The organism is Streptococcus sp. 27098_8_148 (assembly GCF_041432105.1).
Taxonomy (GTDB): Bacteria; Bacillota; Bacilli; order Lactobacillales; family Streptococcaceae; genus Streptococcus; species Streptococcus parasanguinis_AE.
In genome coordinates this window covers 1-57671 of the sequence record NZ_JAPVYY010000007.1, presented here as the reverse complement: position 1 = coordinate 57671, position 57671 = coordinate 1, and the positions used below count along the sequence as shown (strand labels likewise).

Here is a 57671-nt window from a genome sequence, read left to right as displayed (position 1 = left end):
TAAAAAATAACATTTTTGTTAAAAAATAGTTGACAACTAACATTTTATTTAGTAAACTACAGTTAAGCTAACAAAAATGTTAGAAAATAAAAGTGAAAGGAGGGTGAAAATATTGCTTATTACCTCAATACAAGCGAAAGCAATCAGACGAAAGCAAGCAGATAAGAAATTGACTGCAAAGCAAGCTGGTGAAGAAATAGGAGTCACACAAGTAACTTACCGAAAAATAAGAGATGGAGGAGAAGTTAAACCATTTATTTATCAAAAAGCTATGGAATGGCTTGCTAAAGACTATTAGACAAAAATAATAATTTATAAATGTTATTTTATATTACCGTTTAAATTGTAAATAGAAAGTACAAAGAAAGGATACAAAATGGATACAAAAATTTCATTTACAGACTTTAAAGAGTTTATTGACACTACCACATTTGAGGCAGAAAACATTATTTTACCACCAGAAAATGGAATGTTAGTTAAATGGGCAGATGATAATGCCCAAGCGTGGAAAATGATCCAAGAAATGCTAGAAAATGGAGAATTAAAGTATACTCCCCAAAAATGATAAAAAAGGACAACAAAAAAAGTCACTTACTCAAAATTTGGCGATGGCGAGTAAGCAACTAATATCAGATATAGGTACGTAGAAAGAGAGACTTTCTAAATACTTTTTATGTACCTAGTATAACAGAAAATAGCGAGGTACACAATGAGTAAAAGAAAGATTTCCCCTTTTACGCAAGAGATTTTACAAGAAATCTATGAAGATAATGGGATTATCACTATTGATTTAATAGCAGATAAATTAAATGGCTGGTCTTTTGATGAAATAAAGAACCGTTTAAACCAATGGCGATACCGTGGTGTAATTTCTTATGTAATTGTTGACGGTGAAATTCAAGATTTCAAGTTTTTAAGAGATAAAAAAGCTGAAAAACAGGAAATGAATGAAGGAAAGCGCCTTAAGATTGATATTTATTTCAGGCAAGTACAGTCAACTCTTGAAATTATGGAAAAATCAACCGCAAGCGATACAAATCGCCTAAAAGCTATCCAGTTACAACAACAAGCATTGAATGAAATTCCAGATGATCTTTATAAGGAGCTAACAGAGGTATATAGTTAATGAATGTTGTTAACTATTATCCAAGGTTATTAAATAGAGCAGTGAATTTAGTTTCACAATTATATAATGGTGAGATTAAACGAAATGATTTTGATAATGCTTGGAAACGTATAGGAAATCAAATTGAACATGAGAAAAAACTAAAAAATTAAACACTTATCAAGAACAGGCAAGCGGATAGGTGAGAAAAGAAAATTGTAGTAAAGAAAGCGTGCTGACAGGGCAATTCTAAGGCTTTGTTTAGTAAATTAATGGATATCTATCCATGAAAAATCGCTATAAACCGCCTATAAATCAGGAGAAATAGCTGATTTATAGGAGGTTAGAAGTTAAAAAGAGAATGAGGGAAATAAAATGAATGAATGGAATTTACCAACTGACAAAACCATTATTTTACTTGTAATTCTATTTAAAATTGTATGGAAAATATGGAATAGACCAAGTCCAATCAAACTAGTTGAAGAAAAAGAAAAGGTAGAAAGTTCAAAAGGATTAAATCCAGATTATGGGGCTTATGTTTGGTTAGCTGGCAAGCGTTTTAATTGAAAGGGGTAAGGATATGGAAATACTTTCAAAGGAAATTCAATTGGAATGGCTTCAAACTCAAAAAGAGACTTTAGAAACCCTTGTGAATTTAGAAATGGAACGAAAAGGGAAACTAGATCTTATTACTAGAGAAGAATTAAAAGAGGCTCTAGGAGTTTCAGGAGAAACACTAAGAAATTGGGAATTGATGGGCTTACAACGTTTTCAAACTCCTATGGAGAGAGCTAGAAAAGTTTATTACCGCCCAAGTGATATTTATTTGTTCTTATCAGTGAGGTAAAGAGAAATGGAAGTAAGATATTACGAACCGTCTAAAGATTTTAACAAAGCAGTATATAACGCTCCCTTTAATCTTCTATTACTACCATTAGGTACAGATGAAGAAACTGAAAAGAAGATCATAGAACATTTTGAGGAGGTGAAAAGATGTATAGACAAGTGATTTTATTTCTACAAGAACAAAAAATACAAGATTTTGACTTTTTGAAGGATAGCCCTACTAGGGTTTATAAAAAGAATGAGTGGTACGCTTTTATTTACTATGAACCAATGGGGGAAAATCTGACAGAACAAGTAAGTCCTAAAATGCTTATCCAAGTAGTAACCAACTCTAAAGAGCTGGAAAGTAGAGGCTGGAAGTTAGTACGTAATTTACCTATTAGTAAATTACAAGGGGATTTACTAGAGTTTTTACAATTATATGAAGTCTATAAATTTAGAAGTGATAAAAATGGCTATGGTTTAGAATTTAATGGGCCATTACTGGAATTTGTTGCGTATGGCCTAAATGATAGAACAGAAGTATCCACCTTTTTAAAAATGATGGTTGGAGCTGGATATGATTTAGAAATAATCATACAGATCTTCTCAAATATCGTTAGAAAGAAATCTCTTGCCCGTGATTTTGTTGAATTGATAAACCGTTATGAGGTGTCAGTATGAATGTAAAAGGAGCGTTAGAAATCATTAAGCAAGAAGAACAAAGCAATATTATCCCCTTTCAAAAACCACCAGAAGAAGTAAGAAAACTAACTACTTTTGTGAATTGGGAAAAGACTGTAAGAGAGTATTTAGATAAATTTAATAATGATCGTCTGAAAAGCTTGATAGAAAAGGGTGCAACAGAAGAGGGAGCAAAAAAAGAAATAGATAAGCCATTAAGCCATACAATGGTAGCAAGTATAATGTTAGATCTGTTTAATTTTTGCCGTATTGATAGCGAGGAAGGGGTAAGCCCTGTATATATCTATGATCCAGATAAAGGTATTTATATAAATGATCTGGAGTTTTTAAAGGACATTATTAACGTGATTGAGTACCGCCATAATGAACGTAGAGCAAACGACTGTATATATTCATTGAGACGACAGACACCACGAAAACAATTAGAAGATAACCTAAATTACATCATTGTAGGCAATGGTATTTACAATCGAACAACTAAACAGTTAGAGCCTTTTACTCCGTCTAAAATATACACTAGTAAAATTAAAACCAATTATAATCCAAACGCTCAGAGGGTGAACATAAAGGGTTGGGATTTTGAGAGCTGGCTTCTAGATCTCTTTTCAGGAGATAAAAGTCTTTATCAACTAGCATTACAACTATTACACGCCTGTATCAGAGGGGAGAGTTTAGGGAAAATGTTTTGGTTTATTGGAGAAGGTGGAACAGGGAAAGGGACACTCCAAGAGCTTTTTATAAATCTTGTTGGGCGTGAAAACATAGCTAGTATAAAGATTACGGATTTAGATGTAAACAATCGCTTCACACTGGCCCAAGCGTTAGGAAAGAGGGCGGTTATTGGGGACGATATTCAACAAAAGGCACTCATTAAAGATACCTCTAAACTATTTTCTCTAGTAGGTGGGGATACTGTTTCAGTTGAAAAGAAGGGGAAAGATGCCTATAGTGCTTATATAAAGACTGTTGTTATTCAATCAACAAATGAAATGCCAAGGCTAGACGGTGATAAAAACGCTATAATGAGAAGAATGGTAATCCTTCCGTTTCAAAGAGTTTTTTCAGATGGGATAAAAAAACCTAATAGAGCTATTAAGTATGATTATATCAAGAGGAAAGAAGTGTTAGAGTATGTTTTGAAGTTGGTAATAGATTTAGAATTTGACGAATTTATCCAGCCAAAAATTTCAAGAAAATACTTACTAGACTATCAACAATCTTTAGACACAATCCAGCAATTTGCTGATGAATTATTTCAAGATATTCAATCAACATTTTTGCCCAATGATTTTGTCTGGTGGCGATTTACTGGCTTTGTAGAGTTTCATAATCACCAAAGTAGTTATACTAGCCAAGGACTAAATAAGAAATTTGAGAAGTACTTACCCAGCGAGTGGAGAAAAACAAAGTATCCTATCACTATTCCAAAGGGTCAAGAATTGCCCAAAGGGTTTAGGCCGAAAGAAGACACTCCGAATTATCAAAATAAAACATATCGTTTTACACCCTCTAAAACTGTGAGGGGTTACGAAAAAAACACTACAGAACATACACATGAAATACACTAAATTATATAAGTGTAGTAGTTGTTAAGTATTGATACAATTGAGTTTTATTATATATTACTACACTACTACACTTAAATAATATAAATAATAATAAAAGAGTGTTGTTATATCTGTATATATACTCTTATAAGAAATTCCGAGTTAGAAAAATAAGTGTAGTAGTGTAGTAGAAACGTGAAAACCCTTGTGGGACAAGGGATTTAAGGAACGGGTGAGTTTTCCCAAGTGTAGGAGCAATTACTAAGTGTAGGAAAAAGCATAAATTTTAAAGAAATAGAGGTATCAAAAATGGAAGAAAATAAATTGAAAAGATATTTAGAAGAAGGCTATATTTTATTTTATAAAAATGGTACAATAGAAGTAGAGAAAGCGCCCATGTTTGGCGAAATTAATTTGAGCTATTCAGATGGTAAGCTTAATCTATTAACAAAAAGAGAAACAAAAAAATATGTCTATTGAGAACAACTCAGGGGCGTACCGTAAGCGATAATGCTAATGGTATGTCCCTTTTTGTATATCAAGAAAGGAGGTGTGGGCTATGGAAAGAAATGTTTTCCCTGATTATGTTGTAGGTGCTAAATTTTCAATGGATCCAGAAAAAAGGAAGAAAATCTTTTCAAACTGTAAAAAGAGTGACAAGAACTTAAATAAAAGGAAACGTGAGATTTTAGAAAAATATGTCAAACATCAACAACAATCAGAAACTAGAGCAGATGATCTTGAAAGTTCGGAGAGTTCTAAAGGACAAGATAACCGCTAGGAACTTTAGGAAGAACTACAAGCAAAGAGCAGATATAAAAAGATAAGAGGAGAAAGACAAAAATGAAAATTGACTTAAAAAACAAAAAAGAAAAATTAGAAAATTATATTCGTAGTATTGGTTATGAAACAACTGGCCTTGAATTGAAAAGTGATCAAGCCATTATTGATCAAGCTATTATTGATAGTTACAAACAAGATGAAAAGAAAGATTTAGTTTCTCTAATTGATATTATTGAAGTAACTAGCAAAGATGGAAAGTATGAAGAAATTGACTTAGACAAGGTAGGAATGATTGAGATTAGTGATACTCTTGGTGGCAATAGAGATGAAGAAGCTAAGACAGATTTTCTAGAAGTTGATTATAAGATGAAGACATTTGCGGGTTTTCTTAACCTATCAAAAGAACAAATTGATGACGGTATGTATAATCTAGATTCATTCCTAGGAAATAGTATTGCTAAACTTGAGCGTAAAACCATGAACAAAGGAATTGGGAAAGTTCTATCACTTGCGACTGCAAAAAGTATTGCCTCTATCAATGACATTAAAGATCTAGTAGCTCTGGTGAACCCAGAGCGAGAAGTTTCAATTGTAGTTACTAATTCTTTATTTAACCACCTAGAAAAGATGGTAGATAGTTCAGGCTTACCAATTCTTAAAGTAAACAAGGTAGATGGAACTAGTGAAACATTCTATACTGATCATTTTGTAGTAGTAGATGATACTACATTAGGAAATGCTGGAGACAAGCTTGCGTTTGTTGGAGATTTGAAGAACTATGCTAAACTGTTCAAGTACAATCAGACATCTGTAAAATGGGTTACAGACTTAAAAACATATTCTGAACGCCTTGCACTATATACACGTTTTGACGTTAAGAAGGTTCAACCTACATTAGGTTATTTTGCAACTTGGAATTAAGAGGTAGTTAAATGGAGTTAGATTTATCAAAGTACCCTCTACAAGAACTTTATAAAAGATTTGAAGAGGTGGAACAGAAAGAGGCTAATGTTTCAAAGTTTGAAAAAACTGTTTTAGATGAAAAAGTAAAATTACAAAATTTTGAAGGATTTAGCCTAGACGATCTGGAAAGTTTAATAGATGGCAATGAAGTTATTTCACATGATCAATTGAACTTATTAACAAAAAAATTAGAAAGTGTATCAAGAGAGCTTAAAGATATTAAAACAATTTTTCATAGTGAAGTTCCTGTTTATATCCATTTTGAAACACGGAGACGGTTTAGAAAAAGTGGTTTAGAAGCTTCTTACAAAAAAGCTATTAAACATATCATAAAGGAGTTTGAAAAACTTCGATCAATTGAAAAAGAAGTGCAAGAGATCAATGACAAGATAGTAAAAGAAATTTCTAATAAACATAGTCTTTCAGGGTGTAGAACAGAGTTAGAACTAAACGCTATTACACCTCTATTTAAACCAGAGGTAAGCGGTGAAATCTATCTAAATTCAGAAATTAAGAAAGCTAAGGAATTTTTAAAGTAATTCATTTTATATATAGCGGTACTCAACAAGTATCGCTATTACTTTGATTTTTATAGACTTTAACACAATGAGGCAAGCATAAACTGAAAAAATGAAATGCTTAAGATCCTTTTAATAGCAAGGAAAGAGGGAAGATGGTGAGTTTCACAGAATGTAAGATATGTTAAACTGGAGGGAAAAACAAGGTGACAATGACAGAAAAAACACTGGTAAGTAGGTGTTGCAATGCAACAACAGGCAGATACTATGCAACACCTTCTTAAGTTGAAGGGATAGGCTTAAATGAGATAAGGATAGTATAAATACATAGAATAAAGGCTCTAATAACTGAAATATAGGCCATTTAACAGGGCTGGTAGTATATGTATAGGGAGGGGTAATATTGCTTACTAAGGGACAATTAGACAGGCTAGATGAAGAGCTAGACCGTTACAAGAACATAGAGAATAAAATATTTTTGAGAAGACAAGAAATAATTTATAATAAAAAGTTTACTGAACATTCGAGTGGTTCAAATAAAATCAGTAATCCAACTGAAAATACCATTATAAGGCTAGAAAGTGATATAGTATTACGAAATTTAGAGCTTTTTAAGGAAATAGTAGAGCTATTACTAGAAAAATTAACTCCAGAACAGAAAATTTTATTTAAAATGCACTGGCTGGGTGAACAATTAACATGGGAGGAAATATCAGAACGACTTGACAGACCAGTGAGAAGAATTAAAAAGCAAAGAAGAGCTATAATAGAGGCTTATGCTAATATGATCAACCTATAAGAGATTAAATAGATAATTAAATAAGAAAAAATTAAAAGAAAATATAAAATAAGTTACTTGAATAATCATTTATTTGTTATTTTCCAAAAATCCAAAATTTGATTTTCTGTAAAATTTGATTTTATCAATTCTTGAATTTTTCAAGATCCCCCCCTCTTTAAAAAATTTTTTTAGGTCAATCGGGAACCGGTGAAGGGAACTTTTTCCAAGTCGGAGGCTTCCAGATAAAAAGGGGTTGAAAACTAGCTTAAAATGGCCCAGAGTGGCTACTTTTGGAATTTAGAAATATATTGAGAGATAATAGCTATACATTTGTTTTGTATGGCTATTTTTATAGTAAAAAAGCCCCAAAATTTTGGAGCTTAATTCTTGCCTGTTGAACTCATTAGATTTAGTTCCCTTTTTACTACCCTTTAAGTTACCCCAGCATGTCTCACTTTGTTAGTGATTGTTAAAATACAATGTTTTTGGTGGTTAGGTTGCCTTATCATTACTATACATGTTTGAGTGCTGATAACAAAATGCTTTAATTTTAAGATATACTTTGCAGAAAGCCTACTACAGTGGGCTTTTTGTTTTGTCTTAAAGGGTTGATTTCTGGCTTTGCTCCCCTTTTTGTTTTCTTAAAACCTAAACCTGCTAATAAAAAAACTCCTGATCTAGATCGATCAGGAGAGACTGTTACCGTAACATTTTCATTAAAAATTCAGCCATTTGTTGAGGACTTTCTTTTTTTCCGCGCGAAACCCACATCTGACAGACTCCGAAGAAGGCATTGGTCAGATAGACAGAACTGTAGACTCTTTCAATATCTGTTAATGATTTATGACTATAGCGCTCTTGCAAACTATCAACCAGAAGAATCTGTAATTTATGTCGTAAGAAGGTTTGGATCTCTTTGGTTCCATTCTCTGTCAGAAGAACTGCAAAGAGTGGCTCCTTGGTTAGGAATTCGAACACTTCTGTAATCGCTTGGCGCTTGTCGTCTTGGTGTTTGTCAAAGATATATTCAAGCTTGTGAAAGAGTGCTTGTTGGTAGCGCTCGATCATATCGTACTTGTCTCGATAGTGGGTATAAAAGCTAGAGCGACTAATGCCGGATTCTTGTGCTAACTCAACCGTTGTGATTTGGTCGAATGATTCCTTTTCTAGTAGTCGAACCATCGCCTCCTCGATATTTCGTTTTGTTTTTAATCGTTTATTGCTCTCAGTCATCTGTTAATCCTTTTTGCACAAAATTATACACAGTGTCTAAAAATAAAGATTTCCTACTTGTGAAAATTTCTAGAAACTGTATAATCTATTATATCAGAAATTTAGACAATGTGTATAAAAAGGAGACAAAAAATATGATGAAAGAATGGAAGGCTATTCTTAAAAAGCCAACATTTATCATTGTCATGATTGGGGTTGCTTTGATTCCAGCTCTTTATAATATTATTTTTCTATCTTCCATGTGGGATCCATATGGCCAAGTTTCGGATCTTCCTGTAGCGGTTGTCAATAAGGATCAATCTGCTACATATAATGGACAAAAGATGGAAATCGGAAAAGACATGGTGTCCAATTTGAAGGACAATGACTCACTTGATTTTCATTTTGTAGATGAGAAAGCTGCGAAAGATGGTCTTAAAAATGGCGATTATTATATGATTGTAACCCTGCCTGAGGATCTTTCAAAAAAAGCTAGCTCCATCTTAACCAATCATCCGGAACAGATGACCATTGATTACCAAACGTCCAGTGGTCATAGTTTTATCGCAGGAAAAATGAGTGACACTGCGATGACAAAAATGAAGCAGTCAGTGGCCGAAAAAGTGACCAATACGTATACAACAGCTTTATTTTCCAAAATGGGATCGCTTAAATCTGGTATGGGGACAGCGGCAGATGGAAGTGCTAAATTAGCAGATGGTGCAAGTAAATTGGAAGATGGTGGTCAAACACTATCTACTAATTTGAATACATTGGCTCGTTCAAGCTTAGCATTTTCAGATGGTGCAACTACTCTTCGTACAGGTCTAGCGGCTTATACAGATGGTGTTGGTCAATTAGGAAATGGTCTCAATCAAATGGCTGGTCAACTTCCAAACTTGGTATCTGGCGTCAATCAATTAAATAATGGGTTTGGTACTTTTAATACAGGCTTGATGGCTTACGCTACCGGAGTAGATCGATTAGGAAATGGTCTCAATCAAATGGCGAGTCAAACCCCTCAGTTGGCTTCAGGAGTTGGTCAATTAACCAGTGGTATGGGGACCCTCAATGATGGTCTTGGGAATTATACCAATGGCGTGCGTCAATTGAATTCAGGCCTATCTAACTTTTCAAATGGTTTAGCAACCTATACAAATGGAGTCGCTACTTTATCAGAAGGAGCGGGTCAATTAAGTAGTCAATCTGCTACCCTTCGAAATGGGGTTTCACAATTAGAATCAGGTATTCAAACATTATCAAGCCAGCTACAAGCTTCTACAAGTCAATCTGCTCAGATTGATCAATTGGCAGCTGGTTTAAACCAATTAAATGCAGCGATTCAAAATGCTACAGTAGATACCAGTCAACTTTCGTCTGGATTGACGAGTATTGCGAATTCAGCTCAATCAATCCTTGCTTCAGCCCAAACGGATCGTGCAAATGCCCTTGCAAGTGTGCAAGGGACAGCAGCCTATCAAGCAATGACAGCTGACCAACAAGCGGAGATCAATGCGGCGATCTCATCGAGCCCAAGCTCGAATGAAACGGCGGCTCAAGGAATCTTGACAACGATTCAAACGATCCAAGGTAGTTTGAATACAGGAAATAGCTTGACACAACTGCAAACGGCAGCCAATCAAGTTTTACCGACAGCTTCTTCTACCTTGACAGACTTGTCAAGTGGCTTGTCTAAGATCCAATCCGCAGTTAGTGGACAATTGTTGCCAGCTAGTCAAACCATCAGTCAAGGGATCAGCGCTTATACAGCTGGTGTTGATAAAATCGCTAATGGAGCAACACAACTTCAGACCAATAGCAGTACTTTAACAAATGGGGCTAGTCAGTTAGCAGCAGGTGTTGGTCAACTAGATAGTAAATCATCAGAATTACTTGCAGGAAGCAATCAATTAGCTTCTGGTCTAGGTGAGTTAAATGGGAAGATGCCTGCCTTGACATCAGGTATGAATCAACTGGCTTCAGGAGCGACCCAATTAACAGGTAAGTCGGGTGAATTGGTTGCCGGTGCTGGAAAATTAGCTGACGGTGTAGGACAATTGAACAGCAAAACTCCAGAATTGGCAGGTGGTGTCAACAAACTTGTCACTGGTGTCAATCAGTTGACAGAAAAATCAAGTCAATTGGTGAATGGGGCTGATAAACTAGCTGACGGAGCAAATCAAATCTCAGAAGGATCCAGCAAATTAGCAACGGGTGGCCAAACATTGACAAACGGTTTAGGTGAATTAGCAACAGGAAGCCAAACCTTGAGTCAAGGATTAAACGATGCTAAGGGACAATTGAATGTGGCTACAACTGAAAAAGAAAACGCAAAAACCTTAGCCAATCCTGTTACGACTTCTAAAACAGATCAAGATAATGTCCCTGTAAATGGGGTCGGAATGGCTCCTTATATGATCTCTGTAGCACTCTTTGTTTGTGCCTTGTCAACCAATATGATCTTTGCAAAATTGCCATCCGGTCGTCATCCTGAAAGTCGTTGGGCATGGTTTAAATCTCGCTTTGAGGTCAATGGAACCATTGCGGTGGTTGCAGGAATCTTGGTCTATGGTGCTGTTCACTTGATTGGTTTATCTGCCAATCATGAGATGGCTACCCTCTTCCTTTGTGTGATCGGTAGTCTAGCCTTCATGTCTATCGTGACCGCTTTAACAACATGGCAAAGAAAGGTCGGTGCTTTCCTCTCGTTGATCCTCTTGCTCTTGCAATTGGCTTCTAGTGCAGGAACTTATCCTCTTGCTTTGACAAATGGATTTTTCCAAGCCATTCATCCATTCTTGCCAATGAGCTATACCGTCTCTGGTCTTCGTCAAACGATTTCGATGACAGGAGAAATTGGAAATCAAGTGGTCTTTCTTTTGATGACCATTGCTCTATTTGCGGGACTAGGGATGTGGTTTTACAATCCAAAAAAATATGAAGAGGACTAATCGTCAAGAACTCTCAACTCATTTGGAGTTGAGAGTTTTTTGTTTCATGTGAAACAAAAATTCTCGCTTGTTTAAGCGAGAATATTCATTATTTAAAGAAGACAACATCAGGATTTGGCGTAATATAGAGGAGTTGGTCGTTTTCAAAGACCAGTTGGATGGTGTTGTTTTTATAGGTGTAAATGGTGTAATCTACTCCGAATTTAGAAGCTTGTTTCAGATCAACAGCTCCCAATAAAAAGGCATGAGCTTGTTCTTCTGTAATTTTCCCCTTACGGTAGAGATTTTTAATATTTTCTAGTTCAATATTTTGAAAAGATTCGCTAATATAAGCAGGGTCTGTTATTTGTTTTTCTGGATTTCCAAGGATTTTTTGGACAAGAGCAGTGGTATACCCTTCATAATCCGGCGTTTGTACAAAAATATTGTCGTCATTTCTAGAGTAGGCTACTTTTAAGTTCCCTGTTGCATAAATTTTATCCTTGGGTGCTTCTTGGGCATTTCTAGGGAGCCCTTCGGTTGTGATGATGTCAGAAGTGGTCTCCGTAGTAGTTGAGGGAGAGCTAGAGGAATTACCTGTGCTAGTTGAGCTAGTTGAACGACTCGAGCTACTTTTTTTAGTGGTTTTCTTTTTTGAGCTGGTAGTAGTAGGCACTTGTTTAAAATTGATCTTAAGGTCCGGCACACAGGCTGATAGAAAAAGAAGAGACAGCAAGAGTGTGAACAAAAGAGGTAGTGTCTGTTTTTTCATCATATTCCTTTCAACAAGTTGATTGATTTTCTATTCTATCATAAAAAGAGGAACAAAAAAAGGTCAGGAAGAAATCCTGCCTTTATTTGTTGTTATGGATGTCCGCCTCCAGGTCCACCACCTTGAGGTCCGCCACCGCCGGGAGCACCACCGCCTCCAGGCATGGAATTGACAATTTCTGTTTGTTTTTCACCATTGATATAGATATCTCCACCGGTATAGGTAGCAGTACCATCAAAGTCAAAGCCGGATTGCCCTGTTAAATTGATGGTTCCTCCAGTCACAGTGACATTACCGTTTGAGTCGATTGGATCGGTATCCCCTTGGCCAACTTCAACGTTGAGAGTTCCACCATTCATGGTGAAGAAAATTTCATCTTGGTTGGCATTAGCATTAGCCGCATTGACCCCGTCATCGGTTGCATAGATGGTGATATCTCCACCGTTAATGGTGATCGATTTTCCTTCGAGACCTTCGACAGACTCGGTTACCTGATAGGTTCCGCTATCGATGATCAGATCACCAGAAGCATGGATGCCATCGTCTCCTGCTGTGATGGTCATTTTGTTATCTGAAAGGTACATGGTTCCGACCGAAGTATCTTCATCATTATCCACCTTGACCGCATCTTCATCTGCGTCAATGGTCATGGTCGTGCCAGTGATATTGAGTTCGTCATTGACATTGAGGGCATCTCCTACAGCTGTGATTTTATAGGTTCCACCCGTGATGTGGAGAGTGTCATTGGCCTTTATCCCGTTGTTCTTCTTGGCATCGATGTTGAGCGTACCCGAACCATTGATGGTGAGGTCGCCTTTAGAGAAGATGACCGCATCGGCATCTTCATCACTGTTTGAACTTGAATCAGACAAGGTATTGGTCGTGCCATTTGCTAGAGTCAGGTAGACATGCCCCGCTTTCGTAGCAGAAATTGGTGCGTTGGTGTTGGACATAGTAACACCTTTTAAGACGATATGAACATCATCTGAGTCACCTGCTTCGACTTTGATTTGAACCCCATCAGATTCACCAGAGATGACATAAGTTCCGGCCTTCGAGATGGTCACGGTGGATCCAGAAACAGCTACGCCGTCACCTGATACACTTGCAGAAGATCCAGACAGTTTAACAGTAGAGGCTGTACTTTCATCATATGAGGTGTCCTTGTCCTTATCTGTAAAATAGTTGGAATTGTTTGTTTTATTTTTTGAAGTAGAAGTAGCGGTTGTTTGAGCAGTATTGCTTTTTGTAGCTGATTGTGATGATGCCTGGGTGCAAGCTGTCAGTAAGGTGAGGGTTGCGGCCCCCGTTAATAAAAATTTCCATTTGTTTGATTTCATGAGCTTTTCCTCTCGTTCAATTGATATGCTCCTAGTCTAAAGTTGCTAGCTGAAAGTTTCCTAAAGTTTTTCTGAAAGGAATCTTAACTTTAGTTTTCTTTAAGTTTGGCTTAATGACCAGTTAAGAAAGTCCCATTAAACTAGAAAACACGTAAGTCGTATCCATACTTACTGAAGATTAGAAGCAATATCCCCCCTTAAAGGAGTAGAAACATGAAAAAAACAATTGAGACAAGTTTTAAACGAATCGAAACAAAATATATCGTCGCAAAAGATGACGTAAAAGACTTGATCAAAGACTTAAAAAAATACGTCGTAGAAGATGATTATCCAACTTCAACTATTTCAAACATTTATTTTGATACGGAAAATTTTGAGGTTATTCAAGATGCTCTTGCGAAACAACACCGCCGTGAAAAAATACGTATGCGGACTTATATAGAAACACCTCAAGCAGACAGTCCGGTATTTCTAGAGGTGAAGTCAAAAGATGAAGAAGGAATTGGCCATAAATTCCGTCTAGTCGCTACTTCACAAGCCATTATCAACTTGATGACAGATGGGACAGTAGATCATCAGATACAAGATCCAGACTTAGTGCAAGAGATTCAGAGATTGCGCAAACGCTATGGTCATCGGTTGGAACCACGGATGTTCATTTACTATGATCGCTTGTCTCTCAAAGAAAAGAAATCCATTCAGGGTTATCCTTATCAGAAAATTCGCGTGACAATCGATCAAAACTTAGTCTTTCGTGATCAAGCTGTTAGTCTTTTTCATGGGAAGAAAGGAGAACCTTTGTTAGAGGATGACTTCGTGATCATGGAAATTAAGGCTCCCGGACAAGAACCTCAATGGTTAAAGGATATTTTAGAGAAGTATGGTTTGGTCAAGCAGAAATTTTCAAAATATAGCTGTGCTTATCATAAATCACAAGGATTGGATTATGCCCCAAGACCAGTGGAAGAAACGGTAGGTGCTGCCTATGTCTAATCTATTTGATTCTATTTTTAATAATGCCACAGCAACGGTGGATCCGGTGCGCTTACTGCTGGCCCTTTTGATCAGCCTCTTTCTAGGAATGGCCCTATCTTGGACCTATAAATACCGGACACTGTACACTCGAGAGTTTGTCATTAGTTTGACCTTGCTTCCTTGTATGATGACCTTAGTGATCTTTTTGGTCAATGGAAGTTTGGGAACCTCGATTGCAGTGGCAGGGACCTTTAGTTTGATTCGTTTCCGGTCAGCTACGAGTGGTTCGAGAGAGTTGATTGCGATTTTTCTAGCCATGATTATAGGACTAGCAGCAGGATCGGGCTATCTTTTATTGGCCATTTTATCAACCCTCTCTTTACTAGGGGTTTGGCTTGTATTGGAGAACAAACAGAGTAAGGCAGATCATCAACGGCGCCGTCATTTGACTATTACCGTCTTAAAACAAGATGCTGTTGCAGAACAAATCAGTCAGTTGTTAGACCAAAGTTGTTCAGAAGTTGACTTTATTTCTGTCACAACGGCCCAAGCTGGAGAACAACTGACCTTGAACTATGAGGTGAATATGAAATCGAACATCGATGATTTTGCCCTTGCTAATCTATTGATTAACAAGATTGAAAATTGTGATGTTGCTCTGACAAAGAAAGCGAAGAAAAGAAAGAATTTATAACTACTATCCTACTTTAGGATAGTTTTTTAGGATTTTAAGAACTTTTTAAGAAAAAGTGGTATACTATTTCTAAAAAATTGAAGGAATCCTTTATGAAAAAGACTGCTATTTTTGAAGATATCATCTCGATTATGAGCCATGATTCATCTACCATCAAGGATCGAAAAGGATGCGACCCCGATCGCTTTCGAGAAAAAATGACAGATGATATGTCGGATGATGCCTTTCTTTATCAAGTCAGGTCCTACCTAGCCAGTTTTGGGATTATTGGCCATATCTCCTTTCAGAATAAAAAAGCTGGTCAAAAAGGCTTTCTCTTACGCGTAACGGGCCATCAACTTTATGTTGAAAAGGCGAATGCAGATACGGGTCTCCAAGCAGGGGACCAGATCCTAAGTCTGGATGGAAGTGATTTGGAGCAGGTAGCGTCTCTTCATAAGGACTATTTTATCAGTAAGACCCCCGAAAGACATTACCGAGAATGGGCAGATTTGGTCTCTCAGTCAAGAAGGGTCACTCTTCTCCGGAAAGGGGTAGAAAAGACCATTGAAGTAGTGCCCAGTCAAGAGCCGATCCAAGATCAGATTTTTTGGAAACGATTAGACGATGAGATCCTTTACCTTCGTCTGGATAACTTTATGGATGAGGGAGCTATTAGCCGGGTATATCAAGAGTGCTTACCGATGATGACGGAGGTCAAGTTCCTTCTCGTTGATGTTCGACAGAACGGCGGAGGGACAGATTCTTTATATTTCCCTCTATTACACCTAGGTTTAGAGAAGGATCAGGGTTATGATTCGCTTGACTGGGATGATGATGGCATGGAAATTCTCTATACGGAGCGCAATGTTGACCTGCGCTTGAAAGACTTTGAGGACTGGATGCAACAGGAAGAAATTAGTCCTGAAACGGTTAAACTGCTTGAAGAGATGAAAGAGGAATTGCTCCGCCATCGGGGGAAAGGCTATGTACCGTATCAGCAAGAAAGCGAGGAATTCTTCCCAGAGGTTAGAGGAGGCCACTATCCCGAACGGATCTTTGTCTTATCAGACATCTACTGCGCTTCTTCTGGAGATAATTTTGTCCAGATGATGAAGCAATTTAAGAAGGTAACGGTGGTAGGTAGACCAACTCTCGGAATTTTAGACTATTCCAATTGTTGTACCGTTGATTATGGTGATTATCGATTGATGTTTCCTACTTCTCGCTGTCTAAGCCTGGATCAAGGCAAAGGGATGACGGATCAGGGTGTTCTACCCGATATAGAGATTCCTTGGACACCTAGCCATTTCGAGAGAGATGTGGATCTGGACAAGTGTCTGGAGTTGATTCGTCAGGGGACTGTGAAATAGAATAGGATTTCAACCAGAAAACTGATTAAAGAAAAATGCTTTCGTTAAACGACTTGAATGATCTGAAATGATAACGTTTTCTACGACATTCTCACTATGTTTAAAATTGCTTACTTGGTATAAAAAATGGTAAAATAGTGAATAACAATCAAAATGAAGAGTGAAACTTATGAAACATAAAACACTTTATAAATTTATCGGGCAGACGGTCTTGTATTTCGCCATTTTTCTAGCCCTACTTTATTTCTTTAGTTACCTTGGTCAAGGTCAGGGTGGCTTTATCTACAACGAATTTTAGAAAAGGAGACTCCTAGCCGTGTCAAACCAACCAATTACTGATATGATCGAGACAATTGAACGTTATGCGCAACTACAACCAGACTATCCTGTCTACAATGTCCTTGGTGAGGAGCATACCTATGGCCAATTGAAGGCTGATTCAGATAGCTTGGCTGCCCACATCGACCAAATGGGACTTCCTGAAAAGTCACCTGTAGTGGTCTTTGGTGGTCAAGAATATGAAATGTTAGCAACCTTTGTGGCCTTGACCAAATCTGGCCATGCCTACATTCCGATTGATAGCCACTCTGCCTTGGAGCGCGTGTCTGCCATTGTTGAAGTAGCAGAGCCAAGCTTGATTATTGCCATCAATGAATTTCCATTGGAAAACCCAGCTGCTCCAATCATGTCCTTGGAGCAAGTGCGTGAAGCTTATGCGGCTCAGCATGCCTATGACTTGAAACATCCGGTCAAAGGGGATGATAACTACTACATCATCTTTACCTCAGGGACAACCGGGAAACCAAAAGGGGTGCAAATTTCGCACGATAACTTGCTCAGTTTTACCAACTGGATGATTACGGACAAGGAATTTGCAACGCCAGAGCGTCCGCAAATGTTGGCGCAACCGCCCTATTCTTTTGACTTGTCTGTCATGTACTGGGCACCGACCTTAGCTCTTGGAGGAACCCTTTTTGCCCTTCCATCAGCTATCACTCAAGACTTCAAACAACTCTTTGCGACGATCTTTTCTCTTCCGATTGCGATCTGGACTTCAACACCATCTTTTGCAGATATGGCCATGTTGTCTGAGGATTTCAATGCTGAAAAAATGCCAGGGATCACCCATTTCTACTTTGATGGGGAAGAGTTGACAGTCAAGACTGCTCAGAAATTGCGCGAGCGTTTCCCAAATGCACGCATCATCAATGCCTACGGCCCAACGGAAGCAACTGTAGCTCTTTCGGCTGTAGCCGTAACAGATGAGATGTTAGCTACTTTGAAACGTCTGCCAATTGGTTACACCAAAGAAGATTCTCCAACCTTCATCATTGATGAGGCAGGTAACAAATTGCCGAATGGTGAGCAAGGTGAGATCATCGTATCAGGCCCAGCTGTTTCAAAAGGTTATATGAATAATCCAGAGAAAACAGCAGAAGCCTTCTTCGAATTTGAAGGTCTTCCAGCCTACCATACGGGAGATGTCGGAACCATGACGGATGAAGGCCTTCTTCTCTATGGTGGTCGGATGGACTTCCAAATCAAGTTTAACGGTTATCGTATCGAGCTAGAGGATGTCTCTCAAAACTTGAACAAATCGAAGTATATTGACTCAGCAGTCGCAGTACCGCGTTATAATAAGGATCACAAGGTCCAAAATCTCTTGGCCTATGTCATCTTAAAAGAGGGCGTCAAAGAACAATTTGAGCGCGAAATTGATATCACAAAAGCCATCAAGGAAGATTTAGAAAACATCATGATGTCTTATATGATGCCTTCAAAATTCCTCTATCGTGATAGCCTGCCATTAACACCAAACGGGAAAATCGACATCAAAGGGTTGATTAGCGAGGTTAATAACCGATGATCGAGTTTTTGAAACAGCTCCCTCATTTAGAACACTATGGAACACCGATCTATTTTGTCTACCTCATTCTAGCTTTTTTGCCGATCTTTGTGGGCCTCTTTTTCAAAAAGAGATTTCCGGTCTATGAAGGACTGGTGAGTCTGATCTTTATCATTTTGATGCTGACAGGTTCGAATCTCAAGCAAATTTATGCCCTGCTCTTTTACGTAGTCTGGCAAATCTTGATTGTGTATTCCTACAAAATCTATCGTCAGAAAGCGGACAACAAGTGGATTTTCTATCTTCATTCCTTCTTGTCTGTCTTGCCCCTGATCTTTGTTAAGGTGGAGCCAGCGATCAAGAATGGGCACCAATCCTTGTTTGGATTTTTAGGGATTTCGTATTTAACCTTCCGAGCTGTCGGAATGATCATCGAAATGCGAGATGGTGTCTTGAAAGAATTCACACTCTGGGAATTCTTACGCTTTATGCTCTTTATGCCGACCTTCTCAAGTGGACCGATTGATCGTTTCAAGCGTTTTAATGAGGATTATAACGCTATTCCTGAGCGTGAAGAATTATTGGATATGTTGGAGCAAGCTGTTAAGTATATCATGTATGGCTTCCTTTATAAATTTATCCTAGCTCATATTTTTGGCCACTTATTGTTAGGACATGTGCAGACCTATGCTTTGTCTCAAGGTGGATTCTTCAATATCGGAACGCTGGGAGTCATGTATGTTTATGGCTTTGACCTCTTCTTTGACTTTGCGGGCTATTCGATGTTTGCTTTAGCAGCTTCCAATCTGATGGGAATTAAAAGTCCCATCAACTTTGATCGTCCCTTTAAATCACGTGACTTAAAGGAATTCTGGAATCGTTGGCATATGAGTTTATCTTTCTGGTTCCGTGATTTTGTCTTTATGCGTCTCGTGATGGTATTGATGCGCAATAAAGTATTCAAGAGCCGGATTACCACCTCAAATGTTGCCTACATTATCAATATGTTGGTCATGGGCTTCTGGCACGGGGTGACTTGGTACTACATCGCTTATGGGCTCTTCCATGGGCTTGGACTGGTCATCAATGATGCTTGGATTCGTAAGAAAAAGACCATCAATAAAGAAAGAAAAGCAAAAGGATTGGATCCTATACCGGACAATCGTTGGACCAAAGCTTTAGGGATCTTTATCACCTTTAACACAGTGATGTTGTCCTTCCTGATTTTCTCAGGATTCTTGGATCAACAATGGTTTCCAAAATTGAAATAAAAGGAGAATAGAAAAATGGATGTAAAATCTCAAGTAATTGAAATTATTGACGAATTGTTTATGGAAGATGTCTCAGACATGATGGATGAGGATCTCTTTGATGCGGGTGTCCTTGATAGTATGGGGACAGTCGAATTGATTGTGGAACTGGAAAATCGCTTTGGCATCCGTGTTCCTGTATCTGAATTTGGACGCGATGATTGGAATACTGCTAACAAGATCGTAGAAGGTGTAACGGAGCTTCAGAATGCTTAAGCGTTTGTGGCTGATTTTAGGGCCCGTATTTTGCGCGCTCCTCATGGTAACAGCTTTATTATTCTTTTATCCAATCAATCATAAGCACAACTATACTGAAGAGAAAAAAGCTGCGGTTAGTCTGAATGCAGAAGGATTCAAGAGTCGTACAAAGAAACAAGAAGCACTTTCTGATCCACAGCATCGCTTTGTCCCTTATTTCGGCTCCAGTGAATGGTTGCGTTTTGATGTGGTGCATCCAGCAGTTTTGGCTGAGAAATATGACCGCAATTATAGACCCTACTTTTTAGGAGAACGTGGTGCGGCTTCTTTGAACCAGTATTTTGGGATGCAACAGATTTTGCCAGAACTCAAGGACAATACAGCTGTTTATGTAGTTTCTCCGCAATGGTTTACCAAAAAGGGATACGATTCCTATGCTTTTCAACAATTCTTTAATAGCGATCAGTTGAATAGCTTTATTGCCAATCACCAACAGGATGCTGCATCCCAGTATGCTGCAAAGCGTCTGTTACAACAGTATCCAAATGTCGCCTTTCAAAGTGTTGTAACGAAAATTTCTCAAGGAAAGAAAATTTCCAGATTTGATCAGTCTTTGAACCAGTTTGTTTCCCACCTTGTCCAACGCGAAGATGCTTTGTTTAGTAATCTTGCAACGCGTACAAACGGGAATTACGATAAGAAGGTCAAAAAACGTCTACAAGATTTACCAGATCAATTCTCATATGAGAAATTGGAAGAAATTGCAACGGCTGAAGCAAAAGTCAAAACCAATAACAACGACCTTGGAATCAGCAATCATTTTTACAATACTCGTTTAAAAATGAAGTTGAAGAAACTAAAAGGTTTCCAAAAAAACGAATCCTATGTTCAATCTCCTGAGTACAATGACTTGCAGTTGGTTCTAGACCAGTTTGCTAAATCTCGGACCAATGTTATCTTTGTCATTCCTCCAGTTAATGCCAAATGGATGAAATACACAGGCTTGAGCCAAGAAAAGTATGAACAGGCTGTTCAAAAGATTCGTTACCAATTGGAAAGCCAAGGATTCACCAATATTGCAGACTTTTCTAAAGATGGTGATCAGCCCTACTTTATGGAAGATACGATTCATATGGGATGGAATGGTTGGCTAGCCTTTGATAAAGCGGTCAATCCCTTTGTCACAAAGGCTGAAAAAGCACCAACTTACCATCTAAATGACCGCTTCTTCAGCAAAGACTGGGCCCAATATAAAGGGACACCAGACGAATTTAAATAATGCTTGATCAAAGGGGGCAGGATCAAATCCTGGCTCCTTGATTTGTGAGGAAAGTGACGAGAAAGTCACAAATAAGCAAGAGAGTTATCCACAGGCTGTGGGAAACTTGCTTGTAAATGGATGAAAGCAAGTCCTGATGCTGACGACGCTTCCTCTTTTGAGGGGGCAAAAGGTGAAAGTTATCCACATTTTTGTGGATAAGTGATAAAAAACAGTGGATAAGTCAGCTGGTTTGTGAAAAGGAGAATAGTGTGAAAAAAATTTGGTTTTACGCAATCGTTCAGGGAATTGTGATCTTTTTTATTGTGGGTGGCATGACCTATGTGCTTAGGGGAGATTTCTTTTTCCGCTACCTATCCCCTATTTTTGGACTAGCAGCAGCTGTCTTGCGATTTGGGACTGCGACTTTAATGAAGGTGCTAGCACCCACTCTCTATGATGATCCCAAAAAGAAAGAAGAGAGCCACGATAACTAAAGAAGTTGCTGACTGAAAAAGTTGAGCTAAAGGCCACTTTCTGCTGGTCTTTATGGTAAAATAGAAGGAAGAATATTAGTTTGGAGATTAATTAGAAATGAAACGTTCAATGTATGCTGGACGTGTTCGTGAAGAACACATTGGAACTCGTATTACCTTGAAAGGATGGGTTAGCCGTCGTCGTGACTTGGGTGGTTTGATCTTTATCGATCTACGCGATCGCGAAGGAATCATGCAATTGGTGATCAATCCAGAAACAGTTAGTGCAGAAGTGATGGCTACAGCTGAAAGCATCCGTAGTGAATATGTTGTAGAAGTGACAGGCCTTGTAGAAGCTCGTGAACAAGCCAATCCAAACTTGCCTACAGGAGCAGTAGAACTCAAGGTAGAAGCTATTACGGTTCTCAATACTGCCAAAACAACACCATTTGAAATCAAGGACGGAATTGAAGCCAATGATGATACCCGTCTTCGTTACCGTTACTTAGACCTTCGTCGTCCTGAGATGTTGGAAAACCTCAAACTCCGTGCAAAAGTAACCCATTCAATTCGCAATTACTTAGATGAATTAGAATTTATTGATGTGGAAACACCGTTTCTTTCTAAGTCAACTCCAGAAGGAGCACGTGACTACTTGGTTCCTTCCCGTGTCAATAAGGGTCATTTCTATGCCCTTCCACAAAGTCCTCAGATTACAAAACAATTGTTAATGAATGCTGGATTTGATCGCTATTATCAAATCGTGAAGTGTTTCCGTGATGAGGATTTACGGGGAGACCGTCAACCTGAGTTTACACAGGTCGACTTGGAAACCTCTTTCTTGAGTGATCAAGAAATCCAGGATATCACAGAAGGCTTGATTGCACGTGTCATGAAAGAAACCAAGGGAATTGAAGTAACACTCCCATTCCCACGGATGAATTATGATGATGCTATGGCCTTGTATGGTTCAGATAAACCAGATACACGTTTTGAAATGTTGCTACAAGACTTGACAGAGCTTGTCAAGGGTGTAGACTTCAAAGTCTTCTCAGAAGCTCCAGCAGTTAAGGCGATTGTTGTCAAAGGTGCAGCGGATCATTACTCTCGTAAAGATATCGATAAATTGACGGAAGTTGCGAAGCAATACGGTGCAAAAGGTCTTGCTTGGGTGAAATATGCTGAAGGTGCTTTGAACGGTCCTGTTGCGAAGTTCTTGACAGACTTGACAAGTGACTTGACAGCTGCTTTACAGTTAGAAGACAAAGATCTAGTTCTCTTTGTAGCAGATACTCTTGAAGTAGCCAATGCAACGCTTGGTGCTTTGCGTGTTCGTCTTGCGAAAGAGCTTGACTTGATTGACAACAATCAATACAACTTCCTTTGGGTAGTGGATTGGCCAATGTTTGAATGGTCTGAAGAAGAAGGCCGTTATATGTCTGCTCACCATCCATTTACACTCCCACAAGCTGAAACAGAGCATGAATTGGAAGGAGATCTTTCAAAAGTTCGAGCAATTGCCTATGATATCGTCTTAAATGGCTATGAATTAGGTGGAGGAAGCCTACGGATTAATCATAAAGATTTACAAGAACGGATGTTTAAGGCACTTGGATTTACAAAAGAAGCTGCCAATGAACAATTTGGTTTCTTGTTAGAAGCAATGGATTATGGTTTCCCACCACATGGAGGATTGGCGATTGGATTAGACCGCTTCGTGATGCTTCTTGCAGGGGAAGATAATATTCGGGAAGTCATTGCCTTTCCTAAGAATAACAAGGCGACAGATCCAATGACACAAGCTCCTTCTGTCGTTTCTGAAAAGCAATTGGATGAGTTAAATCTTCAAGTAGAAGTAGCAGAGCAAGAATAGGACAAGAGAGAAAAGGGAAAGTCTAGGAATCAGTTGCTCTAAAATTTTCCTTTTCTTCTAATCGATGGATTGAAAATGAAAAAAACTCGCTTTCATAAGCTATTTCGCTATCATGTGCGACGACTAGCTTATAACATTAAATTATTGCGCGTGCTGAAGAGCATCTCCCGTGAGAAATACGATGAAAAAGTGTCAGCTTCCTTGCTGTATGGTTTTCTATCAGCGATTGCCGTCAACTTCTTCTTTCAACCAGGACATGTATACTCCAGCGGTGCAACAGGGCTAGCTCAGATTTTATCTGTTCTGAGCCAACGCTTTATTGGCTTTACGATTCCCGTTTCCTTGACCTTTTATGCCATCAATATCCCTTTGATGATTGTGGCTTGGTATCAAATTGGCCATAAATTTACCATCTTTACCTTTATTACGGTTTCGATGAGTTCCCTCTTTATTCAGTTCGTGCCAGTGATTACGTTGACCAACGATCCGATCATGAATGCCCTATTTGGTGGGGTTGTCATGGGAACAGGGATTGGTTTTGCTCTTCGGAACAACATTTCCAGTGGGGGAACGGATATTGTCAGTTTGACGATTCGAAAACGGACAGGAAAGAATGTCGGCAGTATCTCCTTTTTGGTCAATGGGACCATTATGTTGATCGCTGGTCTGACCTTTGGTTGGAAGTATGCTCTTTACTCTATGATTACCATCTTCGTATCGAGTCGAGTAACGGATGCTGTCTTTACCAAGCAAAAACGGATGCAGGCAATGATCGTAACGAGCCAGCCGGATGCCATTATTGAAAAGATTCATAAAAAATTGCATCGTGGAGCAACCATTATCCACAATGCAGAAGGAACCTATAACCATCAGGAAAAAGCGGTTCTGCTGACAGTTATTACGCGTGCAGAGTTTAATGAATTCAAATATATTATGAAAAAAGCTGATCCTCAGGCTTTTATCACCATTTCAGAAAACGTTCATATCATTGGACGCTTTGTAGAAACAGAAGAATAAAAATAAGGTCACACATTGTGGTGACCTTTATTTTGTTGATTCAGTTTCGTGGAGAAGGAGCCAACTATGGGCAGGAATAGAAAGTTCCTTTCCTTTAGGAATAGGCGCTTGGAGGTTGGCATGAGGATAGGCAAATAACAGCTGGCTATCGCTCGGATGTTGATAGGTCTTTTCTTGATCACCGATATTGACGAGAATCGTTATTTTTTCACGATCTTTCTCAATCGTGTAGATCAAATGATGATCAGACAACCATTTGACATCACAGTAGTCGCGAATCTCTTGCCCTTTTTTCAAACGAAGGAGTGGCTGTGATTTCCGATAAGCAATCAATTCTTCAAGAAAAGCAATTTCTTCTTGGCATTTTGAAAGGGATGTCCAGTCCAATTGGTTGAGACTATCTGGCAAGTTATAGGTGTTGTCTTCGAGCCCTTTTGTGCGGTAAAATTCTTGACCAGCATGGATAAAAGGTACACCTTGGGATAATAATACCAAATGAAGAGCGAGACGTGAGAGAGCTTTTCGCTCCTCTAGACGAATCTCTTCTTTTTCAAGTTGGAAATAATCAAAAACAGTTGCATTGTCATGGCATTCGACGTACTGAATGGCTTGTTGAGGTTGGATGAAATGAGCAGGTCCTACTTTCCCGACATTTGCTGTTAGGATATTAGAAAAATCATTGGCTGGATGTTGACTATCACGACGGTGATCGGCTAAGAGTGTTCTCTTGACCGTATCCCGGAAATTATCACTGAAAAAGCCAAAATCTGGTAATCGTTTTGAGTTGTACTGGTGAGCGAGCTGGTCTTCAGAGAGGCCTGTATCCATCTTCCACCCTTCGCCATAGAGATAGACTTTAGGATAGATTTCACGGAGCTCCTCTGCAATCTCTGTCATGGTTTGAATGTCTAAGATTCCCATCAAGTCAAAGCGAAAACCATCAAAGCCGTAGAGGGAAACCCATTGCTTGAGGGATTGCTTGATATAGTGTCTTACCATGGAACGTTCACTTGCGACATCATTCCCACAGAAGGTTCCATTGGTCCGCTCTCCTTCTGCATTATAGCGGTAGAAATAACCGGGTACGATTTGTTCAAATGCATACTCATCGGCCTGGTAGACGTGATTGTAGACCACATCCATGATAACACTAAGATTAGATTGGTGATAGGTTGCAATAGCATCTTGGAGTTCCCAAATCCGTGCATAAGGATCGTTGGGGTCACTGGCATAACTACCTTCTGGAACATTGTATTGGACAGGATCATAACCCCAGTTGTAGGCTTTCCATTGATTCTCTTCATCAACACTACCGAAATCATAGACAGGAAGTAACTGTACATGGGTAATGCCAAGTTTTTGAAGGTAATCAAATCCAAGGATCTGACCATTGAGTTGAGGCGATTCTGTCAACCCTTTAAACTTACCAGGGTGTTTAAAGCCGGCCTCTTTTTGGACAGAGAAGTCCCGAACGCTCATCTCGTAGATGATTGCTTCTGTCGGGTCTAATTGACGAGCAGCACGTGTGATAGGACGTGTAATCTTCTTCCGGTCGATGACCAAGCTGTCTCCAGAGTTGGCCAAAGAGGATAGAGCATAGGGATCGTGAATCCGACGTTCTAGGCCATTGACACGAAATTCATAGTGGTAGGCAGCTCCTTCCCAATCCCCTTTGAGCAAGAGTTTCCAGACACCGTTTTCTGTACGTGTCATCGGATAGATCTGATCTTCGATATGGAGACTCACATCTTGCGAAATCGGTGCCCAGAATTTAAATTGCGTCTGATTTGGTGTGTAAAAACTTCCTAAATCTTCTCCACTATAGGTGAAGGTTTGATCGAAAATGGGTTTGCGAACGATGTTTCGATAGTGGAGTATAGAAGAATTTCCAGTAGCATCGTAGATGGTGTACTCTTCTCCGAGTTCAAGTGGAATAGGGCTTAAGAAATAGTCTCCTGTGTCAGTCGCTGCACTTGACGTTTTGACAGGGATTAAGGCAAGATAACCTTGGTTCGTTTTCAAATAAAAAGGAAGGATATGCTCCTCTCCCTTTTGGATACGAATGAGGTCTTGGTCATCTAAATAAGCAGTAAATGTAGACATAAAGACTCCTAGAGTTTCGTAATGGTATGGTCAATCAATTGACGGTAGCAGACGGTTTTTCCTTCTTTGTGATCCTTGATAATTTGAAGGATGGTCCGGACAGATTCACGTCCGAGTTCCACTGCATTGATGTCAATATAGGCTTCAATATCGAGTCGTGGCTTAATCGAATCAAAGGAAATAATCGGGATTGTCAGCTGGTGTTCTAATAGGTATTGGCGCACCCCTTCAGCAACGAGAATATCGGTTGTCATGATGGCATCTAACTCTGCTAGGGGAAGGCTCTCCATCATTTGATAAGAATTGTCTTCCAACATAAAACCAAATGAGAAATGAACCAGTTTTTCATCGAGAGGAATCCCTGCTTTTTGGAGGGCTTCTTTATAACCTTCGTAGCGGTCTTGAGATACGAACAGTTCTTTGTTTCCCCCGATAAAAGCAATTTTTCGGTAGTTTTGTTGAATGAAATAATCCGTCGCATCAAATGCAGCCTTGATATTATCATTATCCACTAGCGATACAAAAGGTGAAGCTGCCTTTCCGAGAATGAGGAAGGGGAACTTGTCTTTGATCGCAAATTCAACGAGGGGATCATTCGGGTTGGAATAAAGGAAAATCAAACCATCTACACGATTTCCGTAGATGAGTTGTTTGAGGTTGTCGAGCCGCCGTTCTTCATTTTGCCCCGTACAGATTTGGATGGCATAATCATTGTCTGACGCGATCTGGGTAATCCCTCTTAAAACAGTTGGGAAGAAAGGATTCTGGTAGAAGACGTCACTGTCGATTGGTAGGACCAAAGCAATGACTTGACTAGATTGGCTGACAAGGCTGCGAGCATTAAGATTGGGATGGTAGTCCAATTCGACCATGGCCTCACGGACACGTTTTTTTGTTTCATCACTAATCGTGGATTTGTTTTGGATGACGCGCGTGACAGTTGAAGGCGCGACGCCAGCGAGTTTCGCCACATCTTTGATGGTAACACGCATGAGAAAACCTCCTAGCGGTGATAGTCTGGATCACGGAAGTGGGTCTTATAAAATACCATAGCAAGATAGAGTACAAATAAGACATTTTGGATCATGATCGTCGTAGTAAATACTTGATGGAATAGTAAACTGATGAAGACACTCAGTAAAATAGGGAGTCCCAAGCAATTCAGAATACAATTGAAACATTCCTTGAAAGTTTGTAGTGAAAAGAGTCGAGATTTTCGTGTCAAGTAGAGGAAGAAAGATGCCCCTAGGATGAGAATCAAATAATTGACTGTCGATAAGAAGCCAGAGAAAATCACGAGAAAGAGACTGACAGGGAGTCGATTGTCGCGAAACCAATCGCTAGAGATAGCTTGAGTGAAGCTTTTTTTATCCCGAAGGCTCTCTTGATTAATAGCCTGGTATGAGACTGTAGCGAGTTCTTTATTCTCTTTTGAGATAATCAATTGTTTGCGATCAAAATGGAGTGTTAACTCCTTGCCTTCACTAGCCTTTGCCTCTTGGCCTAAGATAACCTGTCCTTTTGAAGTCTTGTGTACAGGGTTAGTCCCTGTATAGGTGAGCTCTTGGTCTTTGATCACGACGTGTTCTTGGATATCTTTCATAACGTCTGTTGATAAAGGATCAAACACATCGCTGACAAAGGTTGTCAAAGGATAGGTTTTGAGTTGAGCATTTTGCAGAGCCACAGGTAATAGTGTGATAGAGATTAGAAAGAAAGAAGTAAAAATCATTTGGAACCAGCTCAGTTTTTTGCGGTTTGCAAAAGAAGAGCGGAAATTGAAGATACTTGCGAAATAATTAAAAGGATAGGGCATAAGATGACCTTTCTAAACATAAGAGTATCAGAAATGCAAAGAGAAATCTCTTTGCATTGATTTTATTCTTAACGAAGGGTAGTAAAGCATCCACCATACTACCCTTAACTTAAAAATAAAATGTGCTTGAAATAAGATTCTATTTTATCCTTTATCTCCACCAGCTGTCAAGCCTGAAACAAAGTTCTTTTGTAGGAAGAAGAATAAGATACAGATTGGAACCGCGATCAAAATAGCACCGGCTGCAAAGAAGGCGATTTTTTGATTTTTTTGGTCACTGATAAAGGTTTGAAGACCAACGGCTACCGTATAGTTCACTTCGTCACGAAGCAAGAATTTAGACAAGATATAGTCTCCGAAAGGCCCCATGAAAGCCCAAAGTGCTTGAACGGCAATCATTGGACGAACAAGAGGAAGGACGATTTGCCAGAAGCGACGGAAGTGTCCAGCTCCATCCAATTTCGCAGATTCATCGAGAGAAATTGGAACAGTATCGAAGTATCCCTTCATCAACCAGGCATTCATTGGAATACCACCACCAACATAAAGGAAGATCAAGAACCAAGGTTGGTTCAAGGCATTCAGCATCAAAGCCATAACGAAGAAGGCTGTGAGGGCTGCCATGGTTGGGACCATTTGAATAATCAAGAAGAAGACCAAACTTTGTTTACGCGCCAAGAAATTGTAACGGCTGTATGCGTAACCTGCGAAGGTAACGATACTTGTTTGTACAATCATGGTGATAATGGCGATAACCAAGGTGTTCATATACCAAGTGCCATAATGAGTTTCAGAGAAAAGTTTTGAGAAGTTATCAAAACTAAGATTGCCACTAAAATCAAGTGTAAAGGCACTGACATTCCCTGATTTGAAGGCTGATAGAACCGTAATCAACAATGGATAAATGATAACGATTGAAAGAACCACCATGTACAGGTAAGTCAAGAAATGATTGAGGCGGCGTTTAAATTGAACTGAATTTTTCATTTTATACATCCTCCATATCAAATGCATGTAGTTTCTTGAAGGCAATCATAGAGATTGAGATCACAATCACAGAGATAATCAAGGTTACCGCTGCGGCCATTGAATATTGAGGAGAAGAATTGGTTGTCAACTTGTAGATCCATGAGATCAAGATATCTGTAGATCCGGCGTTTCCTCCGACAGAACCAGGTCCCCCATCGTTAAACAAGTAAATGATGGAGAAGTTATTAAAGTTGAAAGTATATTGACTGATCAAAGTTGGAGCTGCAACAGCCATAATCATTGGGAAAGTGATGCTGCGGAATTTTTGCCAACCGTTGGCACCATCAATATAAGCAGCTTCGTAAAGATCGTTTGGAATAGATTGAAGAATCCCTAAAGTCAAGACGTAAATGTAAGGGAAGCCGAGCCAACCTTGCATCATAATCAAAGCAATTTTTGTCCAAGTAGGATCTGTTTTCCAAGGAATCAAAATGCCATCTAAGAATGGGAAGATCTTCGCAAACAATGGGATAACTTGTGCATTGATGGCACCGACACTATCGTTAAACATATTTGAGAAAGTTAAGATAGTGATGAAGGCTGGAACAGCCCATGGGAGCAAGAAGATAACCCCAAAGATTCGTTTTCCTTTTACGAATGGTTGGTTTGCAACAATAGCGGTCAAGATACCGAGTACGATTTGAAGAGTAGAAGCTGCGAGTGCCCAAATCAAGGTCCAGCCAAGAACAGATGTAAAGGCTGAGCGGAAGGTGCTCAAGGTCCACATATTAGTGAAGTTTTGGAACCCGATCCAATCAAGCAAGGTTGTTGGAGCGGTATGTTTGAAGTCGTAGTTGGTAAAGGCGATCATCAAAGTTACTAAAACTGGGAAGATAATCGCAAATGTCATAGCAATGTATGAAGGAATGATCAATAAATATGGGAAGCCATTTTCATAGATGGCTTGAACCATTTCTTTTCCAGTTTTTGGAACAGCAATGCCATTGTTGATACGTTTTGCAACGGTTCCAGCATCCTTAATATTTAAGGCATAAAATAGGAAGTAAACAATGGTAATGATCAAGTGGAAGGCGCCACGAATCAAGATAAAGAGAGAATTATCTTGTCCACGGACGGTTCCAAGTGTAACCAATTTCGCTAATTCTCCAGCTCCGATTCCTAGGAAATAGGCGAGAAAGAGAACAGTTACGGCAAGAAAAATATAGCCTTTGGTTTTTTGTTTGTTATAAATTTGCCCAAGACCCGGGATCAAAGAGAGCCACATAGCCTTTTTAGGGTTTTGTTCTGTAGTCATTCAAATCTCCTTATAATGTCCTTGCTAGAGAGCAAGAAGACAAGTCAGACAGTCAGTTGTGCTTGAAAATTGAACATAAGAGGTTGGGACCTTGTCTCCAACCTCTTACTCACACCTAAAAACTGTCTTATTTGCTACCGAATTTTTGTTCGATGGTTTCTTTAATCAATTTCACTGCATCGTCAGCAGATGCTTTTGCAGATTTTTTACCACTTACAGCATCGAAAAGCATAGTAGCAGCTGGATCCCAAACAGCACTCATTTCTGAGATATTTGGCATTGGTTGAGCATTCTTGAATTGATCAACAACGGCAGTTGTCAATTCATCGTTTTTGCTAACCGCATATTTACGAGCTTCGGTGTTGGCAGGAACTTCATTGGTCTTGTCAAACAAAGCTTTTTGTTGATCAGTACTTGTCAAGAAGTCAATGAATTTTTGAGCGCCATCAAGGTTTTTCGCACCTGCAGGGATAACCCAAGCTTTACCACCACCAAAGGCAGAGTATTGTTTTCCGTTTGGAAGAGTTGGAATCGTTGCGACACCGTAGTTTACTTTAGCTTCTTTCAATGAAGCAGCTTTCCAAGGACCATCGATGATAGCAGCTGTTTTACCTTCTTGGAATTGTGTTTGGATGAAGTTAGCAGCACCTTTTGTATCTTGCAAACCTTTTGGCCATTTAGCATACCAAGTTTTTGCATATTCGATACCATCGATAGAACCTTGGTTGTTCAATCCAATATCTTTAGGATCTGTACCGTCTTTACCAAACACATAACCGCCGTTACCTGAAAGTAAACCGTAAGTGTAGTAGAAGTTTGTCCAGTCAGCTAAGAAGGCAGTTGTTTTACCAGGTTCGCTAGCGAAGTCGTACTTGCTATCTTTTGCAAGATTGTCAAGATCACCAAATGTTTTTGGAGCTTCGCTTAAAAGATCTTTGTTATAGTAGAGAACCAATGTTTCGATGACAGCAGGTGCACCGTAAACTTTACCACCGTTTGTTACAAGAGCTTCAGTTGTTTTATCTGTATGGCTATCTTTGTTTAATGTCACTTCAGCCAATTGACCATCGCTACCAAGACCACCTACACGGTCGTATGGAGCCATCATTACGTCTGGAGCTTTTTTAGATTGGTTATCAAGAGAAAGGTTATCCAATCCACCAAGAGCATCACCAGTCTTGATGTTAACTTTTACGCCATTTTCTTTTTCAAAAGCTTTTGCAGCTTCTTCAACATAAGATTTGTAGCCTTTGTCTACATAGACGTTGATTTCTTTACTTGCCTCAGAAGAACCTGATGAGCTATTGCTACAAGCAGCAAGTAAGAAGCCGGCAAAACCAACTGTACCAAGTACAGCAGCACTACGTAAAATTGTACGTTTCATGATTTATTCCTCCTAAAGAATAAAAAAAGATAATAATTAGAAACCGTTTTAGACAAACGTTTTCCTAAAACGTCTTAAGTATATCACAAGGCGAAAACGTTTGCAAGTAGTTTTAAACAATTTTTTTAAAAATATTTTAATTCCGAACTTTCTTCTATAAAATGCATCAAATTTGTTGACATTAGCCAAAGGAAAGAATACACTAAGGGGGTGAGGACATTCTGAAAAAAGTTAAAAAAGTTTTTAAGAAATCCCTTGCAGAAAATAGGGAAAAAGTTTATAATAACATGGTACGCAAACGTTTTCGCAAAAATTGCGTAAACTGAGTTGCGCCTGTTCGATTTTTAACAAAGAGTAGAGCCGCTTGAGAGCTGGATACGACTCTGCAACGATACCCATACCGTGCACCGAATCGCAGGCTTCAAAGAAATAAAAAAAGGTGGTAACCCATGAAAAAACGTCAAAGTGGTGTTTTGATGCACATTTCTTCCCTTCCTGGACAATACGGGATCGGATCATTCGGTCAATCAGCATATGATTTTGTTGATTTCCTCGTTCGGACCAAGCAACGTTACTGGCAAATCTTGCCGCTTGGTACAACTAGTTATGGAGATTCTCCATACCAATCTTTCTCAGCTTTTGCTGGGAACACTCATTTTATTGATTTCGATCTTTTGATTGAACGAGGTTTGTTGACAGAAGCAGATCTTAAAGGAGTGGACTTTGGTCAAGATCCTACTCAAGTGGATTATGCAAAGGTTTTCGAACAACGTCGTCCCTTGCTTGAAAAAGCAGTTGCGAACTTCTTGAAATCAGGTGATCAAAAAGAATTCCAAGCCTTTTGCGAAGCCAATGCTTCTTGGTTGGAACTATTTGCAGAATACATGGCTATCAAAGAACACTTTGATTTAAAAGCCTGGACAGAATGGCCAGATGCAGCTATTCGTGCACGTGAACCAAAAGCTTTGGCTCAATACCGTGAAGAATTGGCGGATCAATTGACTTACCATCGTGTGACTCAATTCTTCTTCTTCCAACAATGGTTGGCCTTGAAAGCTTATGCCAATGACCATCACATTGAAATCGTCGGAGACATGCCAATCTATGTAGCGGAAGATTCAAGTGACATGTGGGCGAACCCTCATCTCTTCAAAACAGATAAAAACGGGAAAGCGACTTGCATCGCAGGATGCCCGCCAGATGAATTCTCAGCAACTGGTCAACTTTGGGGGAACCCAATCTATGACTGGGAAGCAATGGACAAAGATGGCTACCAATGGTGGATTGAACGCTTGCGTGAAAGCTTCAAGATCTACGACATCGTGCGGATCGACCACTTCCGTGGTTTTGAGTCTTACTGGGAAATCCCTGCTGGATCAGATACAGCAGCACCAGGTAAATGGGTTAAAGGTCCTGGCTACAAACTCTTTGCAGCTGTGAAGGAAGAGCTCGGTGATTTGAACATCATCGCTGAGGACCTTGGCTTTATGACAGATGAAGTCATCGAACTTCGTGAAAGCACTGGCTTCCCAGGAATGAAGATTCTTCAATTTGCCTTCAATCCGGACGATGAAAGTATCGATAGCCCTCACTTGGCACCAAACAATTCTGTGATGTATACAGGAACACATGATAACAACACAGTTCTTGGATGGTACCGCAATGAAATCGACGATCCAACTCGTGAGTACCTTGCTCGTTATACTAACCGGAAAGAGTACGAATCTGTACCGCATGCGATGCTTCGTACCGTCTTTGCTTCCGTCAGCTTCATGGCGATTGCTACGATGCAAGACTTGCTTGAGTTAGATGGCTCAGCTCGGATGAACTTCCCATCTACTCTCGGTGGTAACTGGTCATGGCGAATGACAGCGGATCAATTGACTCCAGCTGTCGAGCAAGAATTGCTTGATTTCACTACGATCTATCGTCGTGAAAACAAAGACTTGAAAAAAGAAGTTAAGAAAGCAAAAAAATAATCTTTCCCCCTATTAAAATTGTTGAAACAAAGGAGACTCCCAACATGGAATCATTACAAAAATATGTGATTGATCATCATCAAAAAACAATTGCTGAATGTTCAAATGAAGAATTGTACATTGCCTTGCTAAATTACACCAAGCAAGCAAGCGCTCAAAAGAAAATCAATACTGGTAAGAAAAAAGTTTACTACATCTCAGCTGAGTTCTTGATCGGTAAACTCTTGTCTAACAACTTGATCAACTTGGGTCTTTACGACGATGTTAAAAAAGAATTGTCAGATGCTGGTAAAGACTTGATCGAAGTCGAAGAAGTGGAATTGGAACCATCACTTGGTAACGGTGGTTTGGGACGTTTGGCAGCCTGCTTTATCGACTCTATCTCAAGCCTTGGTTTGACAGGGGATGGGGTTGGTTTGAACTACCACTTTGGTTTGTTCCAACAAGTCCTTAAAAACAACCAACAAGAAACGATTCCAAACGCATGGTTGACTGACCAAAGCTGGCTCGTTCGTTCAAGCCGTAGCTACCAAGTGCCATTTGCACACTTCACATTGACTTCTACCCTTTATGATATCGATGTCCCTGGTTACAAGATTGATACCAAGAACCGTTTGCGTTTGTTCGACTTGGATTCAGTTGATTCATCTATTATTGAAGATGGTATTAACTTTGACAAGACAGATATCGCTCGCAACTTGACCCTCTTCTTGTACCCAGATGATAGTAACCGTCAAGGGGAATTGCTCCGTATCTTCCAACAATACTTCATGGTATCAAACGGTGCACAATTGATCATCGACGAAGCCATCGAAAAAGGAAGCAACTTGCATGACCTTGCTGACTATGCTGTTGTCCAAATCAACGATACTCACCCATCAATGGTCATCCCTGAATTGATCCGTCTTTTGACAGAACGTGGTATTGGAATGGATGAAGCCATCTCTATCGTTCGTAGCATGACGGCTTACACTAACCACACAATCCTTGCAGAAGCCCTTGAAAAATGGCCACTTGAATTCTTGCAAGAAGTGGTTCCTCACTTGGTTCCAATCATTGAAGAATTGGACCGCCGTGTTCGCGCTGAATACAAAGATCCAGCTGTTCAAATCATCGATGAGAATGATCGCGTACACATGGCGCACATGGATATCCACTATGGATTTAGCGTAAACGGGGTAGCAGCACTTCACACAGAAATCTTGAAGAATTCTGAGTTGAAAGCCTTCTACGACATTTACCCTGAAAAATTCAACAACAAAACAAACGGTATCACATTCCGTCGTTGGCTCATGCATGCCAACCCAACCTTGTCACACTACTTGGATGATATCCTCGGACGTGACTGGCACCATGACGCATCTAAATTGGAAGACCTTCTTTCTTATGAAGATAAAGATGCAGTCAAAGCAAAATTGGAAAACATCAAGTCTCACAACAAACGTAAATTGGCTCGTTTCTTGAAAGACCATCAAGGTGTGGAAATCAATCCTAACTCTATCTTTGATACCCAAATCAAACGTCTCCACGAATACAAACGTCAACAAATGAACGCTTTGTATGTGATCCACAAATACTTGGACATCAAAGCTGGAAATATCCCTGCTCGCCCAATCACTGTTCTCTTTGGTGGTAAAGCAGCTCCTGCCTACACCATTGCACAAGATATCATCCACTTGATCCTTTGCTTGTCTGAAGTGATTGCAAACGATCCAGCAGTAGCTCCACACTTGCAAGTGGTGATGGTTGAAAACTACAACGTAACTGCTGCAAGCTACTTGATCCCAGCTAGCGATATTTCTGAGCAAATCTCTCTTGCTTCGAAAGAAGCTTCAGGTACTGGTAACATGAAATTCATGTTGAATGGTGCATTGACACTTGGTACGATGGATGGAGCCAACGTGGAAATCGCTGAATTGGTTGGACGTGACAACATCTACATCTTCGGTGAAGATTCAGAAACTGTAATCGATCTATATGAGAAATCAGCATACAAATCAGCGGACTTCTATGAACGTGAAGCTATCAAACCATTGGTAGACTTCATTATCAGCGATGCCGTTCTTGCAGTTGGTAACAAGGAACGCTTGACTCGTCTTCACAAGGAATTGATCAACAAAGACTGGTTCATGACTCTTCTTGACTTGGAAGACTACATTGTCACCAAAGAACGTATGTTGGCTGACTACGAAGACCGTGATGCATGGTTGGATCAAGTCATCGTTAACATTGCTAAAGCAGGATTCTTCTCATCTGACCGTACGATCGCTCAGTACAATGAAGATATCTGGCACTTAAACTAATCATTAGTTGTTAGACCAAGGTTCTTAGGACCTTGGTCTTTTTCATTTCTTGTTATTTGGGAAGAAAAAGGAAGGAATTTAAAGAATGGACACTTCTGTAAACAGTGTTGTTTTTTTGAATTTTTCCGATCCGGCAGGGAAAAAATTACATAATTTTTTATTTTAACCTTCAAATCTAATCTATTGGTATAAAAAAATACTTCCCCTAAAAAAGCCTTCCGGTGAAATTTATAAAAAGAGAAACCGGGATGAAAATCCTTGAAAATAAAGGATTTTTCACAGGTTCTTACATATATTTTCAACTAAAAGATGAGGAAGGTCCGTAAGGTTTGGCGTTTCAAGTTGTTATATCTTTAAAGTAAAATAAAAAATTAAATAGACAAATATTTAAAAATGGTTGATTGTGATACAATAGAGTTAACTGGCAGTAGCATATTTTTGCCTCTACAGTGAGATTTTTTTAAACATAAACAAAAAGGAGAGTTTTGAAAATGAAAAGCTATCGTGAACATGTTTCGAAGCAGGAAAAATTTTCAATTCGTAAGTTATCAGTCGGTGTTGTTTCATTGGCCATCGCTGGATTGGCTACTGTTAATACCTACGGAGCAGAAGTGAAAGCAGATGAAGCAACAGCGCCTGCAACTGAAGCGACTACTACGGATACAGCAACAAGCGATGCAGCTGTTTCAACAAGTTCTAAGTTGACATCTACAACTGTGACAGAAGGAAATAAAACAGTTACGACGACTTATGTAGAATCACCAGAACTTGAAAAAGCAAAAGCTGATGCGGCTACAGAAGGTGTGACCGTTACAGAAGAAGCTGAAAAAGTCCAACCATCTATCGCAGCAGCAGAAGCAGATAATAAAGCTCAAACAGCTGAAATCAACACAGTAGTTGATAACTACAAAAAGGCAAAAGCGGAGTATGAAGCAAAATCTCAAGAAATCACATTGATTGAAAAGAGAAATGCAGAAGCAGAAGCGGCTTACAAGAAACAAGTAGAAGACTACAAAACCCAACAAGCAGCTTATGATAAAGCTTTAGGAGAGTACAATGCTAAAAAGGCAGCCTACGATGCTAAAGTAGCAGAAAAAGCAGCAGCAGATAAGGCCAATGCAGAAGCAAAAGCTAAGTATGAAGCAGAAATGGCTGTTTACAATACAGCGAAAGCGCAATACGATAAAGATTTACAAGAATACCAAACTAAGAAAGCGCAATACGATAAAGATAAAGCAGCTTATGATCAATTGGTAGCGAAGAAGGCAGAAGAAGATGCTGCTAAGGCTCAATACGAAGCTGATCTTGCAAAATACAATGTAGAAAAAGTACAGTACGAAAATGATTATATTGCTTATCAAAAGAAATTAGCTGAATACGAAGTTGCCAAAAAACAATATACGGACGCGAAACAAGCATACGACAAATATATGACAGACAATGCGTATGCTGACCTTAAAAATGTTTCAACTGTTCAAGATTTGACCTTCCAACGTGAAGGTGGTGCAACTCACACCATTGACGGCATCAGCACTTATCTTACTCGTGATGCTCAAGCTCGTTTAAATACAAGCAATGTCCATCAATATGATTCTAATAAATTGGAAGCTTCAGATATTGTAGCAACTAGTCCTTGGGCCAATAATGAAACTGAGTACATTCAAGTGAAAGAAGGCGATAAATTTGTCGTTACTTATGATAACTTGAATCAGTCCAGCATGCGTGAAAATACGGATATGCATCCAATCAAACGTGTGATTTACCGTTATGAGATTTTAAGTCTTCCATCAAATGATGGCAAAGGGATTGCAGCAGTCAACGCAGATCCAACGGTAACCATGACAGTGGGTGCTTCAACAGACCAAGACAAACCTGTTAAGGTTGCTGTCGATGTTGAATTCTATGATGGTGATGGCAATAAATTTGATTTGACTCAACGCAATGCCATTGTCGCTTTGAACTCGCTCAACCACTGGACAGGTGCTTCCTATGTCGATAGTGGAGACAAACCTCGTGCCCTTACAGTAGAAGCCAAAGATAAAGATGGCAACACTGTTCGTGGAACTTGGGATCCATATGCAGATGGTTCATCCATGAGCATTGAAAACAATGAAGTGAAGGTTAAAACAGGAAAAGCAGACTTTGGTACTGCAACTGTTTCCATTTCAGCAGACAACCCTCTCAAAATTGTGACTCAGAAATATGGTTATGTTAAAGATGACACAGGTAAATGGGTTCCTGGTACGACACCTGAGAAGGAAGAAGTAACGGATGCGTTAACTGTAAATGCTTCGGGTTCAGGAAGTGTTCATTCTATTGGTACAGAAGAATTTACCTTTGAAGGTAAGGATGATGTTATCGGATCATACAAAGTAGATGCAACTACAGGTCAAATTACGTTCACACCTAAGAAGAAATTTGAAAACGTGGAACACCAAGAGTCTGTAAATGTTGGAAATAATAAATTTATTCCAATTCCAAACTCAAGTGTTTCTTATGATGCTGCTACTAAAGAAGTGACTTCCTTTAAAGATAACCAATATATTGAACATGGATCTGTCTTTAACGGTGAATCTTCAACAACTCTTGAAGGTTGGGATAATCCATCTTCTCCATACCTCTATTATGGTGGAGCAGGCTTGAAGATGTCAGATGGACACTTAGTCTTTACGGCTAATGGTGCCAATGCGGCTGGTCAACCAACGGTTTATTGGTTTGCCATCAACTCAAATGTAGGTCTTCCTAAAGAGCCAGGAGAAGAACCGAAAGAGCCAACAAAACCAACAGAACCAAAGGCTCCAACTCCACCAACGATTACAGTGGAAAATCTACCTGCAGAGCCAACGAAACCAGAAGAACCTAAATCACCAACTCCGCCAACAGCACCTAACTACACTGTGATTACGGTCGATGTGGAGGAACCAAAATCACCAACTCCACCAACAGAGCCAACCCCACCGACTCCTGAAGTTGTTCCAAATACGAATCCGGTGAAACCGGAAGCTGAAGTGAAATGGCATAAGAATAAAGTGGTAACGGAAACAGATATTCCAACCCCACCAACGCCAGTTCCTCCAACTCCACCAACACCATATAACCCACCAACACCAATTGTTCCACCTACACCAATCGTTCCACCAACTCCAGAGGTTCCAACCGAACCAACTCCTGAAGTTCCGGAACAGCCTGTACAACCTGCGCAACCACAAACACCTGCGCTTCCAAATACAGGTACAGAAAGCTCAACTGCAGCTGTTCTTGCAGGTGCGATGGCTGGATTGCTTGGATTGGGTCTTGCACGCAAGAAAAAAGAAGATTAATTCTTCGTTCTTTCGTCCATTCATCTAAATAAAGAAAGTCAGAAGGCAAGTCCTTCTGGCTTTTTTGATGGGAGTGATGACCAAATAGTTGAGAAATAGAACAGAATAGTTTTTGGATAAGGAGAGGAAATGGCTTTTATAGACCAAATAGTGTCGAAATGAAGCAGAATAGAAATGGATGACACAAGAAGAAGAGAATGAGGTATACTGGTGGTGTTCGAATGAAAGTTTATAGGACTCCGTTATATCTCTAATCATTCCAATGATACAGTTGTGATGTCTTTTTCATCTTTTGCACACATTATTTTCCAAATGAATTTCATTTGAACGTATCAGTGATCAGGCAAGTGCTTCCACTGTTTTGAGGCGCTTGCCTTTCTATCTGTATCGCGATATAATAGGGTGTAAGAAATGAAAAGGAGTTTGTATGAAAAAGAAACCTATCTATCTTTACATCCTGTTATTTTTCTCTACGGTTGGAACCCTGACTTCAGCTGTCTCAACCTTTGGAGCTTCAAAGAGTTTTGAGCTGACAGATGATTTTGCGAAACAACTTGGTTTAACAACGGCTCAAGACAAGGCGGACTATGTGACATATTATGAGAAATCAGCCCAACTCAATCAGTCTCCACTAACCTTTTTATTTGTTTCCCTGATTCTGATTGCCTTACTGGCAACTTTCTATTTCCTCTTTATGAAGCAGGATCTGTTAACAGCCCATTATACTTACATGGGGCAGATTTTATTAAGTCAAGCCTTCTCTTGCTATAATTATTTTGCAGGGCGTCCGCTATTGGCTAGTTTTTCAAACCCGTCCCTTCGTCAACGATATCTAGCATCTTCGTCCATTGCTTTGTTGCTCTTGACTGCTTTATCTCTTCTCTTCCTTGGAATTGTTTTGTATAAAACCTTGCGTTTGAGAAAAGCTCAAGCTACGGCATAATAGATAAGTTTGAATGGAGCTCTCTTAGAGGATAAGAGAGCTTCTTGATTGGAGAAAAAAGATGAAAGTATCCTTTGTTTATATTAGTCTGAGTGGGAATACAGAGAGTTTTGTCCGCCGCTTAAGTGACTATTTGCTGGAAGCCCATCCCGGACTTGAAATCGAGAAAGTGCATGTGAAAGACATGGTCAAAGAGGGCCAGTCCTTCTTTGAAATGACCAATCCTTTTATCACTTTTTTGCCTACCTATTTGGAGGGTGGAAATGGTGTTGACAATGGCGATGTGGAAATTTTGACGACAGATGTTGCGGATTTTATTGCTTATGGAGACAATGCCAGCAAGTGCTTAGGAGTGGTTGGATCAGGCAATCGGAATTTTAACAATCAATATTGTTTAACCGCTAAGCAATACAGCCAACGCTTTGGTTTCCCCATGTTAGCCGATTTTGAAATGCGGGGGATGTTGGGAGATATTAAAAAAGTAGCCGCCATTGTAGAAGATTTGTATCATCTTTAAAATAAAGAGAGTGGGACAGAAATCGGTAATTCGTTAGAATTCGATTTCGTCGTCCCACCTCCGCACAGTTGAGTAGGGCTGTAAAAGCTGATGAAATCAGCGTAGTAGAGGCCACTCAACCACTGCGTCTTGCTCGACAATCCAAAAATAATTGAGAGGCTAGGACTTTTGTCCCAGCCTCTTATTTGTTGCGACTGAATAGAAGAGGAGTCACATTTTATATGACTCCTCTTCTATGGCTTATTTTAATTTTTCTGTGATTTCTTTAGCAAGTAGGAGCCCCAATCGATAGTCTTTGTTGATGGCATGGATGACATCGTTGATATTGTCGGTCTCTTGGATTTTTTCCTTGATGCTATCTTTGAAAGCTTGATCTTTCAAGAGTTGCTCTTGTAAGAGCCGTTGTAGTTTTTCTCTCTCGTACTTGTTAAATAAAAAGAGGACCACTAAACTGATGAAAATTAAGATGTAAACGGTTTGATTCATAGATTTCTCCTGTATATAAAGGATCTGAAAATGTAGAGAATGAAAGGCATTGGACATGAGAAAAGGAGTGAGAAAGAACTAAATTGAATCGCATTTAGTTTCTCCTCTCACTCCCATAAGAGATGTTCTACGTATCCATCATAGATAAGAAATTACATTTTCTCAGGTGCATCGACACCAAGTAAGCGAAGGGCTTCTTTTAAGACTACTGCTGTTGAGTAGCTAAGAGCAAGACGGCTTTCGCGTTCTGGACTTTCATCCAAGATACGAGTGTGCGCATAGTATTTGTTGAAGGCTTGAGCCAAGTTGATAGCATATTTTGCGATCAAGGATGGATCATAGTTTTCAGCAGCACGTTTCACCACACGAGAGAAGTCTTGGAGAAGCTTGATGATTTCCCAGCTTTCAGGATCGCTCAAGCTGTATGTCGCATCTGTAGATGGTGTGAAGTTGGCTTTGCGAAGGATGGATTGGATACGAGCGTAAGCGTATTGAACGTAAGGTCCAGTTTCTCCTTCAAAGGATACCATGGCTTCGAGGTCGAAGTCATACCCATTGCGGCGGTCTGTCTTCAAGTCGTAGAATTTAACCGCACCAACACCGACTGCATGTGCCACTTCTTCCTTGTTTTCCAATTCAGGGTTCTTTTCTTCGATCTGCGCTTTGGCACGAGAGATGGCTTCTTGAAGAGTTGGTTCGAGAAGGATGATATTTCCTTTACGAGTTGACAATTTTTGGCGGTTTTTTGTCACCAAACCAAAGTCAACGTGAACCATATCGTCGCTCCAGTCAAATCCCATTTTCTTCAAAACAGCTTTCAACTGACGGAAGTGGTTAGATTGTTCTTGACCTACAGCATAGATGTTTTTCACAAAGTTGTAAGTCCGTGCACGGTAGATAGCGGTTGCGATATCACGCGTGATGTAAAGAGTGGCACCGTCTGATTTCTTAATCATAGCTGGTGGAAGGTTGACATCATCGAGCTCAACGATGCTAGCACCCTTAGACTCTTTCAACAAGCCTTTGTCTTCAAGAATTTGGACAGCTTCATCCATCTTGTCATTGTAGAAAGCTTCTCCGTTTAAGCTGTCAAATTCAACACCGAGGAGTTTGTAGATACGGTTGAATTCTACCAAGCTTTCGTCACGGAACCATTGCCACAACTCAGTCGCTTCTGGATCTCCATCTTCCAATTTCTTGAACCAGAGACGTCCTTCATCATCAAGCTCAGGATCGTTTTCGATTTCAGCGTTGATCCGAACGTAAAGTTTTAGCAATTCATCGATTGGGTTGGCTTCGACAGCTTCCTTGCTACCCCATTTTTTGTAAGCCACCATCAAGAGACCGAACTGTTTACCCCAGTCACCCAAGTGGTTGATTTTAATCGTGTTGTAGCCCATTTTGCGGAAGATGTTTGAAAGAGCATCCCCGATAACGGTTGAGCGCAAGTGACCAACTGAGAATGGTTTTGCGATATTTGGACTTGAAAGGTCGATGGTAATGTTTTGGCCATGACCTTCGTCTTGTTGACCATAGTCTGCACCTGCTTCGATGACGGATTTGATTACTTGATCAGAGATCTTAGATTTGTCTAAGAAGAAGTTCACGTAAGGTCCAGTTGCAACGACTTTTTCGAAGGCACTTTGGTCGATCTTTTCAGCAATGTCTGCAGCGATTGCTTGAGGAGCCTTGCGTTCCACTTTTGCAAGTGAGAAGGCTGGAAAAGCAATGTCACCAAGATCAGATGATTTTGGTTGTTCAAGCAAATTTAAAATAGCATCTTGGTCAAGAGAGTCAATCACTTTGGCCAATTCACTAGCAATGAGTTCTTTATTGTTCATATTAGCTCCTTAGTCCTTTTAACTATTATTTTAACACAATTCTGAGCGAATTTTCAATTTTTTTGGTATAATTTAAAGTATATTTATTCAAAAGTGGAGGTCCAATGAAAAAGACAGAACGTCACCTTTTGATTCAACAAATGATTCGAAATGAAAAATTGTCGACTCAAAAAGAGATTCAGGATCGGTTAGAAGCAAAAGGAATTGCTGTAACGCAAACAACTCTGTCACGAGATTTGCGCGATCTGGGTCTAGTCAAGGTGAAACGAAAAGACCAGTTGTATTATATTTTGCCAAATGAGCCTGAGGTGGCAGAGATTTATATTATGTTGTCCAGCCATGCCAAGTCGGTCTCACGAGCAGAATTCACTTTGGTTTTGCGGACAGAACTAGGAGAAGCAGCTCTCTTGGCCAATGGTGTAGATGAAATGTCAGATGAGCGTATTTTGGGAACAGTAGCAGGGGCCAATACCCTCTTGATTGTCTGCCGTGACCAAGAGGCAGCCATTGAAATTCAAAATGAAATTTTAGGGATGATGCAGTAATCAAGCCCCGTTGGAGAGAAAGAGAGATGTCAAAAGGAGGAAGATAGTGAGCTATCTACTCCTGTTTTCATCTATGGGGCTTGCGTCAGAAAATGATGCAAGAGTAAGGAATAAAGAAGTATGGCAGTAGAGAAAATATCCCCTGGAATGCAGCAGTATCTAGATATCAAAAAAGACTATCCGGATGCCTTTTTGCTGTTTCGAATGGGAGATTTTTACGAATTATTTTATGAAGATGCAGTGAATGCAGCTCAAATTTTAGAGATTTCCTTAACCTCACGGAATAAAAATGCAGAGAATCCAATTCCTATGGCGGGTGTTCCCTACCACTCGGCCCAGCAGTATATTGATGTTCTTATTGAACAGGGGTATAAGGTCGCGATTGCAGAACAAATGGAAGACCCCAAAGAAGCCAAGGGGGTCGTTAAGCGTGAAGTCGTACAGGTGATTACGCCGGGTACAGTGGTGGATTCGACCAAGCCAGATAGTGAGAACAACTTCCTGGTTGCCTTGGATCGTTCAGGGAATGAGTATGGGCTAGCCTATATGGATCTGGTAACAGGGGAGTTTCAGGTGACGACCCTCAATGACTTCACTATGGTTTGTGGAGAAATCCGCAATTTACGTGCGCGTGAGGTGGTCCTGGGTTATGAGTTGCCAGAACAGGAAGAGCGTGTGTTTATTAGCCAGATGAATCTTTTGCTGTCACATGTAGAGACGGTGCTTGACGATGTTCAACTCTTAGGGGATCAGTTGAGTGAGCTCGAAAAGAAAACGGCTGGAAAACTTCTCCAGTATGTCCACCAGACACAAATGCGGGAATTGAGCCACCTCAAAAAAGCCCATCATTATGAGATTTGCGATTTCTTGCAGATGGACTTTGCGACCAAGGCTAGTCTGGATTTGACAGAGAATGCACGGACTGGGAAGAAACATGGTAGCTTGTATTGGTATTTGGATGAAACCAAGACGGCCATGGGCGGTCGTTTGTTGCGGTCCTGGATTCAGAAACCCTTAGTCGATTTGAAACGGATTCGAGAGCGCCAGGACATCATTCAGGTCTTTATGGATCATTTCTTTGAACGGAGCGATTTGACCGACAGCCTCAAAGGGGTCTATGACATTGAACGCTTAGCGAGTCGGGTTTCCTTTGGTAAGATCAATCCTAAGGATCTCTTGCAGCTAGGAGATACTCTGGGGCATGTGCCGACGATCAAGTCGATTCTACTGGGAATTGGTGATCCGGTCTTAGATGTCTTGATTGCACGCTTGGATGAACTTCCTGAGTTGCACCGCTTGATTACCTCAGCTATTGCTCCGGAAGCGTCTGCTGTTATTACGGAGGGAAATATCATCCGAACTGGGTTTGACGAGCAATTGGACCAGTACCGTGTCGTTCTTCGAGATGGTACTGGTTGGATTGCTGAGATTGAAGCCAAGGAGCGCGAAGCCAGTGGCATTACAGGTCTAAAGATTGATTACAACAAGAAGGATGGCTACTATTTCCATGTCACCAATTCTCAATTGAGTCACGTTCCTGCTCACTTTTTCCGCAAGGCGACCTTGAAAAATTCAGAACGCTTTGGTACGGAGGAATTGGCACGTATCGAAGGAGATATGCTAGAGGCGCGTGAGAAGTCTGCTAATCTGGAATATACGATTTTTATGCGGATTCGTGAAGAAGTTGGCAAGTATATCCAACGTCTGCAACAGTTAGCTCAGGCGATTGCGACGGTTGATGTTTTACAAAGTTTAGCCAGTGTCGCTGAGTCGCAACAATTGAATCGTCCCTTCTTTCATGAAGAACGACGAATCGCGATCGACAAAGGTCGCCATCCAGTTGTCGAGAAAGTCATGGGAGCCCAGTCCTATATTCCTAATAGCATCTTTATGGATGAGGAACGGGATATTCAGCTGATTACGGGGCCAAATATGAGCGGGAAGTCTACCTATATGCGCCAATTGGCGATCATTGTGATTCTTGCCCAAATTGGCTCCTATGTTCCAGCGCAAAAGGCCGAGTTGCCAATCTTTGATGCGATTTATACTCGAATCGGAGCTGCTGATGACCTGGTATCGGGTCAGTCTACCTTCATGGTGGAAATGATGGAGGCCAATCACGCCATTCGCAAGGCAACGACCCAGTCCTTGATTTTGTTTGATGAGTTGGGACGGGGAACGGCGACCTATGATGGGATGGCCCTCGCCCAATCCATCATCGAATACATTCACGATTGCACCGGTGCCAAAACCTTGTTTGCGACCCATTACCATGAATTGACGGCTCTTTCAGAAACCTTGTCTCGCTTGGAAAATGTCCATGTTGCGACCTTGGAGCGAGATGGTCAGGTTACCTTCTTGCACAAGATTGAACCCGGCCCAGCAGATAAGTCCTATGGGATTCACGTGGCCAAGATCGCTGGTTTGCCAGAAGAATTGCTGAAGCGGGCGGATGCGATTTTGACCAAGCTCGAAGGACAAGCCCAGCAAGTACCGCTTGCGGATGCAACCCCTAAAAAGGAAGTACCTTCGCAGGTTGCTGAACAAATGTCCCTCTTTGAGGAAGAGCCAGAAAATACAGTGATCACAGAATTGAAGAATCTGGATCTCTACAATATGACTCCCATGGAAGTCATGATGGCAGTCGCCAAATTGAAAAAGAAATTATAAAAGAAGATCCTCGTGACGGCGAGGATCTTTTCCTTTAGTGGTTAGCAATGCTTTGATTGATTTCTTGAACTTGTTTTTTATAAAAATGATGGGAGACCAACCAGATGATCACGTAAACGAGGGTGAATTCGACAACGAGTGAGAAGTAAAATCCGAGTCGTGCTGGAAACCAGCCGGCCAAGGTAGCTAGGGGAATAAACCCAAGTAACATGAGTAGGTAATGGCTCAGAGTAGCCCGTAAGAGGCTCCAGTCTTTTTGAAAGAGGAGACTTCCGAAGCTAAAGAGGACCCCAATCGCACCCCAAACGAGAGCACAATAGAGCATGACCAGTGAGCCGTGAACATGATGCAAGAACATCCAGCGACCGACTGCAGAGTTGGGACTTAAGGGAAGGTACAACTCAGGTGAGAAGAGATAGGAAAAGAAGATGGATAAGATGAGCCCGATGAAAATCCCTTTTAGGGCGTCAGAAAAAGATTGTTTTAGCATGATAATTTCTCCTTAATGGCTTTCAAGTAACGACGGGAGGAGTAGGTCAGACTCCCGTTTTTAAGATAGATTTGCACCGATCCTCCACTAGTAAAGTGCAGGTGATCGATTTCTTTTGTGTTGATAATTTCAGATTGGGAAATTTTGAGAAAGCAGGTCGGTAAGTCTTCAGATAACTGATAGAGTGGCCCAGTCAGAATAAATTGATCTGTCATGGTCTCACCAATTACTTGCCGATTTTCAATGTAAAAACGTTGGAATAGCTGGCTTTCGATCAGGTAAGCTTCCCCATCCTTTTTGGCACGTAAGCGCCCTTTTTGATCCAATTCTTCCACAAAGTCACGGATTTTCTCTACACGCGCAGATAGTGCAGGTGCTGTGATCATCACCGCTTCTTCTTGGAAGTGGGAATCAATGTGTACTTCAACTTTCATAAGATCGTTTCTCCCTCCTTTGGGTAAAGTCGGTTGGCCTGCTAGCCCGGCTCCTTCTTTACACTACTATTAAACACTTTTTCCAAAGGGAAGACAAGGGGATTTGTCTATGTGGTCATTTTCTTTGCCTATGCGGTTTTTAAGGAAGAAGATGGGCCAGCCTCTATTTTTTAAGAAAGGGAGTCTTGTGGATCTGTGGTATAATAGAGCTACATGTATCGGTGAAAAAATAGGTAAAGGAGCAGACATGCCACAGATTATTGAATTGCCAGAAGTCCTCGCCAATCAGATTGCGGCAGGTGAAGTGATTGAACGACCTGCTAGTGTGGTCAAGGAATTGGTTGAAAACTCGATCGATGCTGGAGCTAGCCAGATTGTTGTTGAAATCGAAGAAGCAGGATTGAAGTCGATTCGGATTACAGACAATGGGGAAGGAATTGCGCACGATGAGGTCGCTTTGGCCCTCCGTCGACATGCGACCAGTAAGATCAAGAGTCAAGCAGATCTTTTTCGTATTCGAACGCTTGGTTTTCGTGGTGAGGCCATGCCTTCCATTGCTTCTGTCAGTATTCTAACCCTTCTAACGGCGCAAGAAGGAGCTGCCCACGGGACCAAATTGGTCGCAAAGGGTGGCGAAATTGAGGAAGTGGAGCCAGCGACAAGCCCTGTCGGGACCAAGATCACAGTGGAAGATCTCTTTTTTAATACACCTGCCCGTCTCAAGTATTTAAAGAGCCAGCAGGCAGAGCTATCCCATATCGTGGATATTCTCAACCGCTTGAGCTTGGCCCATCCTGAGATTGCCTTTACCTTGATCAATGATGGAAAAGAAATGACCAAAACAGCGGGGACGGGCAATCTCCGGCAAGCGATTGCGGGTGTCTATGGCCTCGCGTCTGCCAAGAAGATGGTGGCCATTGAAAATCGCGACCTGGATTTTGAAGTGACGGGCTTTGTGTCTTTGCCTGAATTGACTCGTGCCAATCGCAATTACATCAGTCTCTTTATCAACGGCCGTTATATCAAGAATTTCTTGCTCAATCGAGCTATTTTAGACGGCTACGGCAGTAAACTCATGGTGGGGCGCTTTCCGCTCGCGATCATTCATATCCAGATAGACCCTTACTTAGCGGATGTCAATGTTCACCCGACCAAGCAAGAGGTTCGTATCTCCAAAGAACGAGAACTGATGGCCTTGATTTCCCAAGCGATTGCGAATGCTTTGAAAGAGCAGGACCTGATTCCGGATGCTCTAGAAAATCTAGCCAAGTCGACCATTCGCCGAACAGAAAAGCCAGAACAGACGACCCTGCCTTTAAAGGAAAACCGCCTCTATTATGATCGAGAAAGTCAAGATTTCAAACTTCGACCAGAAGTGGCAGATCCTCAATTACCTCTAACAGATGAGCTAACTGCTGATTCTACAAGCCAAGAAAACACCGTAGAAAAACCGACAAGCGCGATTAAGTTTGCGGAAAGAAAGACTGTGGTTTATGATGAACTGGATCACCCAGAGTTGGATCTGGCTAGTCTAGACAAGGCCTATGATAAGTTGGATGGGGAAGAACATTCGACCTTCCCAGAGTTAGAATATTTTGGTCAGATGCATGGAACCTATCTCTTTGCCCAAGGAAATGGGGGCCTATATATCATTGACCAGCACGCGGCCCAAGAGCGGGTCAAATACGAAGAATACCGGGAGAGCATCGGGGACGTAGACGGCAGTCAGCAACAACTGCTGGTGCCTTATATCTTTGAGTTCCCTACAGACGATCTGATCCGCCTGCGACAGCGCAAGCACCTTCTAGAAGAAGTGGGCGTCTACTTAGAAGAATACGGAGCCAACCAGTTGATCTTGCGGGAGCATCCGATCTGGATGAAGGAAGAAGAGATCGAGTCGGGCATCTATGAAATGTGTGATATGCTCCTTTTGACCAAGGAAGTGTCCATCAAGAAATACCGGGCTGAGTTGGCCATCATGATGTCCTGCAAACGCTCCATCAAGGCCAATCACACACTGGACGATTACTCTGCACGGGATCTCATCTACCAACTGTCCCAATGTGACAACCCTTATAACTGCCCTCATGGCCGTCCGGTCTTGGTCAACTTCACCAAGTCCGACATGGAAAAGATGTTCCGACGCATTCAGGAAAATCACACCAGTTTACGGGAATTGGGCAAATATTAATCAAACAATAAAGGAATCTTATGTACGAATACATTAAAGGAATCTTAACGAAAATTACCGCCAAATACATCGTGGTAGAAACAGCTGGAATCGGCTATCTCTTGCATGTGGCCAATCCCTATGCCTACTCTGGTAAAATGAACCAAGAGGTGCAAGTCTACCTGCACCAAGTGGTTCGGGAAGACGCTCACCTTCTCTATGGCTTTGCGACCGAAGAAGAGAAACAGCTCTTTTTAAACTTGATCTCAGTCTCTGGGATTGGACCTGTATCAGCTCTGGCCATCATTGCTGCAGATGACAATGCAGGCCTTGTCCAAGCCATCGAAAGCAAGAATATCACTTACTTGACCAAGTTTCCAAAGATCGGCAAGAAAACAGCCCAACAGATGGTGCTGGACTTGGAAGGTAAGATCAATCTTGATCTAGAAGATGCACCGGCTCAGACCAAAGCCAAAGTTGCAGAAGAAAACCAAGCCCTTGAAGAAGCTATGGAAGCCATGTTGGCATTGGGCTACAAAGCAACGGAACTTAAGAAAATCAAGAAGTTCTTTGAAGGTACGACCGATACAGCAGAAAACTATATCAAGTCAGCCCTTAAGATGTTGGTGAAATAGGAGAATGGTATAACGATTATTATTATTATTATGTAAATAGTAGGGATTAAATATTTAATATATAAATGAAGATTGCAAACGGACAATAAATGATATATAATTGATTCATCAAGCTACTAGAAACATCAAAGTAATAGTGGTATTTTGTAAATAAACAAATGGGGGAAGTTTATGAAAACATTATGGACATTATTTAAATGGGCTGTGCTGTACGTTATTTTTGGAATTGTTACGATTCCTGTCATGATTATTCGTGAACTTAAAAAATAGCAAGAGAGCCTACGGGCTCTTTTGTTAATATGATTGTCTATAAATTAAATAAGCGTTTCAATGATCATGAGAATGATTGTGATTGGAAATAGGAACAATAAAAAGTCGCAGGTTGCGACTTTTTTAAATAATTTAGGAAATTGTGTTAAAATGAAATGAAAATTACGAATAGTATAAGTGGGAGGCACCATGAAGGCGGAAATTATTGCAGTTGGAACAGAAATTCTAACAGGACAAATTGTCAACACCAATGCTCAATTCTTGTCTGAAAAATTGGCTAGTTTAGGAATTGATGTCTATTATCATGTGGCGGTAGGAGACAATGAAGGTCGTCTCTTCTCGACCATTGAGACAGCTTCAAAACGCAGTGATTTGGTGATTTTATGTGGTGGACTTGGGCCAACAGAGGATGATTTGACCAAGCAAACCCTTGCTAAGTTCTTAGGGAAAGAACTGGTTTTTGATCCAACAGCGCTTGCCAAACTCGACACCTTCTTTGCCAGCCGCCCTGATTATGTCCGGACGCCCAATAATGAGCGACAAGCACAATTGATTGCCGGTTCAATCCCCCTTCAAAACCGTACAGGTCTCGCGGTTGGAGGTTTGATTGAAGTCGATGGTGTGACCTATGTCGTTCTACCTGGTCCTCCAAGTGAGTTAAAACCCATGGTCAATGAACAATTGGTGCCTCATTTGACGACAGGGGAAGAGCTCTTTTCAAGAGTCTTGCGCTTCTTTGGGATTGGGGAAAGCCAGCTAGTTACGATCCTAGCAGATATCATTGAAGAGCAGAGTGATCCGACAGTGGCCCCTTATGCCAAGACGGGAGAAGTGACCTTGCGTCTGTCTACAAAGGCGAAGGATCAAGCCTCAGCGGATGCTAAGCTCGATGTCTTAGAAAAGGAAATCTTATCACGCCACACCCTGGACCATCAACCCTTGCATGAACTGTTTTACGGTTATGGGGATGATAATTCGATGGCCAAGGTGGCCTTTGATCTCTTGAAACGGACTGGTAAGACCATTACAGCTGCAGAAAGCCTGACGGCTGGCCTTTTCCAAGCGACTTTGGCAGATTTTTCAGGTGCGTCCAGCATCTTCGCGGGTGGTTTTGTCACCTATAGTCTGGAAGAAAAAAGCAAGATGTTGTCTATTCCAGCTCAAGAGTTAGAGCAACATGGAGTGGTGTCTCATTTTACCGCTCAAGCCATGGCTTCACAGGCCCGTAAGTTAACAGGATCCGATTATGGTGTTAGCCTGACCGGAGTTGCGGGGCCAGATAGTCTAGAAGGGCACCCAGCAGGGACTGTCTTTATCGGACTTGCGACTCCAAATGGAGTGGATAGTGTCCAAGTTAATATCGCTGGACGTAGCCGGGCGGATGTCCGCGAAATTGCAGTCCTTCATGCCTTTAATTTGGTGCGCTTGGCTGTATTAAATGGTGAAAATTTGGTATAATGAAGCTTGTGCCAAATGAAGAATAATTCTAAAAATGGATAGGAAATGTAAAGCGTCGGTGAGTTGCATACATTTCCTGTATAGTAAAAAATAGGAGAAAAGAATGGCGAAAAAACAGAAAAAATTAGATGATATCTCTAAGAAATTTGGAGATGAACGTGAAAAAGCGCTCAATGATGCCCTGAAGTTGATCGAAAAGGATTTTGGTAAGGGATCGATCATGCGTTTGGGCGAACGTGCAGAGCAAAAAGTTCAAGTCATGAGCTCTGGTTCCTTGGCGCTTGATATTGCCTTGGGTGCTGGTGGTTATCCAAAAGGTCGGATCATCGAAATCTATGGTCCAGAATCATCTGGTAAAACAACCGTTGCCCTCCATGCAGTAGCGCAAGCACAGAAAGAAGGAGGCATTGCTGCTTTTATCGATGCCGAGCATGCCTTGGATCCATCTTATGCAGCAGCTCTCGGAGTCAATATCGACGAACTTCTCTTGTCTCAACCAGACTCAGGGGAACAAGGACTTGAAATTGCTGGTAAATTGATCGACTCTGGTGCGGTTGATTTGGTGGTTGTCGACTCTGTTGCGGCCTTGGTCCCACGTGCGGAAATCGATGGAGATATCGGGGATAGCCACGTTGGTTTGCAAGCGCGGATGATGAGCCAAGCGATGCGTAAACTCGGAGCTTCTATCAATAAGACCAAGACCATTGCCATCTTTATCAACCAATTGCGTGAAAAAGTTGGGGTCATGTTTGGGAACCCTGAAACCACACCTGGTGGTCGTGCCCTTAAATTCTACGCTTCTGTCCGTCTAGATGTTCGTGGAAACACTCAAATCAAGGGGACTGGGGACCAAAAAGATACCAACGTTGGTAAGGAAACCAAGATCAAGGTTGTGAAGAACAAGGTGGCTCCACCGTTCAAAGAAGCCATGGTTGAAATCATGTACGGGGAAGGAATTTCACGTACAGGTGAATTGGTGAAGATTGCAACAGATTTGGATATCATCCAAAAAGCTGGTGCCTGGTACTCATATAACGGCGAAAAAATTGGTCAAGGATCTGAAAATGCTAAGAAATTCTTGGCTGACCACCCAGAAATTTTTGACGAAATCGACCACAAGGTTCGGATTCATTTTGGTTTGATCGAAGAAGACGAAGCAGTGAAAACCCTTGATAAAACTGAAGAAGCAGCTCCTGTCGTAGAAGAAGTAACTCTAGATTTAGATGATGCGATTGAAATTGAAGATTAATTTTTTTCAAAATAGGTCGCTAGACTGATGGTTTTTGTGTTATAATTTAATACGATAGTATTATCGTGTAGCGAAAGGAGTGCATGCATGATTAAAATTTATACAGTGTCAAGTTGCACCAGCTGTAAAAAAGCAAAGACTTGGCTCAACGCTCACCAGCTAACTTATAAAGAACAAAACCTCGGTAAGGAAGGGATCACCAAAGAAGAATTATTGGATATCCTTACAAAGACTGAAAATGGAGTGGCAAGTATTGTCTCTTCAAAAAATCGATACGCTAAAAATCTAGGAGTGGACATCGAAGACTTGAGTGTCAATGAAGTCATTGACATCATCATGGAAACACCTCGTATTCTTAAAAGTCCGATCTTGGTAGATGACAAACGTCTCCAAGTGGGCTACAAAGAAGATGATATTCGTGCCTTCTTGCCACGATCAGTTAGAAATGTAGAAAATGCAGAAGCGCGGATGCGTGCAGCTCTTTAAAGTGGTTGAAAATCAGAAACAATTTGTTTCTGATTTTTTCTTTTTAAAAATCGGAATGAAAAGCAGTTTACTGCGCCATTTTACGAAATCTATGATACAATATTTTAGAAAACAATAACTAGTAAGGAATGGAAAATGAAAAGGAAAATCTTCTTATTGGGTGCGCTTGCCTTGTGTTTGACTGGATGCGGTCAAAAAAAACAAGCGAAAACGCCAAATTCAAGTGAACAAAAGGCGCTCCAAGCAAAAGCAGAGCAGCTGCAAAAGGATAATAAGAGTATTCTACAAAAAGCTGAAGAAAATAAAGTCATCACTAGGACCTTTGTCTTTCCAAAAGATGATAAGGGAACACAACAGACGCAAATCGTCACCTATGTGGGGAACACCTTTAAAAAGTTGGAGACTATCAATGTGACGGCAACCGATGAGGAGTTGAAAAAAGGGATCCAACAGGTTGGAGTCGAGGAAGCACAAAAGCAATTGAGAGAATCCTTTAACAAGGACGATGCCTTTAAGGAAGCTTTGACAGTGCCAGGTTTCACAGCTGATTTAACCTTGGAAAATGAGAATGAATACAAGGTAACCATCACCTATGACTTTGAAGCGATGGATGTGAAGAAGGCCGAAGGCATGACTTACTTCAAAAACAATCACTTACCAGAGTTGTTGAAGTTGACACCGAGTCAATTTGCGGACAATCTTATCAATGCTGGAGCAAGTGAGCAAAAATAAAAAAACAGTTTAACTGAAATAGCTCAAAAATGCTTGAAAAAGCTGTAAAATCAAGGGCTTGACCGTTGTGGAAAACTCTTGATTATGGTATAATAGTAATATTCTAAGGAAAGAGGGTGTTCTTGTGGGATTTACAGATGAAACAGTACGTTTTAATCTTGATGATTCAAATCGTAAGGAAATTAGCGAGACCTTGAAAGATGTTTACTTGTCACTGGATGAAAAAGGCTACAATCCAATTAATCAAATCGTAGGATACGTACTCAGTGGTGATCCTGCCTATGTACCTCGTTATAATAATGCACGGAACCAAATTCGTAAATATGAACGAGATGAGATCGTGGAAGAATTGGTACGTTATTATTTGAAAGGGCAAGGAATAGACCTCTAATGAGAATTATGGGATTGGATGTTGGCTCAAAGACCGTAGGGGTTGCTGTGAGTGATCCTCTCGGTTTTACAGCTCAAGGTCTTGAAATCATCCAAATCGATGAAGACAAAAAAGAATTCGGTTTGGAGCGCTTGGCCGAATTAGTGGCTCAATATAAGGTGGACCGTTTTGTTGTAGGCTTACCAAAAAACATGAACAACACAAGCGGACCGCGTGTGGAAGCCAGTCAGGCTTATGGCGCAATGATTGCTGAAAAGTTTGGGTTGCCAGTCGACTACCAAGACGAACGGTTGACGACAGTTGCTGCAGAGCGGATGTTGATTGAGCAAGCAGATATTAGCCGTAGCAAACGTAAAAAAGTTATTGATAAGTTAGCAGCGCAGCTCATTTTACAAAATTATTTAGATCGCAATTTTTAGAAAGAAAACGAGGAAGAATAGTATGGCACATGATCATAACCACGACCATGAAGAACGTGAATTAATCACATTGGTGGACGAACAAGGAAATGAAACCTTGTTTGAAATTCTTTTGACCATTGATGGCAAAGAAGAATTTGGAAAGAACTATGTCCTTTTGATCCCTGCAAATGCAGAAGAAGATGAAAACGGCGAAGTTGAAATCCAAGCTTATTCATTTACAGAAAACGAAGACGGAACAGAAGGCGACCTTCAACCAATCCCAGAAGACTCAGATGCAGAATGGGATATGATCGAAGAAGTCTTCAACAGCTTTATGGAGGAGTGATACAGTCTGGGAGACTGTATCACCTCAACTCCTAGAAACTAGAAAGAGTTGAAACATCCGGTGGATGTTTTTAGCCCTGCTTCAAGAAACAAGAAAAAGCAGGAAGTCCGATGGACTTGCTGTAAAATGAGAACGAAACAATTACAAAAGAAAGGAGCGCAAACGTCAGAAGAGGCTTTGTCGCTTTTTTCTTTTAGGAGGAAGATGTGAATAAGATTGAGCAATGGATGAATAGTCGGATCGGTCTGAATTTTCGATCGGGCCTGGATCGTATGGAGCAGGCAGTGAGCCTTTTAGGGAGGCCAGATAAGGCTTATCCGATTCTTCATGTGACAGGAACCAATGGGAAGGGATCCACAATCGCCTTTCTGCGTCAATTATTGATGGCTCACGGAAAGAAGGTTGGGACCTTTACCTCTCCTCATATGATCAGTATCCATGATCGGATTTGTATTGGGGGTCAGCCGATTTCAGATGAAGATTTTACTCGGATTGGTCAAGAAGTCCAACAAATGGAGCAGACCTTGCTTCAAACCCAGGACCAACTCTCTTATTTTGAGATTATCTGTCTCATGGCCCTCTTGTATTTTAAGGAGCAAGCTGTGGATGTAGTCTTGTTGGAAGTTGGCATCGGTGGGCTTCTAGATACGACCAATGTAGTGGCAGGAGAGATCGCAGTGATCACTTCGGTTGGCCTGGATCACCAGGAAACACTGGGAGGGACGATTGCAGAAATCGCCCAGCAAAAGGCAGGAATCTTTAAGAAGGGCAAGAAAGCTGTGGTGGGTCCCTTGTCGGATGATGCCATAGCTGTTTGTCAAGAAAAAGCGAAGCAATTGGATGTGGATCTCCATGCCTTCCAGAAAGATTTTGGCTTAGAGCAGGACCGTTTTTGGAATGAACGTGTGGATCTTGTCTGGCCGTCTCTGGGCTTGAAGGGTGATTACCAACGGGAAAATGCTGCAGTAGCTCTGGAGGCCTTTCTCCTCTATATGGAGGGGCTAGATCAAGAAGTGGATATGGAGCAGGTCAAGCACGCCTTGCAAGAGACAAGGTGGCCGGGACGTCTAGAGTTGTTTGGTGACCAGGTGTATCTGGATGGCGCTCATAATCCTCATGCTATGTTACGCTTGATCGAATTTGCCAATAGCTTAGCAGGAAAGCGCGTGAAGATTTTATTTGGAGCCCTCAAGCGAAAAGATTATAGCGGGATGCTCCAAACGCTTCAAGCGGGATTGCCAGAAGCTGAATTGATTTTGACAACCTTCCATTACGGAGAAGTGGTGGCACAAGGTGACCGACAAGACTTGCCCTATGTAGCTGACTACAAGGCCTATATCAAAGAATTTATGGATCAGAGTCGTCCAGATGAAGTCTTATTTGTGACAGGATCCTTGTATTTTATTGCAGAAGTAAGGGCATTTTTATTAGAGGGGTAAACAATTGACCTAAAGACTTTCTTGGCGTATACTGGTGGTAGATAGTATACGGTTATGGCGAAAGGAGTCGTTCTTAATGAAAAAAATCATGTCTATACTGACCTTGGCAGTAGCCCTTTTCCTGACTGCTTGTGGCCAGCAAGAAAAAGCGACACAGACTTCAAGCAAACAGACGTCTGCTTCATCACAGACTGTGACGTCAGCGAGTGAAGAACAGAAAGAAGGAATGTCCATAGATGGCAGTTATCGAGGACAGGACGAGGAAAATACGATTCTCTTAGTTGTGACGGGGCGAAAAGGCACGTTTACGGTACAAGATGCTGATGGAGAAGAAGAGACCAAAGAGGTTAGTATTGATCCGGTCAATCAATCCATGCGTATCGGAGATGAGCCTTATCGCTATCGGATCGAAGGAAATCAGTTGTCGCTAGAAGACTTGGAACAAGCAGAGGATGATCAAGGGATTATTGTCCTGACCAAGCAATAAGGGACGAGACAA

55 protein-coding genes are annotated in these 57671 nt (G+C 40.7%); 42 read left to right on the top strand and 13 right to left on the bottom strand.

The window, feature by feature from the left end; all coding sequences use genetic code 11:
* The first annotated feature begins 112 nt into the window (after positions 1 to 112).
* From O3646_RS07230 to O3646_RS07175, 12 genes are all read left to right on the top strand, one after another.
* Positions 113 to 298: a hypothetical protein gene (locus O3646_RS07230; protein ID WP_070464777.1), complete on the top strand. Its 186-nt coding sequence runs from the start codon at positions 113 to 115 to the stop codon at positions 296 to 298.
* A gap of 78 nt (positions 299 to 376) precedes the next feature.
* Positions 377 to 565 (top strand): hypothetical protein, encoded by a 189-nt coding sequence (locus O3646_RS07225; RefSeq protein ID WP_070464774.1) that lies wholly within the window; start codon positions 377 to 379, stop codon positions 563 to 565.
* 144 nt (positions 566 to 709) lie between these two features.
* Positions 710 to 1126: a hypothetical protein gene (locus O3646_RS07220; RefSeq protein WP_070464772.1), complete on the top strand. Its 417-nt coding sequence runs from the start codon at positions 710 to 712 to the stop codon at positions 1124 to 1126.
* 354 nt (positions 1127 to 1480) lie between these two features.
* Positions 1481 to 1672, top strand: a complete 192-nt coding sequence (locus tag O3646_RS07215; RefSeq protein ID WP_070464769.1) for a hypothetical protein — start codon at positions 1481 to 1483, stop codon at positions 1670 to 1672.
* Between the two features lie 13 nt (positions 1673 to 1685).
* Complete coding sequence (locus O3646_RS07210; protein WP_070464766.1) at positions 1686 to 1952, top strand: MerR family transcriptional regulator; 267 nt, start codon at positions 1686 to 1688, stop codon at positions 1950 to 1952.
* 146 nt (positions 1953 to 2098) lie between these two features.
* The gene (locus O3646_RS07205) at positions 2099 to 2614 is read left to right on the top strand and encodes a hypothetical protein (RefSeq protein WP_070464761.1); all 516 of its coding nucleotides are present in this window, start codon (positions 2099 to 2101) and stop codon (positions 2612 to 2614) included.
* Complete coding sequence (locus O3646_RS07200; protein WP_070464758.1) at positions 2611 to 4203, top strand: DNA primase family protein; 1593 nt, start codon at positions 2611 to 2613, stop codon at positions 4201 to 4203. Before O3646_RS07205 ends, O3646_RS07200 begins: the two co-directional genes overlap by 4 nt.
* Before the next feature lie 288 nt (positions 4204 to 4491).
* Complete coding sequence (locus O3646_RS07195) at positions 4492 to 4662, top strand: hypothetical protein (protein ID WP_186821433.1); 171 nt, start codon at positions 4492 to 4494, stop codon at positions 4660 to 4662.
* A gap of 79 nt (positions 4663 to 4741) precedes the next feature.
* Positions 4742 to 4963 (top strand): hypothetical protein, encoded by a 222-nt coding sequence (locus O3646_RS07190; RefSeq protein WP_070464755.1) that lies wholly within the window; start codon positions 4742 to 4744, stop codon positions 4961 to 4963.
* A gap of 62 nt (positions 4964 to 5025) precedes the next feature.
* Positions 5026 to 5886 carry a phage major capsid protein gene (locus O3646_RS07185; RefSeq protein ID WP_371610712.1) on the top strand — a complete coding sequence of 287 codons (861 nt, stop codon included), beginning with the start codon at positions 5026 to 5028 and terminating at the stop codon, positions 5884 to 5886.
* An 11-nt stretch (positions 5887 to 5897) separates the two neighbouring features.
* A complete protein-coding gene (locus O3646_RS07180) occupies positions 5898 to 6467 on the top strand; it encodes a hypothetical protein (RefSeq protein ID WP_070464750.1) in 570 nt (189 codons plus the stop codon).
* 382 nt (positions 6468 to 6849) lie between these two features.
* Positions 6850 to 7245, top strand: a complete 396-nt coding sequence (locus O3646_RS07175; protein ID WP_083279690.1) for a sigma factor-like helix-turn-helix DNA-binding protein — start codon at positions 6850 to 6852, stop codon at positions 7243 to 7245.
* A gap of 681 nt (positions 7246 to 7926) precedes the next feature.
* Here the strand turns inward: O3646_RS07175 and O3646_RS07170 are convergent.
* Positions 7927 to 8460, bottom strand: coding sequence for a TetR/AcrR family transcriptional regulator (locus O3646_RS07170; RefSeq protein WP_003001962.1), 534 nt, complete (start codon positions 8458 to 8460; stop codon positions 7927 to 7929).
* Between the two features lie 134 nt (positions 8461 to 8594).
* Between O3646_RS07170 and O3646_RS07165 the strand changes: the two genes are divergently transcribed.
* Positions 8595 to 11390 carry a YhgE/Pip domain-containing protein gene (locus tag O3646_RS07165; RefSeq protein ID WP_347112808.1) on the top strand — a complete coding sequence of 932 codons (2796 nt, stop codon included), beginning with the start codon at positions 8595 to 8597 and terminating at the stop codon, positions 11388 to 11390.
* An 88-nt stretch (positions 11391 to 11478) separates the two neighbouring features.
* Here O3646_RS07165 and O3646_RS07160 read toward each other — a convergent pair whose 3' ends face one another.
* Complete coding sequence (locus O3646_RS07160; RefSeq protein ID WP_272106829.1) at positions 11479 to 12141, bottom strand: DUF4947 domain-containing protein; 663 nt, start codon at positions 12139 to 12141, stop codon at positions 11479 to 11481.
* 92 nt (positions 12142 to 12233) lie between these two features.
* On the bottom strand, positions 12234 to 13481 hold the full coding sequence (locus tag O3646_RS07155; protein ID WP_347113034.1) for a carbohydrate-binding domain-containing protein: 1248 nt from the start codon (positions 13479 to 13481) through the stop codon (positions 12234 to 12236).
* 213 nt (positions 13482 to 13694) lie between these two features.
* On the opposite strand from O3646_RS07155, the gene O3646_RS07150 reads away from it, so the two are divergent.
* The 11 genes from O3646_RS07150 (at position 13695) to O3646_RS07100 (ending at position 24480) form a co-directional block, all read left to right on the top strand.
* Positions 13695 to 14474, top strand: a complete 780-nt coding sequence (locus O3646_RS07150; protein ID WP_201089515.1) for a polyphosphate polymerase domain-containing protein — start codon at positions 13695 to 13697, stop codon at positions 14472 to 14474.
* Positions 14467 to 15150, top strand: coding sequence for a DUF4956 domain-containing protein (locus O3646_RS07145; RefSeq protein WP_371605570.1), 684 nt, complete (start codon positions 14467 to 14469; stop codon positions 15148 to 15150). The genes O3646_RS07150 and O3646_RS07145 overlap by 8 nt, the downstream gene beginning before the upstream one ends.
* A 92-nt stretch (positions 15151 to 15242) precedes the next feature.
* Positions 15243 to 16502: a S41 family peptidase gene (locus O3646_RS07140; protein WP_371605569.1), complete on the top strand. Its 1260-nt coding sequence runs from the start codon at positions 15243 to 15245 to the stop codon at positions 16500 to 16502.
* A 169-nt stretch (positions 16503 to 16671) separates the two neighbouring features.
* Positions 16672 to 16800, top strand: coding sequence for a teichoic acid D-Ala incorporation-associated protein DltX (locus O3646_RS07135; protein ID WP_003002102.1), 129 nt, complete (start codon positions 16672 to 16674; stop codon positions 16798 to 16800).
* A gap of 18 nt (positions 16801 to 16818) precedes the next feature.
* Positions 16819 to 18369, top strand: coding sequence for a D-alanine--poly(phosphoribitol) ligase subunit DltA (gene dltA / locus O3646_RS07130; RefSeq protein ID WP_021154127.1), 1551 nt, complete (start codon positions 16819 to 16821; stop codon positions 18367 to 18369).
* Entirely contained in the window at positions 18366 to 19619 is a 1254-nt protein-coding gene (gene dltB, locus O3646_RS07125; RefSeq protein WP_049516100.1) for a D-alanyl-lipoteichoic acid biosynthesis protein DltB, read from the top strand. The genes dltA and dltB overlap by 4 nt, the downstream gene beginning before the upstream one ends.
* A 15-nt stretch (positions 19620 to 19634) precedes the next feature.
* The gene (gene dltC, locus O3646_RS07120; protein WP_003002265.1) at positions 19635 to 19874 is read left to right on the top strand and encodes a D-alanine--poly(phosphoribitol) ligase subunit DltC; all 240 of its coding nucleotides are present in this window, start codon (positions 19635 to 19637) and stop codon (positions 19872 to 19874) included.
* Positions 19867 to 21135 carry a D-alanyl-lipoteichoic acid biosynthesis protein DltD gene (dltD, locus tag O3646_RS07115; RefSeq protein WP_371605568.1) on the top strand — a complete coding sequence of 423 codons (1269 nt, stop codon included), beginning with the start codon at positions 19867 to 19869 and terminating at the stop codon, positions 21133 to 21135. Before dltC ends, dltD begins: the two co-directional genes overlap by 8 nt.
* A gap of 251 nt (positions 21136 to 21386) precedes the next feature.
* Positions 21387 to 21611: a hypothetical protein gene (locus O3646_RS07110; protein ID WP_021154124.1), complete on the top strand. Its 225-nt coding sequence runs from the start codon at positions 21387 to 21389 to the stop codon at positions 21609 to 21611.
* Positions 21612 to 21708: 97 nt separating this feature from the next.
* Complete coding sequence (gene aspS / locus O3646_RS07105) at positions 21709 to 23463, top strand: aspartate--tRNA ligase (RefSeq protein WP_049482684.1); 1755 nt, start codon at positions 21709 to 21711, stop codon at positions 23461 to 23463.
* Positions 23464 to 23538: 75 nt separating this feature from the next.
* Entirely contained in the window at positions 23539 to 24480 is a 942-nt protein-coding gene (locus tag O3646_RS07100; RefSeq protein WP_021154122.1) for a YitT family protein, read from the top strand.
* Positions 24481 to 24507: 27 nt separating this feature from the next.
* On the opposite strand, the gene pulA is transcribed toward O3646_RS07100, so the two are convergent.
* The 6 genes from pulA to O3646_RS07070 all read right to left on the bottom strand — a co-directional run bounded on the left by pulA (position 24508) and on the right by O3646_RS07070 (position 32067).
* The gene (gene pulA / locus O3646_RS07095) at positions 24508 to 26583 is read right to left on the bottom strand and encodes a type I pullulanase (RefSeq protein WP_049492689.1); all 2076 of its coding nucleotides are present in this window, start codon (positions 26581 to 26583) and stop codon (positions 24508 to 24510) included.
* 8 nt (positions 26584 to 26591) lie between these two features.
* The gene (locus tag O3646_RS07090; protein WP_013904333.1) at positions 26592 to 27575 is read right to left on the bottom strand and encodes a LacI family DNA-binding transcriptional regulator; all 984 of its coding nucleotides are present in this window, start codon (positions 27573 to 27575) and stop codon (positions 26592 to 26594) included.
* Between the two features lie 11 nt (positions 27576 to 27586).
* Positions 27587 to 28399: a DUF1189 family protein gene (locus O3646_RS07085; protein ID WP_045760038.1), complete on the bottom strand. Its 813-nt coding sequence runs from the start codon at positions 28397 to 28399 to the stop codon at positions 27587 to 27589.
* A gap of 144 nt (positions 28400 to 28543) precedes the next feature.
* On the bottom strand, positions 28544 to 29386 hold the full coding sequence (locus O3646_RS07080) for a sugar ABC transporter permease (protein ID WP_021154117.1): 843 nt from the start codon (positions 29384 to 29386) through the stop codon (positions 28544 to 28546).
* Position 29387: 1 nt separating this feature from the next.
* Positions 29388 to 30683, bottom strand: a complete 1296-nt coding sequence (locus O3646_RS07075; RefSeq protein ID WP_049516104.1) for a sugar ABC transporter permease — start codon at positions 30681 to 30683, stop codon at positions 29388 to 29390.
* A gap of 127 nt (positions 30684 to 30810) precedes the next feature.
* Positions 30811 to 32067, bottom strand: a complete 1257-nt coding sequence (locus O3646_RS07070; protein ID WP_049516106.1) for an extracellular solute-binding protein — start codon at positions 32065 to 32067, stop codon at positions 30811 to 30813.
* Between the two features lie 449 nt (positions 32068 to 32516).
* On the opposite strand from O3646_RS07070, the gene malQ reads away from it, so the two are divergent.
* From malQ to nrdI, 5 genes are all read left to right on the top strand, one after another.
* Positions 32517 to 34046, top strand: a complete 1530-nt coding sequence (gene malQ, locus O3646_RS07065; protein WP_049516109.1) for a 4-alpha-glucanotransferase — start codon at positions 32517 to 32519, stop codon at positions 34044 to 34046.
* 44 nt (positions 34047 to 34090) lie between these two features.
* On the top strand, positions 34091 to 36349 hold the full coding sequence (glgP, locus tag O3646_RS07060; RefSeq protein ID WP_023919924.1) for a glycogen/starch/alpha-glucan family phosphorylase: 2259 nt from the start codon (positions 34091 to 34093) through the stop codon (positions 36347 to 36349).
* 491 nt (positions 36350 to 36840) lie between these two features.
* The gene (locus O3646_RS07055; RefSeq protein WP_049516110.1) at positions 36841 to 39669 is read left to right on the top strand and encodes a GbpC/Spa domain-containing protein; all 2829 of its coding nucleotides are present in this window, start codon (positions 36841 to 36843) and stop codon (positions 39667 to 39669) included.
* 427 nt (positions 39670 to 40096) lie between these two features.
* The gene (locus tag O3646_RS07050) at positions 40097 to 40612 is read left to right on the top strand and encodes a hypothetical protein (protein WP_049516112.1); all 516 of its coding nucleotides are present in this window, start codon (positions 40097 to 40099) and stop codon (positions 40610 to 40612) included.
* A 61-nt stretch (positions 40613 to 40673) separates the two neighbouring features.
* Complete coding sequence (gene nrdI, locus O3646_RS07045; RefSeq protein ID WP_049516115.1) at positions 40674 to 41129, top strand: class Ib ribonucleoside-diphosphate reductase assembly flavoprotein NrdI; 456 nt, start codon at positions 40674 to 40676, stop codon at positions 41127 to 41129.
* A gap of 240 nt (positions 41130 to 41369) precedes the next feature.
* On the opposite strand, the gene O3646_RS07040 is transcribed toward nrdI, so the two are convergent.
* Both O3646_RS07040 and argS read right to left on the bottom strand, forming a co-directional pair.
* On the bottom strand, positions 41370 to 41615 hold the full coding sequence (locus O3646_RS07040; protein WP_049515223.1) for a hypothetical protein: 246 nt from the start codon (positions 41613 to 41615) through the stop codon (positions 41370 to 41372).
* Between the two features lie 152 nt (positions 41616 to 41767).
* Positions 41768 to 43456: an arginine--tRNA ligase gene (gene argS / locus O3646_RS07035; protein WP_021154104.1), complete on the bottom strand. Its 1689-nt coding sequence runs from the start codon at positions 43454 to 43456 to the stop codon at positions 41768 to 41770.
* Between the two features lie 104 nt (positions 43457 to 43560).
* Here argS and argR point away from each other — a divergent pair, with 104 nt between their 5' ends.
* Entirely contained in the window at positions 43561 to 44001 is a 441-nt protein-coding gene (gene argR / locus O3646_RS07030) for an arginine repressor (RefSeq protein ID WP_023919910.1), read from the top strand.
* Positions 44002 to 44121: 120 nt separating this feature from the next.
* Entirely contained in the window at positions 44122 to 46671 is a 2550-nt protein-coding gene (gene mutS, locus O3646_RS07025; RefSeq protein WP_371610711.1) for a DNA mismatch repair protein MutS, read from the top strand.
* 34 nt (positions 46672 to 46705) lie between these two features.
* Here the strand turns inward: mutS and O3646_RS07020 are convergent, their stop codons facing one another.
* Both O3646_RS07020 and O3646_RS07015 read right to left on the bottom strand, forming a co-directional pair.
* The gene (locus tag O3646_RS07020) at positions 46706 to 47161 is read right to left on the bottom strand and encodes a DUF3021 domain-containing protein (RefSeq protein WP_227223953.1); all 456 of its coding nucleotides are present in this window, start codon (positions 47159 to 47161) and stop codon (positions 46706 to 46708) included.
* Positions 47155 to 47595 carry a LytTR family DNA-binding domain-containing protein gene (locus tag O3646_RS07015; protein WP_049503862.1) on the bottom strand — a complete coding sequence of 147 codons (441 nt, stop codon included), beginning with the start codon at positions 47593 to 47595 and terminating at the stop codon, positions 47155 to 47157. Before O3646_RS07015 ends, O3646_RS07020 begins: the two co-directional genes overlap by 7 nt.
* Before the next feature lie 247 nt (positions 47596 to 47842).
* On the opposite strand from O3646_RS07015, the gene mutL reads away from it, so the two are divergent.
* From mutL to O3646_RS06960, 11 genes are all read left to right on the top strand, one after another.
* The gene (mutL, locus tag O3646_RS07010) at positions 47843 to 49786 is read left to right on the top strand and encodes a DNA mismatch repair endonuclease MutL (protein ID WP_371610710.1); all 1944 of its coding nucleotides are present in this window, start codon (positions 47843 to 47845) and stop codon (positions 49784 to 49786) included.
* Positions 49787 to 49806: 20 nt separating this feature from the next.
* A complete protein-coding gene (gene ruvA, locus O3646_RS07005) occupies positions 49807 to 50400 on the top strand; it encodes a Holliday junction branch migration protein RuvA (protein ID WP_371610709.1) in 594 nt (197 codons plus the stop codon).
* 459 nt (positions 50401 to 50859) lie between these two features.
* Complete coding sequence (locus O3646_RS07000) at positions 50860 to 52128, top strand: competence/damage-inducible protein A (protein ID WP_371610708.1); 1269 nt, start codon at positions 50860 to 50862, stop codon at positions 52126 to 52128.
* 103 nt (positions 52129 to 52231) lie between these two features.
* Entirely contained in the window at positions 52232 to 53377 is a 1146-nt protein-coding gene (recA, locus tag O3646_RS06995) for a recombinase RecA (protein WP_371610707.1), read from the top strand.
* A gap of 87 nt (positions 53378 to 53464) precedes the next feature.
* Positions 53465 to 53863: a transcriptional regulator Spx gene (gene spx, locus O3646_RS06990; RefSeq protein ID WP_003009108.1), complete on the top strand. Its 399-nt coding sequence runs from the start codon at positions 53465 to 53467 to the stop codon at positions 53861 to 53863.
* Between the two features lie 135 nt (positions 53864 to 53998).
* Positions 53999 to 54595 carry an SP0191 family lipoprotein gene (locus O3646_RS06985; protein ID WP_070506008.1) on the top strand — a complete coding sequence of 199 codons (597 nt, stop codon included), beginning with the start codon at positions 53999 to 54001 and terminating at the stop codon, positions 54593 to 54595.
* 124 nt (positions 54596 to 54719) lie between these two features.
* Entirely contained in the window at positions 54720 to 54986 is a 267-nt protein-coding gene (locus tag O3646_RS06980) for an IreB family regulatory phosphoprotein (protein ID WP_003002070.1), read from the top strand.
* Positions 54986 to 55405 (top strand): Holliday junction resolvase RuvX, encoded by a 420-nt coding sequence (gene ruvX / locus O3646_RS06975; RefSeq protein WP_023919889.1) that lies wholly within the window; start codon positions 54986 to 54988, stop codon positions 55403 to 55405. The genes O3646_RS06980 and ruvX overlap by 1 nt, the downstream gene beginning before the upstream one ends.
* A 22-nt stretch (positions 55406 to 55427) precedes the next feature.
* Complete coding sequence (locus O3646_RS06970; protein WP_003001941.1) at positions 55428 to 55733, top strand: DUF1292 domain-containing protein; 306 nt, start codon at positions 55428 to 55430, stop codon at positions 55731 to 55733.
* Positions 55734 to 55939: 206 nt separating this feature from the next.
* Positions 55940 to 57172 (top strand): folylpolyglutamate synthase/dihydrofolate synthase family protein, encoded by a 1233-nt coding sequence (locus tag O3646_RS06965; RefSeq protein WP_371610706.1) that lies wholly within the window; start codon positions 55940 to 55942, stop codon positions 57170 to 57172.
* Positions 57173 to 57248: 76 nt separating this feature from the next.
* Positions 57249 to 57659 carry an SP_0198 family lipoprotein gene (locus tag O3646_RS06960; protein WP_371610705.1) on the top strand — a complete coding sequence of 137 codons (411 nt, stop codon included), beginning with the start codon at positions 57249 to 57251 and terminating at the stop codon, positions 57657 to 57659.
* The last annotated feature ends 12 nt before the right edge of the window (positions 57660 to 57671 follow it).

Coding starts and splice junctions, on each gene's coding strand:
- O3646_RS07190 (WP_070464755.1), top strand. CDS start 4,742: ATGGAAAGAAATGTTTTCCCTGATTATGTTGTAGGTGCTAAATTTTCA.
- O3646_RS07100 (WP_021154122.1), top strand. CDS start 23,539: ATGAAAAAAACTCGCTTTCATAAGCTATTTCGCTATCATGTGCGACGA.
- O3646_RS06970 (WP_003001941.1), top strand. CDS start 55,428: ATGGCACATGATCATAACCACGACCATGAAGAACGTGAATTAATCACA.
- O3646_RS07000 (WP_371610708.1), top strand. CDS start 50,860: ATGAAGGCGGAAATTATTGCAGTTGGAACAGAAATTCTAACAGGACAA.
- O3646_RS07050 (WP_049516112.1), top strand. CDS start 40,097: ATGAAAAAGAAACCTATCTATCTTTACATCCTGTTATTTTTCTCTACG.
- O3646_RS07210 (WP_070464766.1), top strand. CDS start 1,686: ATGGAAATACTTTCAAAGGAAATTCAATTGGAATGGCTTCAAACTCAA.
- malQ (WP_049516109.1), top strand. CDS start 32,517: ATGAAAAAACGTCAAAGTGGTGTTTTGATGCACATTTCTTCCCTTCCT.
- O3646_RS07070 (WP_049516106.1), bottom strand. CDS start 32,067: ATGAAACGTACAATTTTACGTAGTGCTGCTGTACTTGGTACAGTTGGT.
- O3646_RS07205 (WP_070464761.1), top strand. CDS start 2,099: ATGTATAGACAAGTGATTTTATTTCTACAAGAACAAAAAATACAAGAT.
- O3646_RS07185 (WP_371610712.1), top strand. CDS start 5,026: ATGAAAATTGACTTAAAAAACAAAAAAGAAAAATTAGAAAATTATATT.
- O3646_RS07090 (WP_013904333.1), bottom strand. CDS start 27,575: ATGCGTGTTACCATCAAAGATGTGGCGAAACTCGCTGGCGTCGCGCCT.
- O3646_RS07180 (WP_070464750.1), top strand. CDS start 5,898: ATGGAGTTAGATTTATCAAAGTACCCTCTACAAGAACTTTATAAAAGA.
- glgP (WP_023919924.1), top strand. CDS start 34,091: ATGGAATCATTACAAAAATATGTGATTGATCATCATCAAAAAACAATT.
- O3646_RS06985 (WP_070506008.1), top strand. CDS start 53,999: ATGAAAAGGAAAATCTTCTTATTGGGTGCGCTTGCCTTGTGTTTGACT.
- O3646_RS07075 (WP_049516104.1), bottom strand. CDS start 30,683: ATGACTACAGAACAAAACCCTAAAAAGGCTATGTGGCTCTCTTTGATC.
- dltC (WP_003002265.1), top strand. CDS start 19,635: ATGGATGTAAAATCTCAAGTAATTGAAATTATTGACGAATTGTTTATG.
- O3646_RS07225 (WP_070464774.1), top strand. CDS start 377: ATGGATACAAAAATTTCATTTACAGACTTTAAAGAGTTTATTGACACT.
- recA (WP_371610707.1), top strand. CDS start 52,232: ATGGCGAAAAAACAGAAAAAATTAGATGATATCTCTAAGAAATTTGGA.
- O3646_RS07055 (WP_049516110.1), top strand. CDS start 36,841: ATGAAAAGCTATCGTGAACATGTTTCGAAGCAGGAAAAATTTTCAATT.
- O3646_RS07140 (WP_371605569.1), top strand. CDS start 15,243: ATGAAAAAGACTGCTATTTTTGAAGATATCATCTCGATTATGAGCCAT.
- O3646_RS07145 (WP_371605570.1), top strand. CDS start 14,467: ATGTCTAATCTATTTGATTCTATTTTTAATAATGCCACAGCAACGGTG.
- O3646_RS07170 (WP_003001962.1), bottom strand. CDS start 8,460: ATGACTGAGAGCAATAAACGATTAAAAACAAAACGAAATATCGAGGAG.
- O3646_RS07160 (WP_272106829.1), bottom strand. CDS start 12,141: ATGAAAAAACAGACACTACCTCTTTTGTTCACACTCTTGCTGTCTCTT.
- ruvX (WP_023919889.1), top strand. CDS start 54,986: ATGAGAATTATGGGATTGGATGTTGGCTCAAAGACCGTAGGGGTTGCT.
- mutL (WP_371610710.1), top strand. CDS start 47,843: ATGCCACAGATTATTGAATTGCCAGAAGTCCTCGCCAATCAGATTGCG.
- O3646_RS07040 (WP_049515223.1), bottom strand. CDS start 41,615: ATGAATCAAACCGTTTACATCTTAATTTTCATCAGTTTAGTGGTCCTC.
- pulA (WP_049492689.1), bottom strand. CDS start 26,583: ATGTCTACATTTACTGCTTATTTAGATGACCAAGACCTCATTCGTATC.
- O3646_RS07215 (WP_070464769.1), top strand. CDS start 1,481: ATGAATGAATGGAATTTACCAACTGACAAAACCATTATTTTACTTGTA.
- dltD (WP_371605568.1), top strand. CDS start 19,867: ATGCTTAAGCGTTTGTGGCTGATTTTAGGGCCCGTATTTTGCGCGCTC.
- O3646_RS07135 (WP_003002102.1), top strand. CDS start 16,672: ATGAAACATAAAACACTTTATAAATTTATCGGGCAGACGGTCTTGTAT.
- O3646_RS07020 (WP_227223953.1), bottom strand. CDS start 47,161: ATGCTAAAACAATCTTTTTCTGACGCCCTAAAAGGGATTTTCATCGGG.
- aspS (WP_049482684.1), top strand. CDS start 21,709: ATGAAACGTTCAATGTATGCTGGACGTGTTCGTGAAGAACACATTGGA.
- argR (WP_023919910.1), top strand. CDS start 43,561: ATGAAAAAGACAGAACGTCACCTTTTGATTCAACAAATGATTCGAAAT.
- dltB (WP_049516100.1), top strand. CDS start 18,366: ATGATCGAGTTTTTGAAACAGCTCCCTCATTTAGAACACTATGGAACA.
- O3646_RS07080 (WP_021154117.1), bottom strand. CDS start 29,386: ATGAAAAATTCAGTTCAATTTAAACGCCGCCTCAATCATTTCTTGACT.
- O3646_RS07015 (WP_049503862.1), bottom strand. CDS start 47,595: ATGAAAGTTGAAGTACACATTGATTCCCACTTCCAAGAAGAAGCGGTG.
- O3646_RS07195 (WP_186821433.1), top strand. CDS start 4,492: ATGGAAGAAAATAAATTGAAAAGATATTTAGAAGAAGGCTATATTTTA.
- mutS (WP_371610711.1), top strand. CDS start 44,122: ATGGCAGTAGAGAAAATATCCCCTGGAATGCAGCAGTATCTAGATATC.
- O3646_RS06960 (WP_371610705.1), top strand. CDS start 57,249: ATGAAAAAAATCATGTCTATACTGACCTTGGCAGTAGCCCTTTTCCTG.
- nrdI (WP_049516115.1), top strand. CDS start 40,674: ATGAAAGTATCCTTTGTTTATATTAGTCTGAGTGGGAATACAGAGAGT.
- O3646_RS07150 (WP_201089515.1), top strand. CDS start 13,695: ATGAAAAAAACAATTGAGACAAGTTTTAAACGAATCGAAACAAAATAT.
- O3646_RS07165 (WP_347112808.1), top strand. CDS start 8,595: ATGATGAAAGAATGGAAGGCTATTCTTAAAAAGCCAACATTTATCATT.
- ruvA (WP_371610709.1), top strand. CDS start 49,807: ATGTACGAATACATTAAAGGAATCTTAACGAAAATTACCGCCAAATAC.
- O3646_RS07085 (WP_045760038.1), bottom strand. CDS start 28,399: ATGCCCTATCCTTTTAATTATTTCGCAAGTATCTTCAATTTCCGCTCT.
- argS (WP_021154104.1), bottom strand. CDS start 43,456: ATGAACAATAAAGAACTCATTGCTAGTGAATTGGCCAAAGTGATTGAC.
- spx (WP_003009108.1), top strand. CDS start 53,465: ATGATTAAAATTTATACAGTGTCAAGTTGCACCAGCTGTAAAAAAGCA.
- O3646_RS07200 (WP_070464758.1), top strand. CDS start 2,611: ATGAATGTAAAAGGAGCGTTAGAAATCATTAAGCAAGAAGAACAAAGC.
- O3646_RS07220 (WP_070464772.1), top strand. CDS start 710: ATGAGTAAAAGAAAGATTTCCCCTTTTACGCAAGAGATTTTACAAGAA.
- O3646_RS07155 (WP_347113034.1), bottom strand. CDS start 13,481: ATGAAATCAAACAAATGGAAATTTTTATTAACGGGGGCCGCAACCCTC.